General features: G+C 37.3%; 56 protein-coding genes, 1 pseudogene and 2 CRISPR repeat arrays (1 of these 59 only partly in view). Of the genes and pseudogenes, 26 read left to right on the top strand and 31 right to left on the bottom strand.

All coding sequences use genetic code 11. The annotated features are described in order from the left end of the window. Positions 1-629: 629 nt before the first annotated feature. A complete protein-coding gene (locus DSM106972_RS24495; protein ID WP_127083158.1) occupies positions 630-1,259 on the top strand; it encodes a class I SAM-dependent methyltransferase in 630 nt (209 codons plus the stop codon). A 342-nt stretch (positions 1,260-1,601) separates the two neighbouring features. Here DSM106972_RS24495 and DSM106972_RS24490 read toward each other — a convergent pair whose 3' ends face one another. The 5 genes from DSM106972_RS24490 to DSM106972_RS52655 all read right to left on the bottom strand — a co-directional run bounded on the left by DSM106972_RS24490 (position 1,602) and on the right by DSM106972_RS52655 (position 7,371). Then, positions 1,602-4,124 (bottom strand): DEAD/DEAH box helicase, encoded by a 2,523-nt coding sequence (locus tag DSM106972_RS24490; protein WP_127083157.1) that lies wholly within the window; start codon positions 4,122-4,124, stop codon positions 1,602-1,604. 512 nt (positions 4,125-4,636) lie between these two features. Further along, positions 4,637-5,008, bottom strand: a complete 372-nt coding sequence (locus tag DSM106972_RS24485; RefSeq protein WP_127083156.1) for a hypothetical protein — start codon at positions 5,006-5,008, stop codon at positions 4,637-4,639. 40 nt (positions 5,009-5,048) lie between these two features. Then, positions 5,049-5,246, bottom strand: a complete 198-nt coding sequence (locus DSM106972_RS51540; protein ID WP_127083155.1) for a hypothetical protein — start codon at positions 5,244-5,246, stop codon at positions 5,049-5,051. Beyond that, positions 5,225-6,724 carry a hypothetical protein gene (locus DSM106972_RS24475; protein ID WP_127083154.1) on the bottom strand — a complete coding sequence of 500 codons (1,500 nt, stop codon included), beginning with the start codon at positions 6,722-6,724 and terminating at the stop codon, positions 5,225-5,227. Before DSM106972_RS24475 ends, DSM106972_RS51540 begins: the two co-directional genes overlap by 22 nt. A 125-nt stretch (positions 6,725-6,849) precedes the next feature. Next, positions 6,850-7,371 (bottom strand): hypothetical protein, encoded by a 522-nt coding sequence (locus DSM106972_RS52655; protein ID WP_186538761.1) that lies wholly within the window; start codon positions 7,369-7,371, stop codon positions 6,850-6,852. Positions 7,372-7,616: 245 nt separating this feature from the next. Here DSM106972_RS52655 and DSM106972_RS24465 point away from each other — a divergent pair, with 245 nt between their 5' ends. Then, entirely contained in the window at positions 7,617-7,799 is a 183-nt protein-coding gene (locus tag DSM106972_RS24465; protein ID WP_127083153.1) for a plasmid partition protein ParG, read from the top strand. A gap of 24 nt (positions 7,800-7,823) precedes the next feature. Here the strand turns inward: DSM106972_RS24465 and DSM106972_RS53780 are convergent, their stop codons facing one another. The 3 genes from DSM106972_RS53780 to DSM106972_RS24450 all read right to left on the bottom strand — a co-directional run bounded on the left by DSM106972_RS53780 (position 7,824) and on the right by DSM106972_RS24450 (position 8,642). Further along, positions 7,824-8,051, bottom strand: coding sequence for a hypothetical protein (locus tag DSM106972_RS53780; RefSeq protein WP_127083152.1), 228 nt, complete (start codon positions 8,049-8,051; stop codon positions 7,824-7,826). 152 nt (positions 8,052-8,203) lie between these two features. Then, positions 8,204-8,422, bottom strand: a complete 219-nt coding sequence (locus DSM106972_RS24455; protein WP_127083151.1) for a hypothetical protein — start codon at positions 8,420-8,422, stop codon at positions 8,204-8,206. Next, on the bottom strand, positions 8,412-8,642 hold the full coding sequence (locus DSM106972_RS24450) for a hypothetical protein (protein WP_127083150.1): 231 nt from the start codon (positions 8,640-8,642) through the stop codon (positions 8,412-8,414). The genes DSM106972_RS24455 and DSM106972_RS24450 overlap by 11 nt, the downstream gene beginning before the upstream one ends. 562 nt (positions 8,643-9,204) lie before the next feature. Between DSM106972_RS24450 and DSM106972_RS24445 the strand changes: the two genes are divergently transcribed. Further along, positions 9,205-9,492 carry a hypothetical protein gene (locus DSM106972_RS24445; protein WP_127083149.1) on the top strand — a complete coding sequence of 96 codons (288 nt, stop codon included), beginning with the start codon at positions 9,205-9,207 and terminating at the stop codon, positions 9,490-9,492. Between the two features lie 276 nt (positions 9,493-9,768). Further along, a complete protein-coding gene (locus tag DSM106972_RS24440; RefSeq protein WP_127083148.1) occupies positions 9,769-10,395 on the top strand; it encodes a sigma-70 family RNA polymerase sigma factor in 627 nt (208 codons plus the stop codon). Between the two features lie 81 nt (positions 10,396-10,476). Here DSM106972_RS24440 and DSM106972_RS24435 read toward each other — a convergent pair whose 3' ends face one another. Then, on the bottom strand, positions 10,477-12,405 hold the full coding sequence (locus tag DSM106972_RS24435; RefSeq protein ID WP_127083147.1) for a WYL domain-containing protein: 1,929 nt from the start codon (positions 12,403-12,405) through the stop codon (positions 10,477-10,479). 1,646 nt (positions 12,406-14,051) lie between these two features. Here DSM106972_RS24435 and DSM106972_RS24425 point away from each other — a divergent pair. After that, positions 14,052-15,287 carry an ISAs1 family transposase gene (locus DSM106972_RS24425; RefSeq protein WP_411675329.1) on the top strand — a complete coding sequence of 412 codons (1,236 nt, stop codon included), beginning with the start codon at positions 14,052-14,054 and terminating at the stop codon, positions 15,285-15,287. Here the strand turns inward: DSM106972_RS24425 and DSM106972_RS24420 are convergent. Together DSM106972_RS24420 and DSM106972_RS53775 are read right to left on the bottom strand one after the other, a co-directional pair. After that, positions 15,249-15,518 (bottom strand): AAA family ATPase, encoded by a 270-nt coding sequence (locus DSM106972_RS24420; protein WP_127083146.1) that lies wholly within the window; start codon positions 15,516-15,518, stop codon positions 15,249-15,251. The genes DSM106972_RS24425 and DSM106972_RS24420 overlap by 39 nt on opposite strands. Positions 15,519-15,618: 100 nt before the next feature. Continuing rightward, positions 15,619-15,696: pseudogene (locus DSM106972_RS53775) on the bottom strand (histidine phosphatase family protein); the annotation flags it as partial. Between the two features lie 419 nt (positions 15,697-16,115). Between DSM106972_RS53775 and DSM106972_RS24410 the strand changes: the two are divergent. From DSM106972_RS24410 to DSM106972_RS24385, 6 genes are read left to right on the top strand one after another with little or no spacing between them, the layout of a single operon-like run. Continuing rightward, a complete protein-coding gene (locus DSM106972_RS24410) occupies positions 16,116-17,930 on the top strand; it encodes a Cas10/Cmr2 second palm domain-containing protein (RefSeq protein ID WP_127083145.1) in 1,815 nt (604 codons plus the stop codon). A gap of 37 nt (positions 17,931-17,967) precedes the next feature. Continuing rightward, positions 17,968-19,065, top strand: a complete 1,098-nt coding sequence (locus DSM106972_RS24405; protein WP_127083144.1) for a type III-B CRISPR module-associated Cmr3 family protein — start codon at positions 17,968-17,970, stop codon at positions 19,063-19,065. Further along, positions 19,066-19,968 (top strand): RAMP superfamily CRISPR-associated protein, encoded by a 903-nt coding sequence (locus tag DSM106972_RS24400; protein WP_127083143.1) that lies wholly within the window; start codon positions 19,066-19,068, stop codon positions 19,966-19,968. A 2-nt stretch (positions 19,969-19,970) separates the two neighbouring features. Continuing rightward, a complete protein-coding gene (locus tag DSM106972_RS24395; RefSeq protein ID WP_127083142.1) occupies positions 19,971-20,435 on the top strand; it encodes a hypothetical protein in 465 nt (154 codons plus the stop codon). Then, complete coding sequence (locus DSM106972_RS24390) at positions 20,425-22,107, top strand: hypothetical protein (RefSeq protein ID WP_201800775.1); 1,683 nt, start codon at positions 20,425-20,427, stop codon at positions 22,105-22,107. The genes DSM106972_RS24395 and DSM106972_RS24390 overlap by 11 nt, the downstream gene beginning before the upstream one ends. Positions 22,108-22,118: 11 nt before the next feature. Then, positions 22,119-23,840, top strand: a complete 1,722-nt coding sequence (locus DSM106972_RS24385; protein WP_127083141.1) for a hypothetical protein — start codon at positions 22,119-22,121, stop codon at positions 23,838-23,840. A 120-nt stretch (positions 23,841-23,960) separates the two neighbouring features. Then, positions 23,961-24,859: a CRISPR direct-repeat array (repeat unit 35 nt; unit sequence GTTTCCAATCAAGCGACTTTTTTTATAAGTCGAAG). Between the two features lie 507 nt (positions 24,860-25,366). Here the strand turns inward: DSM106972_RS24385 and DSM106972_RS24380 are convergent. The 5 genes from DSM106972_RS24380 to cas1 (DSM106972_RS24360) all read right to left on the bottom strand — a co-directional run bounded on the left by DSM106972_RS24380 (position 25,367) and on the right by cas1 (DSM106972_RS24360) (position 31,544). Continuing rightward, a complete protein-coding gene (locus DSM106972_RS24380) occupies positions 25,367-25,564 on the bottom strand; it encodes a hypothetical protein (protein ID WP_127083140.1) in 198 nt (65 codons plus the stop codon). A gap of 280 nt (positions 25,565-25,844) precedes the next feature. Continuing rightward, positions 25,845-26,144 carry a hypothetical protein gene (locus tag DSM106972_RS24375; RefSeq protein ID WP_127083139.1) on the bottom strand — a complete coding sequence of 100 codons (300 nt, stop codon included), beginning with the start codon at positions 26,142-26,144 and terminating at the stop codon, positions 25,845-25,847. A gap of 161 nt (positions 26,145-26,305) precedes the next feature. Continuing rightward, entirely contained in the window at positions 26,306-26,584 is a 279-nt protein-coding gene (gene cas2, locus DSM106972_RS24370) for a CRISPR-associated endonuclease Cas2 (protein WP_127083138.1), read from the bottom strand. 2 nt (positions 26,585-26,586) lie between these two features. Then, positions 26,587-27,624 carry a CRISPR-associated endonuclease Cas1 gene (cas1, locus tag DSM106972_RS24365; protein WP_127083137.1) on the bottom strand — a complete coding sequence of 346 codons (1,038 nt, stop codon included), beginning with the start codon at positions 27,622-27,624 and terminating at the stop codon, positions 26,587-26,589. A 235-nt stretch (positions 27,625-27,859) separates the two neighbouring features. Continuing rightward, positions 27,860-29,281: a CRISPR direct-repeat array (repeat unit 35 nt; unit sequence GTTTCCAATCAAGCGACTTATTAAATAAGCCGAAC). 259 nt (positions 29,282-29,540) lie between these two features. Further along, positions 29,541-31,544 (bottom strand): CRISPR-associated endonuclease Cas1, encoded by a 2,004-nt coding sequence (gene cas1, locus DSM106972_RS24360; protein ID WP_127083136.1) that lies wholly within the window; start codon positions 31,542-31,544, stop codon positions 29,541-29,543. A gap of 128 nt (positions 31,545-31,672) precedes the next feature. Here cas1 (DSM106972_RS24360) and DSM106972_RS24355 point away from each other — a divergent pair, with 128 nt between their 5' ends. From DSM106972_RS24355 to DSM106972_RS24335, 5 genes are all read left to right on the top strand, one after another. Beyond that, positions 31,673-35,071, top strand: a complete 3,399-nt coding sequence (locus DSM106972_RS24355) for a CHAT domain-containing protein (protein WP_127083135.1) — start codon at positions 31,673-31,675, stop codon at positions 35,069-35,071. A 212-nt stretch (positions 35,072-35,283) separates the two neighbouring features. Continuing rightward, positions 35,284-36,159, top strand: coding sequence for a hypothetical protein (locus DSM106972_RS24350; RefSeq protein ID WP_127083134.1), 876 nt, complete (start codon positions 35,284-35,286; stop codon positions 36,157-36,159). A 24-nt stretch (positions 36,160-36,183) separates the two neighbouring features. Next, positions 36,184-36,393 carry a hypothetical protein gene (locus tag DSM106972_RS24345; protein ID WP_127083133.1) on the top strand — a complete coding sequence of 70 codons (210 nt, stop codon included), beginning with the start codon at positions 36,184-36,186 and terminating at the stop codon, positions 36,391-36,393. A 200-nt stretch (positions 36,394-36,593) separates the two neighbouring features. Next, positions 36,594-36,956 carry a DUF6876 family protein gene (locus DSM106972_RS24340; protein WP_127083132.1) on the top strand — a complete coding sequence of 121 codons (363 nt, stop codon included), beginning with the start codon at positions 36,594-36,596 and terminating at the stop codon, positions 36,954-36,956. A gap of 42 nt (positions 36,957-36,998) precedes the next feature. Continuing rightward, the gene (locus DSM106972_RS24335) at positions 36,999-37,301 is read left to right on the top strand and encodes a hypothetical protein (RefSeq protein WP_127083131.1); all 303 of its coding nucleotides are present in this window, start codon (positions 36,999-37,001) and stop codon (positions 37,299-37,301) included. Between the two features lie 57 nt (positions 37,302-37,358). On the opposite strand, the gene DSM106972_RS24330 is transcribed toward DSM106972_RS24335, so the two are convergent. Continuing rightward, a complete protein-coding gene (locus tag DSM106972_RS24330; RefSeq protein WP_127083130.1) occupies positions 37,359-37,583 on the bottom strand; it encodes a hypothetical protein in 225 nt (74 codons plus the stop codon). A 141-nt stretch (positions 37,584-37,724) separates the two neighbouring features. On the opposite strand from DSM106972_RS24330, the gene DSM106972_RS24325 reads away from it, so the two are divergent. Continuing rightward, positions 37,725-42,101, top strand: coding sequence for a hypothetical protein (locus DSM106972_RS24325; RefSeq protein WP_127083129.1), 4,377 nt, complete (start codon positions 37,725-37,727; stop codon positions 42,099-42,101). A 128-nt stretch (positions 42,102-42,229) separates the two neighbouring features. Here the strand turns inward: DSM106972_RS24325 and DSM106972_RS24320 are convergent, their stop codons facing one another. After that, positions 42,230-42,703, bottom strand: a complete 474-nt coding sequence (locus DSM106972_RS24320; protein ID WP_127083128.1) for a hypothetical protein — start codon at positions 42,701-42,703, stop codon at positions 42,230-42,232. Positions 42,704-42,765: 62 nt separating this feature from the next. Next, a complete protein-coding gene (locus tag DSM106972_RS24315; RefSeq protein WP_127083127.1) occupies positions 42,766-43,263 on the bottom strand; it encodes a hypothetical protein in 498 nt (165 codons plus the stop codon). A gap of 356 nt (positions 43,264-43,619) precedes the next feature. Here DSM106972_RS24315 and DSM106972_RS24310 point away from each other — a divergent pair, with 356 nt between their 5' ends. The 7 genes from DSM106972_RS24310 (at position 43,620) to DSM106972_RS24280 (ending at position 47,324) form a co-directional block, all read left to right on the top strand. Next, a complete protein-coding gene (locus DSM106972_RS24310; RefSeq protein ID WP_127083126.1) occupies positions 43,620-43,865 on the top strand; it encodes a Pb-reticulocyte-binding protein in 246 nt (81 codons plus the stop codon). Between the two features lie 75 nt (positions 43,866-43,940). Next, positions 43,941-44,333, top strand: coding sequence for a hypothetical protein (locus DSM106972_RS24305; protein ID WP_127083125.1), 393 nt, complete (start codon positions 43,941-43,943; stop codon positions 44,331-44,333). A gap of 228 nt (positions 44,334-44,561) precedes the next feature. Next, a complete protein-coding gene (locus DSM106972_RS24300; protein WP_127083124.1) occupies positions 44,562-45,287 on the top strand; it encodes a hypothetical protein in 726 nt (241 codons plus the stop codon). 299 nt (positions 45,288-45,586) lie between these two features. Next, positions 45,587-45,835 carry a hypothetical protein gene (locus tag DSM106972_RS24295; protein WP_127083123.1) on the top strand — a complete coding sequence of 83 codons (249 nt, stop codon included), beginning with the start codon at positions 45,587-45,589 and terminating at the stop codon, positions 45,833-45,835. 265 nt (positions 45,836-46,100) lie between these two features. After that, positions 46,101-46,421: a hypothetical protein gene (locus tag DSM106972_RS24290; protein WP_127083122.1), complete on the top strand. Its 321-nt coding sequence runs from the start codon at positions 46,101-46,103 to the stop codon at positions 46,419-46,421. Between the two features lie 99 nt (positions 46,422-46,520). Beyond that, positions 46,521-46,793 carry a hypothetical protein gene (locus tag DSM106972_RS24285; protein WP_127083121.1) on the top strand — a complete coding sequence of 91 codons (273 nt, stop codon included), beginning with the start codon at positions 46,521-46,523 and terminating at the stop codon, positions 46,791-46,793. 96 nt (positions 46,794-46,889) lie between these two features. Continuing rightward, positions 46,890-47,324, top strand: coding sequence for an aminoglycoside phosphotransferase (locus tag DSM106972_RS24280; protein ID WP_127083120.1), 435 nt, complete (start codon positions 46,890-46,892; stop codon positions 47,322-47,324). Between the two features lie 98 nt (positions 47,325-47,422). On the opposite strand, the gene DSM106972_RS24275 is transcribed toward DSM106972_RS24280, so the two are convergent. From DSM106972_RS24275 to DSM106972_RS24235, 9 genes are all read right to left on the bottom strand, one after another. Beyond that, a complete protein-coding gene (locus DSM106972_RS24275; protein ID WP_127083119.1) occupies positions 47,423-48,340 on the bottom strand; it encodes a histone deacetylase family protein in 918 nt (305 codons plus the stop codon). A gap of 288 nt (positions 48,341-48,628) precedes the next feature. After that, on the bottom strand, positions 48,629-49,465 hold the full coding sequence (locus DSM106972_RS24270; protein WP_127083118.1) for a hypothetical protein: 837 nt from the start codon (positions 49,463-49,465) through the stop codon (positions 48,629-48,631). A 146-nt stretch (positions 49,466-49,611) separates the two neighbouring features. Next, positions 49,612-50,325: a response regulator transcription factor gene (locus tag DSM106972_RS24265; RefSeq protein ID WP_127083117.1), complete on the bottom strand. Its 714-nt coding sequence runs from the start codon at positions 50,323-50,325 to the stop codon at positions 49,612-49,614. 88 nt (positions 50,326-50,413) lie between these two features. Then, positions 50,414-50,638, bottom strand: a complete 225-nt coding sequence (locus DSM106972_RS24260; protein WP_127083116.1) for a hypothetical protein — start codon at positions 50,636-50,638, stop codon at positions 50,414-50,416. A gap of 49 nt (positions 50,639-50,687) precedes the next feature. Next, positions 50,688-51,368 carry a DUF6753 family protein gene (locus tag DSM106972_RS24255; RefSeq protein WP_127083115.1) on the bottom strand — a complete coding sequence of 227 codons (681 nt, stop codon included), beginning with the start codon at positions 51,366-51,368 and terminating at the stop codon, positions 50,688-50,690. Between the two features lie 2 nt (positions 51,369-51,370). Further along, a complete protein-coding gene (locus DSM106972_RS24250; RefSeq protein WP_127083114.1) occupies positions 51,371-52,282 on the bottom strand; it encodes a hypothetical protein in 912 nt (303 codons plus the stop codon). A gap of 14 nt (positions 52,283-52,296) precedes the next feature. Continuing rightward, positions 52,297-53,037, bottom strand: coding sequence for a P-loop NTPase family protein (locus DSM106972_RS24245; protein ID WP_127083113.1), 741 nt, complete (start codon positions 53,035-53,037; stop codon positions 52,297-52,299). A 17-nt stretch (positions 53,038-53,054) separates the two neighbouring features. Beyond that, positions 53,055-53,483, bottom strand: coding sequence for a hypothetical protein (locus tag DSM106972_RS24240; RefSeq protein ID WP_233787513.1), 429 nt, complete (start codon positions 53,481-53,483; stop codon positions 53,055-53,057). Further along, a complete protein-coding gene (locus DSM106972_RS24235) occupies positions 53,483-54,619 on the bottom strand; it encodes a ParM/StbA family protein (RefSeq protein WP_127083112.1) in 1,137 nt (378 codons plus the stop codon). Before DSM106972_RS24235 ends, DSM106972_RS24240 begins: the two co-directional genes overlap by 1 nt. A 370-nt stretch (positions 54,620-54,989) precedes the next feature. On the opposite strand from DSM106972_RS24235, the gene DSM106972_RS24230 reads away from it, so the two are divergent. Continuing rightward, on the top strand, positions 54,990-55,520 hold the full coding sequence (locus DSM106972_RS24230; protein WP_127083111.1) for a pentapeptide repeat-containing protein: 531 nt from the start codon (positions 54,990-54,992) through the stop codon (positions 55,518-55,520). Between the two features lie 44 nt (positions 55,521-55,564). Beyond that, positions 55,565-56,014, top strand: coding sequence for a hypothetical protein (locus tag DSM106972_RS24225; protein ID WP_127083110.1), 450 nt, complete (start codon positions 55,565-55,567; stop codon positions 56,012-56,014). Positions 56,015-56,079: 65 nt separating this feature from the next. Here DSM106972_RS24225 and DSM106972_RS24220 read toward each other — a convergent pair whose 3' ends face one another. The 3 genes from DSM106972_RS24220 to DSM106972_RS24210 form a co-directional block, all read right to left on the bottom strand. Beyond that, entirely contained in the window at positions 56,080-56,667 is a 588-nt protein-coding gene (locus DSM106972_RS24220) for a hypothetical protein (protein WP_127083109.1), read from the bottom strand. 263 nt (positions 56,668-56,930) lie between these two features. Continuing rightward, positions 56,931-57,086, bottom strand: a complete 156-nt coding sequence (locus tag DSM106972_RS24215) for a hypothetical protein (protein WP_233787515.1) — start codon at positions 57,084-57,086, stop codon at positions 56,931-56,933. A 42-nt stretch (positions 57,087-57,128) separates the two neighbouring features. Then, positions 57,129-57,671, bottom strand: the 3' portion of a protein-coding gene (locus DSM106972_RS24210) for an aspartoacylase (RefSeq protein WP_127083108.1). It continues 354 nt past the right edge of the window; only the last 543 of its 897 coding nucleotides appear in the window; the start codon falls outside the window, past its right edge; it ends in the stop codon at positions 57,129-57,131.

Raw genomic sequence — 57,671 nt, 5'->3', positions numbered from 1 at the left:
CCAACCGCGCGCTGCGACACGCCTTCCTTTAAAGCTGCTTGCACATCTTTAATATCAGTTACTCTCCTTGGGTGCGCTGCGCGAGCGCTTCGACTTCGTTTAAAAGTCTTATATTTATTTTGAGGCATTTTCGTTAAATGATACCTAGACTAACGACGTAGAGAACTTGGACTATAGTCTAGTTTTTTACTCAACTGACTAGCATATAAATAAAAGGCGCCTCGTCAGCCAGATACTAAATAGTACCTAAATATTATAAAATTAATTGAAAATAAAATTGAAGTCACTGTTGTACTTGCGCTTCAGCAGGAATATATGTAAGTTCTATGTTTTATATTTTCTTTAACTACCGCGCGCGCTGCGGATACCAAGTACAGTTGGGGGGCAATTACAACTGAATGTTGCAACTGGCACCCGTCTCTGTAGTTGGGTCGTTTACACAGGGATGATAATAACAAGGAAAAGTAAAACCGTCAATGAGGCAGTAACTATTGCACGCTGTACAGGTATTTACAATTTACGCGCTTTAATTGATTTAAGATGATTTATTTTAAAATAGTAAAAGCATTTCATAGCATAGTGGATTGCGGTTAGGTCGAGTGCAAGCTGCATTTATATAAATAAAAATTATGAATAATCCAAAGGAAATTGTTGCTACAGGTTACAACCAGATTACTCAAAGCTATCTTCAACTAGTAGAAGCGATGGGAATAAAGGTACGCGAGAAGTATTTAAATTTACTAATCAATTTTCTGCCAGTAAATGCTCAGGTATTAGAATTAGGTTGTGGTGCAGGAGTGCCAATGACACAAATTTTATCAAAGCATTTTCAAGTTATAGGAATAGACATTTCAAGCGAGCAACTTTCTCTCGCAAGACAAAACGTTCCTCAAGCAAAGTTTATCTTATCTGACATGGTTAATCTGGAATTTGAGAGCAACTACTTTGATGCAGTAGTTGCTTTTTATTCAATAACGCATGTTCCGCGCACGGAACACAAGCAATTACTAAGTAATATTTATCGCATGTTAAAAAAGGGTGGATTAATGATGCTGACAATGGGTTATAGAGATTCTCCTGATACAATATCACCGGATTGGTTCGGAAGTCCTATGTTTTTTAGTCACTTTGATGGTGATACAAATTCGACGTTAGTTCAAGAGACTGGCTTTAATATAATTCAGGCAGAAGATGAAATCGAATATGAATATAATAATCCTGTTTGTTTTCGTTGGATTGTAGCTAGTAAACTGCAATAAGTATCAATTATTATACCAGATATAGATAAAATACTTTTGTACTGATTACGTATGGTAATGGCGCCACTCCAATAAGTGCTTCAATAGTACAAAATTATGGATTACTCTTGATTGCCGACGCTGCGAAGAGCACTGTTTTCGTATGGGTGGCGCCAACAGTAAAAATAAACGGCGCCAATGAAACTAGATTGTAAGCCCTAAAAATATTTATCAGGAATCAAGTGTAAAACTATAGTACTATTAAGCTAACATACTATGTACCATAAGTGGTTTACGACTATTCTACCGAACGGCAAAACTTGCCGTTCGAGAAATCCTTTCAATTTTTTCCAAGCTTTGTAATCAAACACGACGTAAATCGACAAACCTACACCAAGTTTCATTACTTTTAAGATTTAATAATTTTTGTCGTTCCGGGTAGCTGACGTAACATAACCTGGGGTCACTGGGATGGATTTTTACAATCTGTCCGCACCAATTGTAAGCTTGGTTATTTGGATTATTACTTGCAACCACGTCGCCAACTTGAAGTCGTAACGGATTGTAGATATCATTTGCGGCTTTTGTTTCGCTATTTTCAGCTAAAGTAAAAAGGTTTAATTGAGTTGCTACTTTTACAACTGGTGTATGAGTATTTTTAGCAACTCCTGTATCTGGACTTTTTGTGTTAGTACGTTCAGCAGTGGTAACGTTACTATTTCCTTTAATGGCTGTAGAGTGTGATTTAGCGTTAACGTTATTATCTTTCTTAATGTTTGTGGAATGTGAATTAGTATTATCCACAGATGAATTTGGTTTATTTTCGGCTGTTTGGACTGGATTCTCATCTTGCCATTTACGATATGCTTGTTTCTCTTCCTGACTTAAGGATGCCCAAACTCTTTGTTTAATAGTCAGGTCTAAGCGTTGAACATAATCTCTAACAAATTTAAATGTACTCGTTGCAATACTATGCTTGATTGTATAAATATGTTTATCGATTGTTGATTGGTCTTGCGTATGATACTCGATACCTTCGGCAATTGCCATACCTAGTAATTCCATATAAGCTTCTAAAAGATGCGGTTTGTCAGTAAAACGTAGTTCGTACCTGGACTTGCAAAATTCATAATTATAAATAATCGAATGTGCATCTGGTGGTTGTGTTGAGCCAATTATTACCCACCAAGGCTGATAGTCGATTAATTTTTTGATACTTTCTGATACCCGCACTTCAATATTATCTCTTGAGGCGTTGTATTCACTATAAGAACGCCTAAAATTATCTTTAGCATACTGTATTGCTGACTTAAACTCGCGTTCTATTAATTGCTGCATCTTACTTTTTGCACTTGTTGAGCCAGGATTAGATGTAACAACTAGCAGATAACGCCAATAATGTTGTACGTATACTTCCCAAGCATCCAGTTCGTGCCCAAAGATTAAGCCATCGTACCAATCGGATGGCGCCTCATATCCAAATTCTTCAAAAAACAATGAGTCTAAATCGTCAATCGGTTTGCGTTTATTAAAAGCATTGACCGCACGATTTTTAAGAAAACGCACATGTTTTTGTTGTTCAGGAGATAAAATTTCCTCAAACTTACGTTTTATTGCTTTTGCTTTTTTAGACCCCGAATCGAAGATAAATCCGCAATGCGGGCACACTTTTTCGTAAATTGCAATTTCTGAACTACATTGCGGACATGTTTTAGTGGCTATTGGTGCAATTGGTTTAGGGTCGGGACATAAAACAAGTGGAAACGAATAGGTTGGTAAACCCAATCTCTTTAAATTGCCACAAAAGTCAAGAAACCAACAATCAGATTTTCCATTCATGGGTCGCAACCCACGACCGTTCATTTGTACCCATAAAGCTTTTGATTTAACTGGACGGCACACCAGTATACTGGTTACAGAGGCCTCATCGAAGCCTTCCGTGAGGACGCCGACACTTGATATGAGTTTGATGGCGCCGCTACTAAATTTAGAAAATATTTCTTCACGCTCGTTTTCGGGTGTTTCACCAACGATGCATTCAGCCTCAACACCGACCGAACTAAATTGATGTGCCAAATCCGAGGCTTGTTTGACTGATGCACAAAACGCAATCAGTTTACGCTTTAAATCTGGGTCTTTTTCTAAATATAGCTTAACTATCTCACTATTCAATGCAGGAGTACAAACGTCTGCCATTGATTTTTCTGTATACTCGCCATTTACGACTTTGAGCTTTGATTCATCGATGAGGTTGGTAAACGCAAATTGACGCGCGCGGCACAAATGACCCATTTCAATCAATTGCTTAGGATATGGCGCCTTTACGATTGTTTGGAAAAATTGACAATATCCTTGGTCATTCTTCGCACGCCAAGGTGAAGCTGATAAGCCAAGAAATTTTGTTTTACTTAATACCCAAATACCGCCTGAGTACTTGTCCATGATTTGGCGCCATATCTGAAAGTAAGCGCCAGTGTGTGCTTCATCGAGGATAACCAAATCAATATCTGGTGGTAGTTCGCGATTACGTATTGTTTGCAGCATGGCGATTTGAACGGGTTTACTGTAGTCAGGAGCGTAATAATCACCCCAAATTACACCAGCTTCAATTCCAAAATATTTGCTTAATTTATCAAGCGTTTGGCGTACTAGTTTACCTCGATGTACCATGAACAAGACGCGCTTACCCGCTCGAACATAATCGGCGATTATTTTAGAAGCGATAATCGTTTTCCCGGCGCCTGTTGGGGCGTACAATAACACTGAACATAAGCCGGACTCAAAGTGTTGATAGGTTTGAGAGATTGCCTCTGACTGGTATTGTCTTAAGTCGAGGTCAAGCGTAGAAGTTATTTTTGGCGGCGCCGTTGTAATCAAATTAAGCACGACTATCGTTAGTTGGCAGCACTTAATGTTTTAACAAATACTTAATTATTTGCCAACCTCCTTATAAATAGAGTACATAACTGAAGCATCGATTCTATATGCAAAAATTTGGGTATAATAATCGTTCTCTTTTTAAAGACCGTAAGTGTAGAAAGTGCCCTCTTCGGTTGTTAAATGCAGTGATATTGCATAAAAGCTAACTAAATAATAGATTAGATTGAATGCACCTTCATAACTTTTTAATCAACAAAATGATAAGGAAAAATAATATCCTCTTTGTGCTGTATATTCTCTGTAGAAAAGATATTTTTGGTTAGCATTGCTTGTTTTATACCACTCGTATGATGATAGTGGATATACTGTTAATAAGCACATGGTCTATGTCAACTTTCAGGCGCCTTAAACTTTTGAGCGAATTTCAGTATATAAAGATGCCCACAAGAAAGGGCGCCTGTATTTTCTGACTGCTAAAACTACGATACATTGATAGCACTGCTTACTTCTGTATGATGTTATTTCAAAAATTGTTGCAATTTAAATATCAAATCAAAGCATCGCAGCAAAATTCCTACTGAGTAATGGTAGGTTTTGCCATAAAACCAGCCTTCGATAGTTCTTTCATTGTACCCCGTTAAAGTTGATAAAGTTGTAGTACATGCTTTCATGTAACCATGAGGATTTCTTTCTCCTGGATGGGGAAGTTCAACACCAGGATGGATAATCGGAATCCATGTCAAGCACCACTCAGATGGCGCCATTGGTTCGAGAAGTGCCAAAAATATTCGTTGGTTATTTTGTTGTCCTTGTACTTGAGACAAGATAAATTTAGTTAACCAACGCGGAATTTTAGTAGTCTTGTCTGCTACTTTACTTTGAACTTGCATCTAATCATCACTAATTTTCAAGCTTTTCTTGGCTGTTATGTTATTTACTAACCCCCTTCAGGGCAGCAAGCATTACTACAGTTGGCAGTCCTTGTGTCCCACTACCTTTAACAGGAGTACGCTTCTTGTTGTTTACGCTTTTTTTTATACCGTTTCTGGTAGTGGCGCCCTTATACCCAGAATGGTTATTAATAGGCGCCAATCTTCGGTTCCCATTTAAAACGCGACTTCGGGACAAAAGTTATCAGAGTGGGTTAAATCTGAGATGAAAGCAGCAAGCGCATTTATACCAGTGTGTAACGTCCCATCTTCTGAGCGATAGCCTCGGCGCCCCCAACCGTGCCAACCCAGTTTTTCTCCTACTTCTCCAAATGTTTTGATAATTTCCTCTTGGGTTGGCGCCGATGCTGTATTTTGTTCTAATGCTTTCAACTCTTCTTGTTGCTTGACGCTCATTGCCCTCAGTTGAGTTAATTCTTTATCTTTTAACTCAATAACATTTTGCAGACGCTCAACTTTTGCCATTAGTGGCGCAATAGTGTTTTCCAGGTCTGAATTAACAACTTTAGCGGCTTGGGCGTTGAAAGTGTTACCCCAGTTATTCGCACTGGCGCCTTCCAAAGCTTTCTCTAACTCAGTCACTCGTTGTTCTAATTTTTGGTTTTCGATTTGTAGCGCGCGGACGGATTGCAGTTCCTCTTCTTTAGCAGCTAGTTGCTCAATTAATGCTTGTTTTGCTTGTGCCATTTTTTGAGCATGTTGTTCGGCTGCAATAAGCTCGCGTTTTGCCGCTTGTAGTGCCGCGTCGCGAATTTCTATAAACCGCCCCTGCTCTTCTTCTGCTTTTTCCCGATCTCGTTGTGCCAACGCTTTGGTTATTTTCTCCTCAACTTGGGCAGCAGTAAAAAATTCTTCCTTATGTGGTTTATTAACTGCTCGTTGAACTTCTGGCTCTATTTGATGGGGTTTGAGCAAGTTCTTTACAAACATCCCTTGAGCTACTGTGTGGTCAAGCAAAACCCAAAAATTATCTCCATCTTGGGACGTAATAATTCCACTGTGTCCATTCCAGCCCATATCGTCATTTTTAACTGTGATTCTTGCTCCAGGAGCAAAAGGAGTGGGGGAGTGGGTGAGTGGGGGAGTGAGGGAATGAGTGAGTGAGGGGGAGGAATTAGCATCCTGAAGTACTTCTTGTTCTTCTCTTTCTCTCACTCCCCCGCTCTGCCTTTCTCCCCCTCCCGCACTCTTCTTGACCTGTTGTGCTGTCTTCTTACCTGTGCGTACTAATTCTTTTATCAAATCGGTACTGACTTTGGTTAATTGGCGAAGTGCTGAGACGCTCCACTTTTGAACATTTTGACGCACAAGACGCTGTATTTTTGGAGCGAGCTTTTCAAACCAACCCCATATTTCCATCGCTGAGGTTGCTAAATAGCGAGTGCTACCCCAATCATTGCTTTTAAGCCATTCTTCAAAAACCTTTTTCCCCTGGGGGCATTTGGAGAGACAATCGAAGTAAAAATTTTGTAGAGACTGCCCAACACTAAGCAGACCATCGAAGCTTTGACGCACAAAACCAAAAAAACTTCCCAGAGTCGCTTTTGCTGTGTTTTGTAAGCTGGGTTCATTAAATCGCACGTAGTCAAAGTTATATTCCAAGTTTAATGGCACGTTAAAGATAGGCGCCTTGTCGTCTTCTGTTATCGAGTGCATAATGAAAAATATCCCTTTTACTTGTATGGGGAGCAAAGCCCTCCGACAGATTGCGAGTCTTGGTACGGGGGGTTTTGCCGTTTCAATAATTATACCTAAAATAGAACCTAAAAGTTTAAGTTTTTTCATTCTTTAAAATTATTTACATTTTTGGGAAGTAATTTATCAATTTCCCAAACAGTATCCAACAAGCGGAAATACATCCGTGCCAGCTTAGGTACATCACTTGGGGTTGATAACCAATTGCTACAAGTATCTTCGTTGTAGCCTGTCAAGGACGCCAAAAACTCGCAGCACTCTTTGCGATAGCCGTATTCTCCTGGTTTAAAGTTGCTTTTTCTTGGAACCCACTTGGCACAAAAATCCTTTGGTTCCATAGGTTCAAACATTATTTCATCTTTGAATGTACCTGGGGCTTGGGAAAACATTTGTTTCATCAAGTTAATGGTGTGAGCTAGGGCGAGCATCTTAGGCAGGTAACTTGGGCGTTCTGAAAAATCCGAACCCCAATTGATATCAATAGTCGTTCCCTTAACACCTGATACTCTGGCAAGCTCTCGAATGCAAGCTGCCCTGTAACCCCGTTCCCCAGGCTTTTTATCCTGATAAATCGGTACCCATTTACGACAATATTCTTCTGGCTCCAAAGGTAGTCTCCAATTGTTCCTACCTTTAGATATTGCAGCAAATGGCAATTAAAGTCTTATTTAAACAGGATAATTTTCGGAAAAATACTAATAAAAATATAGTATTTTTGCCATGATTCTAACCAATCTGGCAACCACCAGTCTATACGTACATTATATACAAGATAAGGGAATATGGGAATAGGGGAATAAGAGCATATGGGAATAGTGATTCAATGGGAACATACCATGCCAAAATAAATGACATGGCAAAAAGCGAAGACACAGTTAAGTTGATCATTGGCAAAGAATTAAAAATCCGTTTCAAGTCCTTATGCGTCCAGGCAGAAACGGACATGAGTGCTGTTGTTAAGGATTTAGTTGCTGTATGGTGCGATGAGCAAGAAAAAAAGCTTGCTATGGAGAGAAAAAAGAGCAATTCGGCTTGATGGTGAAAAATCCGTATTCGTTGATTAATTTCTCACTACGCACGACTTTGACATAATAAGGTTAAGTCTGGTAAATTTTTCAGTCCTCAGCCATTGTAACGAATCTTTATCAAGCACAGGTTCGATACGAGTTAAAAAAACTTCTTCAAGTTCAATTGGTTCATGCTGTGTCATAAAATAACGTGCAGCATTTCTTAACTCATCAAAATTCCTTTGGGCAATGCATTCCAAAAAAAGAATGATTTCACTCAATGGTATATTGTTTGCACTCACAATTCAAAAGCCTTTACTTGTATATATTTTAATCATTCATCATTTGCTTCGTTTAGTTTGCGTGTCTGCTCAAGCATTAACGCGATTAAAACTGCTTCATCAGCAGTATATTAATGATAATTATTACTCCATTACTCATTACTAAATGATACGTCTATAAACAGGCGCCTTCTTAATGCGCGTTGGTAGATAATTGACAACACAACTATGGTTGTTTGGCTAATTAAATTTTTACAAGCACGCGCATAAGTATTACTGCCATGATAAGCTAACAGGCACCTTCGATAATCAAATTGGATATCGGATGCTAATAAGCTATCTGTTAATACGTCTCTGTTCTTAGGAGTCAATACATAAACCAAGTTCGTCAGCAATTAAATCATCTGCTTTATCAATAAGAGAGCTTAATTCTGGGTCATACTGTGCTAATTCTAGAATCACTGTAATTCTATCTATATCTTCGTCACACGGTTTAATTAACTTAGATAGCTTAGTATATTCCTGAACTAAAGCTAACAATTGTTCGTTGCTACACGTACAATTTTCTGGTCTGGATATAGTGGTGTTCATGATGTAAACTCCAATTCCTTAAAATTAAATGCTTCAATGTTTCACGGTACAAGCTTTTAATCTGGCGCCACGAGACACAGATAGAAAGTAAAAAATCTCAACTCCCGAAACCTCATTGTCTTCACCCTAGATATAAGCCCTTTCATTCACTAATTGACTGGCGCCGATTAAAATGTGACATGAATCAACCACATTTTATTAAATTGTGAGGCTATGTTTGCTCCAAAGACTTGCTGCATATGCTTTTAGATATTTTAATAAATATAACTTATCTATATAGATACTTAAATAAGCTCAGGCAATATAGTTTGTATAAGTATTAATGTATAAGCCTTTCAGAATTTAGACATTTGAGCTATCAAAAATACTAAGCTTATTTAAGGTTAAAATCCTTGTCCAATAAAGAATTCACAGATTTAAAAAAAATATAATTCATTTTTGTCACACTTTGCACGCTCCTTTGTCAATTAATTAGTGTGAGGCGAAAGAGTAAGTAAAAGCTCGGTAGTAGATTTCGGTATTCCGTTTGCTGTTTAACCACTACACCAAGGATTGGCAAGCAATGAAAAACAACAAACCTGCTGTTCAAACCAAAACACCAAACGGAGCAATGAAAACAATGGCGAAACTAACAAAAAGCCTCAAGAGCGTTACCAAGCAACCTCTCACCCTCGCTTCACTGCCTTGGCTTCTGCTGGTTGTGTCTCTCACAATCATGGTGCCGAGCTTGGTGGTGATTACATCCAAAAGCTGCGGTGAAGGTGAGTTGACAATCAAACTCTGGGAGTTTGAATACAACCTCATCAAAACCAGCAACTGCGGCGCCTCACTAGAGCAACCTCTGCCGTAAAGGTTTGAGCCAGTCAGAAAAATCACAATAAATTTGTGAAATTTTCCTGATTGGCTCACAAAGGCAAGAATGAGTGATTAAGCAATTAAGTAATTACCGCAACAATCAATCTATATAAAAATACAGTAGCAAGTAAAAATACACTGAAAATATCCGGAAGAAGATTTTGAAATATGTAAATTAATAAAGTAGGAAAAAGAAGCTTCTTTTGAGCCAGCGATAAGGCACACATCAGTAATTTGTAAGTATTTAGTCAACCAAATAAGGGGAAAATCTATGAATAAGAAGCTTGCAGCAAAGCCTCAAACCTTCGCAACCAAATACTTAGCAAGAATTCAAAAGGATTACCCTCAGTTAGAACTCTCTACAGTTGACTGGGAAAAATTGCTGACAAATGCCCGCATTCGTCTGTGGCAGTTAGAACTGAGCAAAGACTACACCGATGAAGATGTAGTTCTTGAAGCAGTTCATCGCTTGAACGCAAACATAGAAAAAGGTAAGCCAATCCACAACTTGCAAGGTTGGCTAAGAAAGACGACTGTCTTTGTCGTTTCGGAACTGAGCCGTAAAAGCAAGGACAAAAATACCAGCTTCCGTGACCCTGCCGACTTTGAAACCAGCACCACCTTACTCAAAGCAATGGCAGGCGCCTGTGCAGAAAGTTCAACGGATGAAGATGACAGGCATCTGCAACTTCACAAAGCTTTAAGCAAACTTGCTATTGAAAAGCAACAACTGTTGAAGCTCCGTTTCTTCAAGGATATGTCCTGGCAACAAATCTCCGACTACTACGCAGCACAAGGCAAAACAGTTCAGTCCACAACACTCCGTAAAAGAGGAGAGCGCGCGTTAGAAGAACTGCGGCAACTAGTTCTGCAAATGGTTCAATCACAGGACTTTTAAAAAAGTGTATCGGTGCCCTTGGACTATCAAGGGTATTTTTATTGCAATAAATTGAATATCTAGTAAATGTATTCTTTTATATTATTCATAAGCTTTCAAAATATTTTCACCTGTTAATTTAATTTCGTTCGCTAGAGAATCAGGCTGAACAACTCTAATATTACCTCCAAATCCAAGAATCCAACGCTTTAAATCAATATCAGATAAAGACCATTTTGGCAATTTAACTTGAAAACGATTTGGAAATACAGCATCCGAAGTTCTAGGTAATTTAAATATAGATTTATCAATCTGGTTATAAGATGATAATAGTGGTGACATAGCAAGTTGCTCAGTGGGAAAACGTCTAGTTCCTTCGCTGATGAACTTAAAGCTATAATCATTGCACCATAATTCAACCGCTACTTCTACACTTTGCCGCTCTAATTTATTAGAACTTAAAAACTTCTGTTGATCGCTTACACTACTACCTAGAAATATTCCTGCGCTTGAATTGTAAAGCTTATTCAACTTTTTCAATGACTTTTCTTGTAATTTTGTACTTCTACCTTGTTGAGAATAATTACTTGCTATTAGCCTATCTAAACGTTGATATCCAAATAACCCAGGTTTTCCATCTTGATAAAATTCATATCCTAAATACCAAGCAACATTATGAAAAACTATTTGCAAAGGGTAAGCCATAAATATGCTTTCTTGATTCTCCCAATTGGGAAATTTAGCAGTTTCGACGACATTTTTTAATTCTAATATTTTTCCATTGATAATAGCTTCTTCTAAAAATTCCAATCTTTTCAATAATGCACCAAAAGGTAAATGTTTAACATCTACAATACTACGATTCCCTATCGCACGCAGAGGATAAACATCCTCAACCGTAAATTTACTTAAAATCATCCGTTCTTTAAAGTTTTCATATACTTGTAGTGTTAATGGGTCATCGAAAGTTATTACTTGCGACTGTAATATATTAAAAACTTTACTTAACTCATTTTGATTTAAAAGTGCAGTTCCAGCAAAATATCCGCGTCTTAGAGAAAAATTAGGAAGTATTTTATACGGCTTTAGATATTTATCAATATCGCTGCGTATCCTGTCTAAATATTCATCATCAATAATTTTACGATTTACTAATTCGGTGACAAGAGTTTTCAAGCTTCCACCTTGCTGTGAGTCAAATAAAAATGGGTGATGAATAACTAAACGAATAGTTTTAAGCAAGCGAGAAAAAGCATTTTGGTCTGAATAAGCATGGGTTGTTAGCTCTTCATACTCAATATTATACAAATCTAAGTCGTTATTAAGATTATTAGCACTAGTAATTCCGTTCTGCTCAAGCCACTCTAAATCTGCTGCTATTGCATCTCCATCCGCATAAATTTTTCCATATAGTTTGGCTATACAAGCGCACACTTCTTCAACTTCGCTATTGATTTTGGGTATTGATGAGAGGATTTGCGTTAAAGTAGAAGGTTCATTTTGATACAATGCTCCAATACCAGGATATTGAATAATTAATGCAATCAAATGCATTAATCTTTCAAAATCTAGTAAACGCGAATACTGATGTAGTTGAACTTGAGAATTTTGAGTGCGATTAGTACGGTTGGTTTGAGTTTTAGATACTATTTTGGTTTTTTCGATAATTTGATTAATGTCAAATTTTCCAGCAGCAGTATGAATTGTATGTACAGCAGTAAATCCCTCAGCGGGAATTGCTGGAAAGTCTTTTAGATACTGATGGTAATTAGCGATAATTTCATCACTAACTTGACGTTTGCGCTTCTTATTCCATATTTTACAAATATCTAACGGCGTGTTTAAATGCCATGCAATCCATTGAATGTTGAGTACATTTAATTTGATTAACAGTGACATTCGCCAAACGCGCTTGGCATTTGTTGCATCGTAAATTACTTGCTTACCAGATGTAACTATGTCAGGGTTAGCGCATCTAAATTTGTGTTTTAAAACACAGTTTTTTTGAATAAAATATGCTTTTGTCAGCAAAAATAGTTACAAAACACTAAATAGTAATTTAATATTATTCAAGTAATCGAATGCTTATTTAAAAGGCATCAAGTTTAAATCTTTAATCTTGATAAATTACACTTGAATTACAAGCGCTATATTTAATTAACTAAAAATTGATTAATAATTCATACTATTTAAGTATAAATAACAAAAATAATATTGAAAAACTCAGTATTTATTTTCGACAGAAAGACGGGCAGTAGCTATGGCTAATAAATATAATTTTCTTTTCACGCATGGGCAAGTTATAATGTAAATTAATATGTATCGGCTCAATATATTGGGGTAAGTAGTTATTATGTGGTGTTTTTAAATAAATTTATTATTCTTACAAATAACTTAAGCCATGCGTAGCTATACGACGCGGCGCCACATAACTCTACTTGAAATAATGAATTATTAATTGAATTAAACATTTAGTATCTTTATTTGCGCCCGCTAAAACTCATCTGGTCTGAAAATGAGTCAAAAACTATAACTACCAATAGATACTCCACAAATCCAATACAATTAAAATAAAGTTATCAGTTTTCTGAGGTTTATTAAGAAATAAAGAGTTTTTCACAATTATCATAAAGCCCAAACGTGTTGGGGAAGGAGTGCCTTCCCCAAACCCCAACCCGGTACCTGTTTTTTACTGACTTGAGTGCCCTATCGGTCACTAGTCAGTAAAAAACAGGTGCGAGTTAAATAAACAGGTCGTTTGGGTATCCCAAAATTTGCGCTCCCGACAGACGGGTAAGAATTTCAATATAAGTTTACTTTATAATTTAAAAACATATTTAATTAAACAGAAAATTTTCCAAAATTTTTCTGTTAGTTCAAGTTTTCTTTGAAGAGAAGGAGAATCTCTATAAGCCAATAATTCTCGGTAGTAAATCCAAAACTCTGCTTGCAGCTTCAAATTAGCTAATAAATGTAACAAGTAAGAGTATTGCTTACAAAACAAAAGTTAGTCTTTGAATCAGCAAATAAATATATTTTTGACAAAAAGATACTAGTTGCTTCAATAATTAAACGATTGCTACAAATGTTTTTTCTGTCGTTTTCACATACATTTTCAGACTAAGCTATTTATTAACATAATTTATACACTTAATAATTCACAATATTTGAAGTAAGAAGTTAAGAAACTGATTAATTCCATAATTTTGAAGTTATTCAAATTAATTAGTACTACCCATATAGCTGCTCTTGAGGGCTGCCGCCCGTCAAGAACAGACCCCCACCCGTTACAATACTGCTCGGAATCGCGAGATTTTGCGTTAAGGCTGATCTGGGGGGCAAGGGTTGAAAGGGTTGCAGGGGAAGGATTTTTTTCTTCCTCTGCCTCCCTGCTTCCCTGCCTCCCCCGCTTAACCGAGCAGTATTGCCACCCGTTACCTGTTCTTGACTGACTGGCTGAACGACCGCAAAGGAATTCAGGGAGCGTCAAAAACAGGTTTGAAAAAAATTGGGGGATGTAAGCGTGTTTATAAACCTTATAAAATAACAAACATAAAGAGTTTTAAAGCACTCACCATGCTTGACTAAAAAGTAGCAAACATTCATAACACAACCGAATGCTCGCAGTAGTAAGCGGTTAAAGCAAAGCATCTACTTATAAGAAGGGGATATTTCTTATGACTCCAGGTTTCAAATCAGAAAACCTTACAACTAAAAACTCTAAGACTTTAAGTATAGCAAATGCAAATGCACTAATAGAAAAAATGGAATTAATTTTTAGCGAGATAAAAGACCCGCGCGTAGAAAGAACACGTTATCATTCATTAATGGATATTTTAATTATTGGAATATTATCGGTAATTGCGGGAGGTGAGGGATGGGAAGATATGCAAAATTATGGATTAAGTAAACATGATTGGTTAGAAAAATTTTTAGAGTTACGTTGGGGTATCCCTAGCCCAGATACATTTAGACGAGTATTTGAACGTATTAACCCAAAAGTATTTGAGCAATGCTTTCAGAAATGGGTACAGTCAATAGTTGAAACAGTTGGCGCACAAATAATCCCTATTGATGGTAAAACTCTTAAAGGTTCTTACGATAGAGAACAGGGAAAATCCGCTTTACATTTGGTTAGTGCATGGTCAAGTCAGCATCGTTTAGTTTTAGGACAAGTGAAAGTTGCCGATAAATCAAATGAAATTACTGCAATTCCTGCGTTGTTAGAATTATTAGATTTAGCGGGATGCATTATTACTATTGATGCAATGGGTACGCAAACTGCAATTGCATCTCAAATTTATCATGCAAATGCTAACTATATTTTAGCACTGAAAGGGAATCATCCTACACTTCATTCTGAAGTAAAAGATTGGTTTGAGAAGCATTTAAGCCAGGGATTTGAAGGCATTATTAATAGTTACTCAGAAAGGGTAGAAAGAGGTCATCATCGTACCGAAAAGAGACAAGTTTGGTGTGTTCCTATTTCTCAACTACCATCTTTACACAATCATTCGGATTGGGTAGGACTTAAATGCGTGGTTATGGTTATACGTGTACGGCATTTATGGAATAAAACAACGCGCGAAGTTCAGTTTTATCTAACTAGCTTAGACTGTGATGCAAATAAATTGGCACAAGCTATCCGTTTACATTGGGGAATTGAGAATAGTCTACACTGGAGCCTAGATGTAACATTCAATGAAGATGCTTGTCGCGTTCGCACTGGTCATGCTCCACAAAACTTATCATTATTACGACGACTTGCACTCAATGCATTAAATTTAGAGCAATCCTTTAAGCGTAGTAATCGTCAAAAATCAAAACGAGCTGCTATGGACAATAACTATATGTTGACGATTCTTGCTGCTTGTTTATCTTGTGATGATGCTTCTGAACCCCCTTGTCAATAGCATTTGAGATGCGCTTACCCTGGTAACTATGTCTTTTATTTGCTTGATAACAATTGGCTCTATTTCTTCCCATTTACCTTGAATACTTTCATCTCCATACAACTCAAAGCGAATTTTATCTGTCGAAACAATCACATAATTTTTATCATAATTAGCTAGTTTTTGCGCTATGGTTGATTTCCCCGCGCCTGGTGAACCAATTAAGAAATGACAAATTAATGGTGTATTCATATTTTATGTTATTTTTAGTCGTTTTTGTGGATAAAGGCAAGATAAACGTTTATTTACCTAGATTGAGTATTCCATGCCCATATAGATATGGAAGCGGTGCCTATGATGTCTCCCTCGAGTTTAGTGGGATATCAGTCCAGCCTTGATAGCGCTTCTGCCGATTCCAATCTGTTTTTCCGTGCCGTACAAAATTACCCTAACTCCTTCGTGCGGCTCTTGCAGAATTTACCTTAGATGTATTGTCTCTTGAAATTGATAGTTAGCATCGATAGTTACCGACATGTGAAACCTCCATCTCGCTATCTTGAATATTAAGATGGCTTTTCTGGGTTTTTTTGGGGTGTCATGCTATTAAGAAAATTTTTTTAAATTTCTCTTCAACCAAAGAATTTTACAAAATAACCGTTATTCGCACGAGACCCCCTTGACTTATGAACATCCTCTGTCAATATATAAAATGATACTTGTTTTCAATGTATCCTCGCGTAATATCACTTTGTGGGTATGCATCAAAATTTACTTATACATCTAATTATTGATTTTTGAGTATTCAAGCTTAATTAATTTACAGTCGTACTATCAAACTAGGGAAACATCGTGGAACAACCACAATCGCAACCACAGTACACATATACAGTTGTTACCTATGCTCCAGTACAGGGTTCAATTGAAAAGTCCCGCAAGCTAAGAGATTTATTCGGCGCCTCCAATATACTCTCTTTCCTGAGTTTACGGATAGTTCAAGCTGCTGGAGTTGAGAATGTAATCTCTCCTGGTTTGGTACATATCCAGAAGGGGATGTCTAATCGCATTTTGATAAAGGGTCATTTTAGTTACAAGGACGCTCACAAAGCACTTCTGGATGGATGGAAGTTAATTTTGCGTGAGTGTAAAGCTTGGATAGAAGATAAATTGTCCGAATTTAAACCTTATTATTGGCATGAAGAATGGAATAACTGGGGAAACCATGCTTGGGAACTTTTTTGGGGAAGTGGAACTGGTAATACTGAATCTGAAGCAATTACTGCTGCAATGAAGGATTTGGAAACACGCAAACTGTCCCGTGCTTGGACAGCACTCAATTGGATGGGAGAAAGTTCTAGCTTGACGGGAAGTGACGCTATCGCTTATCCAAAATTGGGAAATAAAAAACGGGAGATTCAAGACTTTGGCTATGGCGCCAAGGATGAAGAAATTACAAAATTTTATATCAAATTAGCTGAAATAACTGAGTATAATGCAAATCAACCCAGTCCAGATGGTAGATTTATTGCAGAAGGTGGCAAGTTAGTGATTCCTGAAGTTAAACCTCAAGTTGAATCGACTATGCCAAATGAGCAGTTAAATACTCCAGAGGGCAAGTTTATTACACCCGATGAAAGGTTAAGTATCCCCGAATTAGTAAAAAGACTTGTTACTTGGCACGAAATTGTAGATGCAATTGGCATCCAACCTTTAGAACAAGGCTTTAGAGAGATTCAACGCAAACCAACAAAAGACACTCCCGGACAATGGACTGGTTGGTTTATGGGTGATGGGGATAAAGTTGGAGATAAGCTGATTGAATTTGCTGGTTGTGACAATGCTGAAAGCAATATCAGGAATTTCTCAAACGCTTTACGCGAATGGGGACAAGGATTCTATAAATGTGATTTGGGAAGAGTTATTTACGCAGGAGGAGATGATTTTCTTGGTATAATTTATAGCAGCAATCCAGCAAAGCCTATTAAACCTTTAAACGCATTTAAATGGTTAATGGGAATACCAAAAAAATGGGAAGAACACAAGCAAGATATAACTCTTAGTGTTGGTTTTGTTTGGGTAGCAGGTAGTGTTCCGCAGCGCGATGTATTGCAGCATTGTAGAGAAGCGCAAGCTGTCGCTAAATCACGTCAACGTAATCGGGTTACAATTCGTGTTTTATTTAATAGTGGGCAGTATGTTGAGTGGACTTGTCCTTGGGATTATTTAGACATTTTACAAAAATATCGCGATAGAAATGGTAATACCTTAGCCAAATGGGAAGAACATTGTAGAAGAACTCAACAAAATAGTAATGAAATTCAAGAAGGTAATTATAAGTATTTTCCTAATTGGAGCCATGTTTATGGTGATTTAGCTGAGTTAAAAGTTCGCCATGCATTCGGTTTGGCGCCAAATCGTCGGGAAGTTGACATCAATAGTTTAACAACTAATCAGCAAAACAAAATTATTCAGAATCGTAACGCATTTCTAGATTTCTTTAATATATATTTTCCCAACGTAAGGGATATTTTAATAGAACATGAAAACTACATAGTTGGTATAAATAATCCGATGAATAATTCTAAACCTGCTCAAGCGATGATTGATTGGATTGAAAATTTAATTACAGTTGGTTGGTATTTATGTGGGGATGGTGGCAATGAATAATGAGCGGATTAAATGAAAATTTTATAGGTGAATAATAATGACTTCAATTAAAAGATACACAAGAAAAAATATCAATCCTGTTCAATTTAAATATTTGGTTGTAATTAAGCCACTGGGTATGATGTATGGGAGTTCTGGCGCCTTTTTATCACCAGAAAATTTGGTAGGACGTTCGGGGAGTAAATTTCCACCAGATGCAGTAACATTATCTGGATTATTGATTAACGCTTATACTCAACACATTAATGAAGATAAAAATTTGACTGAGACTCAAAAAAGGGAAATCATTCAAAAATTTAAAGATGAATTATATACAGCAGGACCATTTTGGGCAGAAGCCAAACGCGAGCAAGAATTTTATGTTCCTATTCCTTGGCATCGTGTTATGGGGGAAGATGAAACTAATGAGTGGAGGTTAGATGTAAATAAAAATTGGGAATTCAAAAAAAAGATAGAACCAAAACTAGAGCCTGACTATTCTTGGCAAAGAATTACATTTTGGACTCGGACAAGCGCAAATATTAAGAAATCCAGAGCTTGTGGTAAACCTCCTTGGAAATATATCCCTATTCTTCACCCACATATGGAAGATGAGCGACGTAATACTTTACAAAATAATGGTTTATTTCTAGAAAACGCGGTGCAAATGCCACCCAATATCCATTTAGTTTATTTGTCAACTCAGGAATTACCTCCCCAATTAAAAGGATGGCATCGTTTTGGTGGAGAAAATCATATAGTTGAACTTGAAACACTGGAAATTACTAGAGAAGAAGTTTTAGATTTACTTAATAAACCAATTCAAAAGTACTGTGCTTTAATTACACCAGGAATATGGGGTTCAACACGTTTGTCTTATCGTTACCCTCAACACAAAGACTTTCCCAAACCAATAAATATATTAACCGATAAGCCAATCCCATGTCGTAGCAGTCTTGCAGGAAGACTTGGAAGGGGACGTTACGCTGTTCCACCTGGAACTGTTTATGTTTTCGATAAACCTTTAGGAAAACCTTGGTGTGAATGGGATGAAGAGTGGTTTCCTAGTGAAGGATACCCAATGAAACAAGTGGGTTGTGGTTTGTGTTTACCTATTGAAATTGAAGATTTATCCTTACAATCAGGAGTAGCTTAAATGTATAAACAAGTATACGGGATTATTGAAACATTGGCGCCAGTTCATATTGGTGCAACAGCGGGAGAAGAAAACGGCAATTTAAATTTAATTTTCCGTGACCAATTTACTCAAACTGGCATTATCAATGGCAGTTCTATTCGTGGTCGTCTGCGTGCGGACATGCGGCAGTATAGACAATTATTGGAAGTACAAAAAAGTAAAGATGATAAGATTGAAATTCCGCCAGATTTAGATGAAAACATTTGGTATGGTAAAAAAGCAGTACAGGGAGTACCTGACGGGACAAGCGAAGCATTAATTAAATTAGAACATGCTTCAATTGTATGGTTGCCAGTATTTTGTCCAGGTCAACCAATTGTTTGGGTTAGTTGCCCTAGTTTATTAGAGCGGTATCAACGTATTGCTAAGATTAGTGTAGAACCACCGCAAGAATATCGAAGCTCCAAATATCTTTTAAATGCTTTGAAATCTCAGTCAAATACAAAAGATTTAGCGAATAAACAAATTCTTTTCTTTAATTTAGGATTTATTACCATAGACCCACCTCAAAATGAAGAAGAGCAAGAAAAACAACAGGAACAATTCGAGGCATATTTACCTACTCGAAAAAATCTACCTGCAATTATTGTGAACGATAATGACATGGCGGTAATTCATGATATGGCATTATATCGTCAAAGTCGAGTTGCTCTAGAAGAAGATATGAAAAAAGCCAAGAGAGGAGCTTTTTTTAATGTCGAAGCATTACCAGAAAAAACAATTTTAGTATTTCCTATTGCCATCAAGCCAACCGATAAACAATGGAAACCTATTGATGGTACTACAGAAGGTGATATATATCTTGGCGGTTTAGAGTCTATTGGTTTTGGGCACTGTAGTTTAACAATTAAAGGGTTGTAAATATGGCTTTATATTTATACGAATTAGATAAAGAAGCGCAAAAGCTTGTCATGGACTATCGTGATAAAGGCGTTCTTAAAGAATCGCATAAAATGCGGGTTACTGTAGCCTATGGTTTAGAAAGATTTTGGGGTGAACACCTACGTTTGCTTAGTAAGGGAAAACAAGAAGAGCAACAAAAAGGAGAATTTTGGCGAGAAACTTGGAAGACGCTAGTAGATATCATGGGTAAAGCAGGTGTAAAAGTACCTAATGAAACAATAACAATAATAACGAACCGTGACGGGGTACGTAGTTTTAAAACCGAAGATATTCGGAATATGACCGATAAACTTTGGGATGTGGAGAATTTTTCTATTGAGCATCAAAGAGTTACTCTCAGTGTTTTAACTCAGCTTTGCGACAGTTTGGTTTGGTGGACACAGCGATATCAAAATTCTCAGGAGGAAAAACAAGGTGAGCAGTGATAATGTACCAATGATGTTCCGCGCGCAAATTCAAGACCGATGTCAAATTCATCGTGTTGAAAAGGGAAAACGGCGCCAGGATGCATATAAATGGGTGGACGAGTGGGTTAAAGTTTTTCCCGATAAGGATGATATGGCATTGGCGCCAGAAGAATTTATTCCAAGGTTTGGCAATAACGTTGAAACCAGAGATTACAAAATTAGCTGGCGCCTAGTTACCAATAGTGGGCAAGATGAAGGAGTAATTCGTCCTATTATTGGTGCAGGGGGTTTTCCTTATTACTCCGGGGCAAGTATGAAAGGTGGTTTTTTACGTGCTTGCAAGCAAATATGCACCTTAGAAGAAGTTGAACTTTACTGCGGTAAAAAATTATCGGATGGTAGTTACACACAAGGGATACTGCGTTTTCATGGTGCTTACCCAGTAGACATGAAGTGGACAAAGCGCTTGGTTGATATTGTCCACTCCCAAAGCGAAAAACAAGTAATTGAAGACCAAAAAACTAACGCTAACGCCCAAATATCGCTCTACAAAGCAACTCTCAAATTTGGAATTTCTAGTCGTGTACCATTACAACCATTTGAATGGGATAAAATTTGGCAAGTATGGGAACGCGCGATGGGGGTAGGTATTGGGTCAAGAGTTAGTGCAGGTTATGGGCATTTTTTGGGAGTCAACCATTACCAACCATTGCTGCAAGTAGAGTTGAAAGGACAAGGAGTTACATCCAAGTTAGTCAACGGCAAGAAAGAATTTCGATGCAACATGTTTAAAGCTGCATTGCGTGGACATACTCTTAGGTTACTAGGAGGGATGACTGATAAAACAACCGCGCAAGATATTACGAGCAAATTATGGGGTGGCTTTAATAACAAAGAAGCATCTGTTGGTTTACTGGGAACAAGCTTTGATTTTAGCGATGATGATATTAACGTGCATCCAGACAAACAATTTTACACTTTGAGTCAAGGCACGCTAAATATCTTTTGCTTTCAAGATAAAATAGATGACGATACAAGAACTAAATTAATTCAGACTACAGAGAGTCTAATCAAATTCAGCTTGTTATTTAGTAGCTTTGGTAAATCTTGGCGCCGTATCTGCCATCAAAAATTCTTTCCTGAATACTATAAGGCGCCGGAACAACTAGAAGGCGATGAGGCACCAAAGAAACAGAAACAGATAATTGGTTCACATTGGGAATTTCTAGATAGTTCAACACCATTATGTTTAAATATAAATGAACTCAAAGAAATTCGCGAATTTATTAATAATACTCGCAACATAATTAAAACATGGATACCAGAAAATAAACAAGCTCAACAAGGAATAACTAAATGGCGTGAGTCATGGTATCCTCGCAAGGTTCAAGTTTGGGCACGCTTTACAGAAGGTGACAAAAGTAAAGCGATATATTGGTTCCATCAAAATTATAGTCCAAGTAAATCAATTAAAAACCCCCATCGTTTAACAGGTAGCATGGGTAAAACAGGACGTATCTGGCATCGTATGTACCCCTGTTACAGCAGCAATGCCAACGGAGAGATAGTAGTAATAAACTACATTGAGTTACTAACTATCTTCCCCGATATATCTTTAGATAGGGAAAAATTTTCAGATGATTTTATCAGATTTTTAGAGACCGAAACTGATTTTACACAAGTTTGGTAAGGAGATAAGTTATGGCAATATGGTTAATTACAACTGGCAGTAGCGACGTACAACTAAATTCAAATAATAATTGGGGAAGTTTATACTCAAAAGTCAATGAGAAATCACCAATTCAAAATTGTGATGAATTTTACGCGCCAAATATTGACAAAAATACAAAACTTTATCCTGTTCCTGCACGAGTATTGGGTTTAGTGTATCAAAATCATGTCGCAAATACAGAATTTAAAGATTTATCTTTCCCGCTTTTAGATACCTTCTTTGAATACTTTAATAGAAATGGAATTCAATATCCAGATAAAATAATTTTCTTGATAACTGACCAACAACAAATTTTTAACGACGTTGAAAAGCATTCTTATGCAGAATCCCCCTATTGGCAAGATACTTGTGAACTTAAGCCAATTTTAGAAAAATATATCCAGAATAAGTATCAGATTAAAGAACTTGTTCACCCGCAACTAATATTTGCATCAATTGACCCCCAAATTAATCCAGTAACTCAAATAAGTTCAGGAATAGATAACTGGAACGACACATTATATTTAGTAGAACAAAGCTTAAGTCAAGAACTAGCCAAACTTCAATATAATCAAGCTGAAGATGTTTATGTGAGCCACCAAGCAGGCACGCCAGCCATATCATCTGCAGTACAATTTGTAAGTTTAGGCAAATTCAGTAACGTTAGCTTTTTAGTCAGCAGTCCTTATTATGACCAAAACTACGATTTAAAATATGATTCGCAGTTAATCCATAGCTCTAACTATTGGCGAGGTCTCCAAATTCAAAAAGCGAAACAACTTATTTTAAACGGATTACCAGGTGCCGCTTTAGAGATTTTAGACGGTATTGATAACATTGATGAGAGTGTGAAACGGCGCCTGACACAGCTTGTAGATGTATTTAATATTAGTAATAGCTTAACTAAAGGGCAAGAGTATGAACCGCAAGTAGCTATGCAGCGAATAATAGATGCTTTGGAATTAGTTGAGATATTCTTTAAGAATAAGAACTACATACAAGGCATTACCTTATTATGTGCTGCTCAAGAAACTTTCTTAAAAGCAGCAATTATTTATGTATTATACAAGAGATATCCTCAAATTCAATTACAAATAGATGGTAAACTTGTCAAATTAAATACCGACGAAGTAATAATTTGGAACAAAAAAGGACTGGGATTTGTAACTGACGATACTGACTACAACGGTAAAAAATATCCAGATAATCGCTTAAAAAATTTAATGAAAGTGCATAAAAGCAAGAATATTAAAGAAGAAAAGTTAAATATTCTGCGTAAACTACAGTTTCCCACTGATAATAGCAATAACAATGAATCATTAAAAAAGATTTTAGAAAAACTGCATAAAGGCGATTATGGTAATTTTAGCGTGATTGGAAGTAACACAGGAATGCTTGCATGGCTATGTTATTTACAACCAAATTTTAAACCTTTAATGTGGGGTTTACTAGAATGGGTAAGTCAGTACGAACGAGAATATGAAGACGACCATCGTAACCAATTAATGCACAACTTATTGGGAGTAGAAGCCGAAGAGGTTATAAAATACTTATTGGGCACTAAACAAAATAGCAACTATCAAGATGTTTTAACAGTCTATCAAGAAGAAGTCAAAAAACACTTTTTAAAAGTTATTATACATTTTGGCTTATTTGTTGGCAATAGCCAGTTGCAGCAAGAGCTACAGGATATTGCGAACTTATTAAAGTAAGGTGCGCGATTATCTATTATCTGTACTACAAATAAAACAAAACTACTTTCACACACTAAGACGTGGATTAATAAAAAAGGGTTGAGGCAACAGCTTTGACCCTTTTTATATTTTTTATTAGCTTCCAATCAAGCGACTTTTTTTATAAGTCGAAGTATACTTTGTATTCTTGGAGAAAAAATAATGGCTAAGTTTCCAATCAAGCGACTTTTTTTATAAGTCGAAGCATTTTTGCACTTCATGTGCTTTAAAAATGACTGTTTAGTTTCCAATCAAGCGACTTTTTTTATAAGTCGAAGACTTCATGAAAAATTTATGAGAGTTTTCCTTGTTTTGTTTCCAATCAAGCGACTTTTTTTATAAGTCGAAGCTTAATTATGCCCTGATTATATCAGCAGGCACAAGGAGAGTTTCCAATCAAGCGACTTTTTTTATAAGTCGAAGTTTTTACGCCTGAATAATAGGCAAGAGGTTGTTTATGGTGTTTCCAATCAAGCGACTTTTTTTATAAGTCGAAGTTGTTTGAGAATATCTGCTATGAAATTCAGAATTGTTGTTTCCAATCAAGCGACTTTTTTTATAAGTCGAAGTATGGGGTTGGAAGTGTAAAAATTCACAAAAAAATGTTTCCAATCAAGCGACTTTTTTTATAAGTCGAAGGAGGTTTGGAAAATGGAACTAATTGCGATCGTATTATGTTTCCAATCAAGCGACTTTTTTTATAAGTCGAAGCCATCACTGATGACAATGTAACAATGTCGTTTTTTTAGTTTCCAATCAAGCGACTTTTTTTATAAGTCGAAGTTTGGTTTTAGTAACATAATCTTGTTACCTCAACATGTTTCCAATCAAGCGACTTTTTTTATAAGTCGAAGTTAGGTCATTGTGTTTATGAATGGTGAAAATAAAGTGTTTCCAATCAAGCGACTTTTTTTATAAGTCGAAGCGTTTTTTGGACACAATCCATGATAACAGAAAGTAGAAGTTTCCAATCAAGCGACTTTTTTTATAAGTCGAAGGGCAAGCTTTTGAAAGGCTTGTGTAGTAACCATTGTAAACCCCATAATCTGAGGGGGTCAAGATTATCTTGAAATTATTAATAATTACTCTCAATAAATCCATACACGAATACCTTGAAACTTTTACGTAGCAATCAATCTGAGGGGGTCAACGAGAGAATAAGGGTTTCAGACATTGTATGACCCCCTCAGATGCTTATCAGTCACAGCCAAATAATAAGTGAAACTAATCAATGGTGTATGACGTAAAAATCCTAAAGATGCTATCCTGCGGGAAAACTCCGTTTACGTTCCTCAGCATGACAGTTTCTCGGTATGACATGAGTTTAGATTCTATCTGCTTGCAGTATAATTGAGAACTGCGAATTGCGAATTGCGAATTGGAGATGACAGGCGCCTTTGTCACCCCTCCAGTATGCAAAAATAGAATCATGCTAAAGATGCAAGGTTAAGTTATGCTTGCGCGAAACCAAACCTTGTATTTTAGAAGTAGTGGTAGAATGCTATTTAATTGTCCTCTACAAAGGTTGTTTCTTTCACCATTTCAAATATTATTGTAAATGTTCCATCGGGAATTAGTCTTTGCAAGGCATTTAAATAATTAGTCGCTTCACCTCGACTACGAAATCTTGCTATCATCAGGTTTTGACAATTCGATAATGTTCTGATGATACACCAAGGATGTAACTTGTCAGCATAAGTCATGATTGAGTTTCCTAAATTGTGTAGTTCTGTGCAAAACTAAGAGCTAAGTTAATCAAAAAGCAAAGCTGAAAAAATTCCAAGTTGATATTGACAGAGGTGCCAATGTGTGGAGGGCATGCCAATTTTGCAAAAATATAAATTGTCATTCTGAGCGTAGTAAAGAATCTTGGTAATATTCGAGTTCTCTAAGATGCTACCCTGCGGGAAAACTGCGTTTACGTTTCTCAGCATGACGTGGTTATTCCAAATTGGGATGTTCCTCACTGTGAGTATTTAATATCTAGGACTGAGAAGGATATAAAAGTTCTAACAATGCTTGAGGAATTTCTTCAAAGTGTTCTAGCAAGAAATCTAAAAGTGCTAGATGGCGCCTATCGTTAAAAGTTGGATACCGTTTATTATTACCGCTTCTAAACCAACCTCTAACTGTGGAGTCAGAACGACAACATATTAAAGCAATTTGTTCGTAACTGACATCCCATTTGCTGTAAAATTGCTGCGGTGCCATTCCATATTCCCAAGCAATATACAGTTGCATTATATTTAATTCTCGTGTTGTGATGCGGCGAGGTTTGGACATGATAATTACATAAAAGTATTTAATGTTCGATTCAGGTTATTTGCAATGATGTAGGGTATGTAGAAGCAACGCGCGTGCTTATTCTCAGCACTACGGTGGAGCGCGCGCTTGTTTATAAACGACCATATACTGAGTGGTGTAAATTCTATGTAAGGTTGCAGCTAAACAATAAATGCTGCATCATCAATGGTAAATTCTGGTTTCGTGCCGAGTACAGCTACTTTGCAACGATTATGCACAGTCATCGGGTAAAATCTGATTTGGTCTTCGCGTCTGTTGACAAGTCGCATTAAGTATTGAGATAAAGTTGCAAACTGTTTTTCGTCTAAGACGCACTCAAATACAGACTTTTGTACCCTCAACCCATAAGCTTCCAAGAGTTTTGACACCTTGTTGCGACGGGTATCACTAACAATGTCGTAGCAAATTAGATAAAACATGGCTACACCAAGGTTAATACTGGTTTTTGGTTCTCTGCGATGTTAGTAACAGCATTATTCTGTGGATGAAGTTTCAACGCTAGAGGACGGTAATACTCAATATCACCCAATAAAGATGCAGCGTATTCGCGTACTTGTATATCAATACACTGGCGATAACTGACCTCTCCTGCACAAGGGTGTAGCACAAAAGTCTTTAACTTTCCTTCCCAACATTTAAGGAAATGTTGAATTAGATTAAGAGGGCATTTTTTACCGTTACCGTTACCGTTACTATTCAAGTTAGGAAGATTACGGACAAAATTTATAACCAAGTCGTCAACTACAGGTGCGCGAAATTCTGCGCTAAAGTCCCATGCTAAGGGCAACTCGTGATGAGCATCACTGTGTATAATCCCATAGTCAGGGTGAAGTCCTGTGGAGATAAGATGGGTATATATATATTGATGCAGCAGTTGATTACCCAATTTTAGTAATTGATTAATTTGTTGCAGTGTTGTTTGCGTGCATGGGTTATAAAAGCTGATGATAGAAGCAACTGCACAATAATAAATCTTGTCAGCTTCTTCCATATATTCGCGCAGTTCATGGATGGATAATGCAGCAGGCAAGTTATCCATCAGTAATTTTAAGTAATCTAACGCCTGTTTAATTGTATAGTCTACACGATGAGGAGTCCAGCTTTGCAAAAAAGTATACTGGTTGTGCAATTTAGCCCAGGTAATACTTTCTGCTGTCCCATGATTAAATTCAAAATCATGCAAGCGTTGACGTTGATGAGTTAGGTATTTAGTTTGCAATGACGATGGATTTTCGACACGTCCTAGAAAATCCAAGTTTTCTGTTAGATAAAGGACGGGTATTTGATTAAGACGTATAATTTGCATGACATCTTTCGGTAACTTAATGGCGCCGAATATAATGAATTGGCTGATATTACGAATGCGAATGGTACGCTGTCTTCCATTAAAAAACATCTTCAAATACTGGTGTTGAACTTTAAATGATGTTTTCTTCTCGGTCAGGTAAATTACAGACATAGTATGTAAAAGGTAAAAGGATATAAGTTAAAAATAAAAAGAATGATAGGGCTTTAGTGGCGCCGTTATCTCTTTACTTCTGACTTAATTTCATTGTCTCAAACCTGTATATGAGTCCGTGTATGAGTAAAAGTTGTTTTTATATGACTTTGTATATGGGTTATATGATTTGAATTTTGCACATCAAAAAAGGGTCGAAACGATACCTTCGACCCTTTATATATTTGTTGTACTAGTTTTCAATCAAGCGACTTATTAAATAAGCCGAACTATTCCTTTATTATGGCTTCATTATGAAAGACCTACGACTGTTTCCAATCAAGCGACTTATTAAATAAGCCGAACTCTTTATTAAAGTTATCCAAGATAACTACCCACTCTGTTTCCAATCAAGCGACTTATTAAATAAGCCGAACCGATATTTTTCCAGGAGGAAAAATTATGTACGCGAAGTTTCCAATCAAGCGACTTATTAAATAAGCCGAACAGTTGAGATTTTTTTTATGAACCAAGAAGCGCAAGATTGTTTCCAATCAAGCGACTTATTAAATAAGCCGAACTTGCTCACTATAAGTCAAATTGTGAGTAAAAGCTGAGTAATGTTTCCAATCAAGCGACTTATTAAATAAGCCGAACAATGAAAAAAGTATTGTTGCTTTTGATTCCCACTCTTGTTTCCAATCAAGCGACTTATTAAATAAGCCGAACTGTTTTTACTTTATGCCCAAGGAGGCAACATGCTTACAAAGTTTCCAATCAAGCGACTTATTAAATAAGCCGAACTTCGCGATTTAGAAAATCTACGCCTTGAGTACAACAGTTTCCAATCAAGCGACTTATTAAATAAGCCGAACCTTTTTTTGAGGTCATTTTATGAAGTGGTTTGTAAAGTTTCCAATCAAGCGACTTATTAAATAAGCCGAACCATTATGGCTACTATCACTAGAAAGGCTGCTTCTTCCATCAAGTTTCCAATCAAGCGACTTATTAAATAAGCCGAACTTCTTTTGCGTTAAATGAACGCAATAAAACTATGAAAGTTTCCAATCAAGCGACTTATTAAATAAGCCGAACAACCGAACAATTGTTCTTTAGAGAACAATCTAAGCATGAATACAGTTTCCAATCAAGCGACTTATTAAATAAGCCGAACATTGTTTAGGAGTTTCTCATGAAGAAACTTATCATTGTGTTTCCAATCAAGCGACTTATTAAATAAGCCGAACCAATTTCTTTGCATAATTTACATTCTGGAGTCAAACATGTTTCCAATCAAGCGACTTATTAAATAAGCCGAACCTTTATCTCCTGCCCCTTTGTTGTGCAGGCCTAAAAGTTTCCAATCAAGCGACTTATTAAATAAGCCGAACTCATTATTTAGGAGTTTCTAATGAAGAAACTTATCATTGTTTCCAATCAAGCGACTTATTAAATAAGCCGAACATTTATAGTTTACTGGAAAAAATCCATGAAAACGAGTTTCCAATCAAGCGACTTATTAAATAAGCCGAACATCAAATTAGTGCATAGCACCAAAAAACTATGAAAACAGTTTCCAATCAAGCGACTTATTAAATAAGCCGAACTTTGTTTGGCATGACGAAGCTCCATTGAAGCTATAAGTTTCCAATCAAGCGACTTATTAAATAAGCCGAACCCTAGCCTTCTGAAAGGCTTGTGTAGTAACCATTGTAAACGCCATTATCTGAGGGGGTCAATATTATTGCCAAATAATTAAGAATTACTATCAATAACTCCATACTCTAGCACCTTGAAAGCTTTACGCAGTAATCAATCTGAGGGGGTCAACGAGAGAATGCGGGTTTCAGGCATTAGCTGACCCCCTCAGATGCTTATCAATCAGGATTTATTGATAAGTTGAACTAATAAAAGTCGATTTTGCCAATGCAAAAGAACTATAGTTTCCAAACCATTGGTCGATAGACATCAATTTCTCCCATTAAACAAGCAACATACTCCCATACTTGTAATTCTATACATCGTCGGAAATTTACTTGATACCCTGTATGGGGATGTGTTATCTCCGATTGTAGCTTTTCTTCCCAGTGTTTGAGAAATTTTTTGATTGAGTGAGGCTGGAGATACACTCCTCCTTTTTCATCAGGTGGTGTAAATTCCTCTGGTGTAAAAATCTTGGAATTAATTAAATAAGCTATCAAGGAATCTACCAACTGCGCGCGAAATTCTTCTATTAAGTCGCTAACCAAAGCTGGATGATTTTCATCGGGTACATGAAGGTTGCCAAAATGAGCATGTAAACCAACAGCTTGTATTAACGAGAAAATATTTTGACTCAGCAAAGTGTATCCTAAACTCATAAGGCTGTTAATTGGGTCTGTTGGAGGACGCTTTGTACGTTTATCAAAAGCAAATACTCCTGTAAATAGTGAACCCAATGCCTGAAAATATAATGTTGCACCTTTACCTTCATAACCTCGCAGTGCATCTATTGACTCAGCTTGTGGTAAATCATCCATCAAATTAGCAATCAAATCAATTGCCGAAGCTGCTTTTCTGGATGGACGACGACGATTTAATTTCAGCAGCAACGCGCGCGAGTTATGTAATTTAGCCCAAACAATGCTTTCAGCTTGTTTTCTGATAAATTCTGGTTTTTGTGAACACATTACCTGCTGAATTAAATACTTAATTTTTGCATTGCTCTCTGCTTGATACCGACCATAATATCTAGCTTTTTGAGAAAGGTATATAATTGGTATCCGGCGCCTTAATGCATAAGTAACGGCGCCATGTGATACATTGCAGCAACCAAACAGTACAATGCTACTGACACGGGTTGCAGGAATTTTAATCCGTAATTCTCCTTGATAGTAAACTTGGAACTGATGGTTTTTGATGCTCAAGTGGGCGCCTTGGTCAGATACGTATAATGTAGACATAGAATCGTGCCAAAGATGAGTAGTTGGAGCTTTGGGTAAATTGCTGGGTTTACTAATGTCGCAAGCTTTGGGAAAACGAGATTCAAACTTTAACTCGCGCGCTTTTGGACGAAAATATGGATATCCTGATTCTGTTGTCGTCCATTCCCCCTTTCTCTTCGTATCAGGTGGTGGAGGTGCATAAACTTTTCCATTAGCAAAGCGATGTCCCAAAAATATGAATTCTTCATGAGATGCATAAATCTGTGTTTTCTCGGTCTGTAAATGTAAATAAAGTTCTCCCAACCAATGAGTAACTTTATCTAAAATCTGGTTTGCTTCCCTCCATGTATCACAAGCAATGCTGAAATCATCACCATACCGCACCATTTTGATGCGATGGTCAAGACATTTTTGATCAAAATACGTTAAGTATAAATTTGCAAGTGCCCCAGAAAGTATTCCTCCCTGTAATACCCCTTTATTTTGGAAAATTGTTTGCCCACCAATCACGACTCCCGCTTTAACTTGCCCTTGCAGCAATTGCATTAAAATAGGTTCAAGCTTCAAATTATCTACTACTGTAAGTAGCAAAGCATGACAAATATTGTCAAAAAAGTTTGCTATATCAGCTTTGATAATCCACTTTGGCTGTGATTGATAGTACCCATACAAATGCTGCACAGCTTTTTGAATACTGCGTCCCGGACGATAAGCGTAACTACAATCAAGAAAAGCATTTTCTAAGGGTAAATACATTTCTTCGAGTAATAAACGCTGCACAATTCTGTCTCGAACAGTCGGTATACCAACTAATCGCTTGGCGCCGTTTTTCTTGGTAACATAAAACCCTTTGGCTGGACTAGCATGATAAGATTGCTGTTGTATTTGATTCAAAATCATTTGTATTTGTGAGTCAGCAGATGCAGCAAATAGGTCAACGGTAATTCCGTCAACACCAGCACTACGACTCCCGCAACGGATGTGATACCATGCGGCAAGAAGTTGCTCTATGAACATGATTTTGTACTTGTTGTTGCCCTTCTAATTAATTGTTGCAGTCGAGTATATGAGTTTGTATATGACTTATTGACTGAAATATATGACTTGGTATATGACTTTAATAAAGAGTGTTTCTAGGTGTACTTATGGCTGGGAGTTCTCTCATCGCATCACAGAAAGGTATTCAACGTGCCAAAAATTCCTTAAAAGCCAAAAGCCTTACCCAGAAGGCATTAGCAGTTGAAAGAGGTATTGCATCTTGGTCAACCATTAATCACTTTTTTAACGGTTTACCCGTCCAACGCCGAATTTTTATTGAGATTTGTGAAGAATTAGATTTACCGTCTAATGTTTGGCGAACATTGAATAATATTGCAGTACTATACGAAACACAAGGACGTTACACCGACGCAGAAAAGAAATATTTAGAAGCGTTAGAAATGATACAACATCTAGAAGGGTCAGAACATTATGATGTTGCTGCAACGTTGAATAATTTAGCTGTATTATATAATTCTCAAGGGCGTTTCAAGGAAGCTGAGACTAATTACCTGCAAGTTATAAGTATATGGGAAAAATTATTGGATGATGAACATACGTATATTGCTTCCACTTTAAATAACCTTGCCAATACTTATCAGGAGCAAGGAAAATATTCCGAAGCTGAACAAACGCATCTAAAATCACTCTCCATGAGAAAATCATTGTTTGGAGATGAACATCCCGATGTAGGAATGAGCTTGAGTAATTTAGCGGATATTTATTTAATACAAGCACGTTATTTAGAAGCTGAACAGAATTATCTTGCAGTACTATCTATACAACAAAGTATATTTGACTCCAACCACCCAGAAACAGCAAAAAATCTGGGTAATCTTGCTGTAGTGTACTCGTATCAGGCACGTTATCAAGAAGCAGAAAATCTTTACCTCGAAGCATCTTCAATATGGGAACGTTCAGTTGGTAGAATTCATCCTGATAATGTGAATAACTTACAAAACTTTGCAAAGCAGTACAAAATGCAAGGACGTTATTCAGAAGCTGAAGTACTGTTTCTTGATATCTTAGAAATTAGAATACAACTTCTAGGGCAACAGCATCCAGATATAGCCTTTACCAAAAGCGAATTAGCTGAAGTTTATCGAATGCAAGGACGGTACGTAGAAGCAGAACAAATGCATTTAGATGCTTTATCAATGAGACAACGAATATTTGGCGAACATCCAGATGTAGCAGCAAGTTTGAACAATTTAGCAGTACTATACGAAACAACATCAAAATACTCACAAGCTGAATCTATGTTACTACAAGCTATTTCGCTTATAACAAAGATTTTCGGCGCCAATAATCCACAAATTGCCAGCAGCTTGAATAACTTAGCTGCTGTATATAATTCTCAAGGAAAATACACAGAAGCTGAACCTTTATATTTTAAAGCACTTCAAATCCGAAAATCCCTATTTGGGGAACAGCACCCAGATGTAGCAAGCAGTCTCAACAACATCGCAGAACTATATCGTTTACAGGAAAGATATATAGAAGCAGAACAAAAGCACACCGAAGCACTCTTCATGCGACAACGGTTTTTAGGAGACGAACACCCCGACGTAGCAAAAAGTTTGAATAATCTCGCAACAGTTTATGCAGCAACAGGACGCTATACAGATGCACTATCCTATCGAGTGCGTGCGGGTTTAATAAACGATAAATTGATTGCTCGAATATTTGCCTTTAGTTCCGACAGCGACCGTCTAGCATTTGTAGAAAAGATTAGAGGCAACTTAGATTTCTTCTTATCTTTAGTATGCAAACATCTCTCTGACTGTAAGACAGCACAGCAAGAAGCATTAGATTTTGTTTTTAAACGCAAAGCTTTAACCGCTTCCGCACTCGCATCTTACAACCAAGCACTATACAGTAGTAGATATCCTCACCTTCAAGAACAGTTTCGTCAACTCATTGACCTAAACGCGCGCTTAATCAAACTACATTTATTTATAGATGAGAATGATAATCTTATCGACGGCACCGTATATCAGCAACAAACAGTAGACCTAGAAAAACAATACAACATTTTGCAAAAACAGCTTGCATCACAAGTTCCAGAAATTCAACTACTTCAACAACCCCCAAACCGTCATACTGTAGCATCTGCTTTACCTGTAAACTCAGTACTCATCGAATTTGTTCGCTTTAATGTATTTAATTTTCATGCTATCCCGGCTAATAGTGATGATTGCTGCTATGAATCACGTTACGCAGCATTTATATTACCAGCAGGTCAACCAGCAGCAGTACAAATGGTTGATTTAGGCAAGGTTGAGCCAATTGATTATTTGATTGCAGCAACACATTTAGAAGCTTCAGATTATAGGCGCCAAACGTTAGCATGGGGAAAAAAGAATACATCACCGAAATTACAAATCAAACAATATAACCCTGGTACAGCAATAAACCTCACCCAAATATTATTGCAGCCAATACTAAATATAGTAAGTAACTATAAACATTTAATCTTGGCGCCTGATGCAACTCTCAACTTACTACCGTTCCAAATATTACCAATAGATGATAGCGGTACACGATTACTAATAGATGAATATAAAATCTCCTACCTTGGTGTTGGAGGTGATATTCTTAGAGAAAACCATACAACAACGCGAACAGCATCGGCACCTATTATATTTGCTGACCCTGATTTTGATTTAACTGACACAAGCAGTACTTTTGTTTCGTCGCCTTTAAATATCCAACCTGATAAACAAGACTTTGTAAATACACTTGGTGATGTATTATCACAGGCGCCTGGTACAAGGTTGCTGGGAGAAAGTATTGCCCAAAAACTAGAAAGCGCACGTTTATATATAGGTGAAGAAGCGTGTGAAACCAACCTAATGTCAGCGAAGGCGCCTTCCATTATGCTTATTGCCACACACGGCTTATTTTTACCCGACTCCCGTCAACAATTACCAGATGATATACAAATAAATCGTTTGGGAACATCCAACCTTAAAAACCCAATGCTGCGTTCAGGACTAGCACTTGCAGGCGCCAACACATGGTTAAGGAGTGGAAAACTACCCAAGAAAGCAGGTAAAGGTTTTGTATTTGCTCAAGATATTGCCAGTTTAGACTTATGGGCAAACGAACTAACAGTGCTATCGGCTTGCGACACTGGTAGAGGAGACTTAAAAATTGGGGAAGGAGTCTTCGGTTTACGACGCGCTTTTGCAGTTGCGGGCACAAAAACACTCGTAATGAGCTTGTGGCAAGTTCCAGATAAAGCAACTGCACTACTAATGGATAGATTTTTCGATAATTTAAAATTAGCAATCAAACCCTTAGAAGCATTGCAGAACGCTCAAAATTATGTACGCACTATTACAGTTTCACAATTACAACAATCTGCTTTGGGTATTGAAGTACTAAAAGAACTATTGCAAGTAAATGACCTATCAATACAAACTCATATTAACTGCGATCCTACACAGGCGCCGCTCCAACATCCTTTTTACTGGGGAGCATGGATTTGTCAGGGAAATTAAACAAAAGTAATAAGGTAAAAGAAAGAAAAAAGGATAAATAATAATGCTTGAAAACGCGGTTAATGAATCTATGCCTCAAGCACGGTATCATCAATATTAATTTTTATAAGGTTATATTACATAATATGAAAGCTCAATATATTAAGATAAATAACCTTCTTCTATAATTTGTGTAAGCTATTATATAAGGGTTTTGATTGAGGTATTGGTAGATGGGAGTTAAACAGCATGTATTTGGTAGCTTTTCAGAAAGGGGAAATTATTATAAATTAATTAGACAATGGTCAAAAGATTATTATATCTATCATAATCTTCCATTCATGAATATTTTTGATATAGACAAAGACACGATTAAAAACTTAAAGTTAAGTGAATCTCAAATTGATTTTCTTAAAAAAACTAGTATTGACTATACTCTTTGTGACCTAGAGGATAAACCTATAGTTTGTATAGAATATGACGGATTGCAACAGGGTTTTAACTTAGGAACTAAGTATTACTCAGAACAAAGAAATAATGTACTAAGAGAAAAAGGTTTTAATTTAAAACTTCAAGTATCTCATTATTCATCATTTCCATTATTCATTGTTAGTACAAAAGAGTTTGAAGATTTATGCCATAATATAAAATTGACTATTGTTGATGGAATAATAGGGCAGGTAATATCTCAAAAAAATTTTAAGTCTGAAATCGAACAACCTTTTAATCCAGAAAAATATGGCATGACTTTAGAAGAGTTTTTAGAATTAAGTAACGAACAAAAATACTATTATATTAAAAAAGATTGTCTTTACATAGAAGTCGATACTTATTTGGAAAATAACCCAATTATCAATAAAGCTTCTGAGCTTCATCATCTATTAGGTCGTCCAGGTTATTCTCTTCAGGGTGTACAAGGAGTAGATTATACCAGATATTATGCTAAAAGTTGTATAGTTAATTTGAATTCATGTGGCAAAATAAAATCAGAAGTAATATTACCAAAATTTAATGCACCTGGTTTTTGCATGGGATTACTTATCGATAAAATAGCTGAACTGCTTGCATTTAACAAGGCTATAAATTTAATATATAATTCTGATTATTGAATACGGTAAATATAAAAATAAGCTATGGATGAATATGAAATACTTCATTCAGATGCCTTGCTTGAAGCCATTGTTAGAGGTTTAGAGATTGCTTTACATAATGGTGTGTTTAGAACCAAAAATCCTTTCCTTGTAGTTTGGATTTCAGATTATGACCACAAAATTACAAATGAATCTGTTCACAGATTAAATTCTCAAGCAGTTACGCACGATTTCATGGCAGAATTTGGTTAAATTTGTAGTTTTCTGAAGGACTATCTCAGAATTATATTTAAAACTGCTTCCTATACATTAGTTAGAAAGTAAGCAAAAGATAATGTTCAATTTAAGGCAACCATTTATAGTGATGAGAAGGTACTAAAAAAATGATTATGCAATAGCTTTTATATGGCTCACGCCTCTAGTTATGTGAAATATATACAGAGGTAACAGTTGTGGAAAGTGCTGAACAAATTACTGCCAAACTCAAGCGGTTTGTTGGTTCTGATGAAATTTATAAGCATTGGTTAGGCATCAAATATACTTCAGGTATTAAGTATCTTGCTGAAGCTGCTGAATGCTTTTGGTTGCTTGACGCTATCGCTTCACACCAAAATGCTAAATTGCTATCCTTGCCTCAACTTCGAGAATTCCAGATTTGGCGCCTACTTGTACAAGAAAAATCTGGTGTCTTAATTTGTGAGTGGGATACAAACCAAGAAGTTTTGCGACAGGAAATCCCGTACACGAATTTTCCTCTACCTCGTATAAAACTTTACTTGATAGAAAAAGTATTGCTGTTACCCAGTGAATATTAACCAAAAATCAATACAGGCGCCAACAATCCTTTCATAAAAGTTATGAATAAAAACAACATAACTCAGCTAGAGCTTGATTTCTCTGTGATTCAAAGAGGTACAAAAGTCAGGATAAATGGGTACGATTGCCATAACTGGCTAGATTTAACAAATTGTATCGGGGTTGTTGATTCTTATTATCAACCAACAGGCGATTATCTCGTTTACTTTAAAGATAGACCAGGCATTGCTGAAGGTACTCATTTAGTTCTATATTACAGGCGCCAACAATTAGAAGTTATTCAAGGGTTACGTGGTCAGTGTAGTTGGGAGCGTTTGGTTAAGAAAAATAAACAAAGACCATAAGGCTTGTAATAACACAAACAATCAACAACTACACGCATCAAAGACTGGCGCCATTTCTTAAAATTGATCCTCACTTCTTTTTGAAGGTGGAGGAAAATCCTGTGCATCCAACCATTCTTCAAACAACCTCTCAGATTCTTCAAAAGCTTCTTCTTGTTGCATCTTCAAACCAGCTATTGCAGCTAAATCATCAATGTGAGTTATACCCTGAGTTAGTAATTCGCTCTGTGTATCAAAACTATATGGTGAAGTATACTTACGTTGTGGTTGTGGATTATCCATATATACTACCTCCGGCTTATTCCGATGTTACGCCAAATAACCTTTTAGCACTAAAGCGATAGCAAAACTTCTGTCTTTAGACTTATTAACCAGAAACTAGCAGAAAACAAAATTGTATTTGACTGTATTGCAACTTGCACTATGTCAATTACCTTAGAGCATTTCTGCACCAAAACTGGAAAATCTATCTTTATTGATGGTAAACCGTTGACAGAAACGATTGAACATTGTCTTGCAGAATATTTTGCACCTTCTTCCACATTTAAATTAGGCGCCGTCTACCAAGGCTTAACGAAAGAAGCAGACCTACAAAAGTTTTCAAAACAAGGATTAAGCCTTGAGTTTGCTGCTGATGACCGCTTCTATTTCATGGATGAAGCATTGCGAGAAAAAGTATTCGACCAACCACACTTCGGCGCCGCTTATGGCAGCAACATGTTTACTCCGTGTAAAAGTTTCAGTGAGCGTCAAAATCTAAGGGTGTTGTTAGTTGATGCTAGCACTGGCGCCAACGGTGGAGTAATGCCGAACTCAGAAGCAATTAAATTTGTGGGTGATGGTGATGGCAAAATTGATGCTCAGTTACATCAAAGTTTAGGTAACGAGCCAGAAACTCCTTTTCAAACTAGGTTTGGTATTAAGGAACGACGCGCGGGACTTGACCCAAACAATGATTCTCAATCAATAAATCAAACATGGCAAGTAGGTAAAGGTACATTCGCCCCGCGCAATTTAAGTAATGTTGGGAATGGCTACGACCTAATTATTTCAACCGACCAACTTAAGGGAAGAGTGGGAGAGCGGGGGAGTGGGAGAGTGGGGGAGTGGGAGAGCGCGGAAGTAGGGAAGTGCAGAAAATCAGTCTTAACTTCTTCTAATTCCCCCCCTCTCCCTTTCTCCCCCTCCCCCACTCCTCCTCAACCTGGTGAATACTTGATGACGATGGGTATTGGGAATAAAACCGATGCGTACTATGGAATCACATCAACAGGCGCCCAATTTTGGAATTTATTTCCAGAAGGGGTAAAAGGTGATGTACTACCACGACTAGAAAGGCGCCTGGAAGAATTATCCCAGATGGCAAGTGACCCTAGAAAGATTGCTGCTGATTATATTGAATTGATGGATGATAAACACAAACACCAGATAAAAAAGGAAACTGAACAGGAAGATTTTATTGATTTTGACAGTTTGAATTTACAGGGTTTAGAAAAACTTATTGATGATGCTTTTGGCGCCAGCGACCAAGATATAATTTATCGCGTTCTCAAAGCCGATTTACAAGGACACTGCCAGTTACTAGAGCATCCCAAAATTGTAGATAAACTAGCTGAACATTGGCGCCAACAATATATGGATTGTGCAACAGGTAGATTCATCAAGTTTGACTCAGCAATGGCACAAACTTGTCACGACCTAGAGCCAAATGAAGTTTGCTATCCGAACAAACCTGATGGCACCGAATTAATCGTTTATCGCAGTCCGGTTGCCAACTCGAACACCGTAGATGTTTACATCAACCGCCATCTACCAAACGAACCAAACGATATCGGCACAATTAAGATGGCGCCGCAGGGACTCAAGCATTCGCTGTCAGATTGTGATGGCGACCGGATGGCGATAGCGCTTGCGAGTGACTTTCCCCACACAACAGCAGAGATTAAAGAAAAACAACTGAGTCATAAACGTTATGCTGAAATCGTCAAACCCGATAAAAAAGCTTATACAGGCTCTTTTGAGCAAATCGCTTTAGACGCGATGGAAAATAAAGTTGGCTTAGTTGCCAATTTATGCATGAAAAGCATCGCGCTTGAAAATGAATGTGTATCAATTCCAAATGCAGACGCTTGGTCGTTGATGAAAGATATTTCTTGCGCTGCGGCGAAGATGTTATTGGCAGAGTCTAATCAATATAAGCCTGTTCAATACCCTGATAGTATTAAAAAACAAATTAAACATATAGCACAGTTCTGTGTAGAAAATCATAAAAATAAAATTAATATTGCTGAAACTCAGACGCTTGAAGAATATAACGAAAGTCGAGATAAGAAGAATTTACCTTCACTGTCATCAGAAGATGTAAATAAATTTTTAGAAAAATGCAAGCAGTTTTATCACGATTTAGTTGGTGTACTGGGAGGGCAGCTACAAATTGAGGTGGACAGGGGAAAAAGCGCCAACCGTTCTGACCCAGAGATTGTAAACGCTTGTTCTTCCATTATCAAAACCTTTGACGTGGCGCCTTGGGTAGAAGAAAGGAAGGTTGATGATGTATACACAACTAGAGGTATAAAACTCAACGGTCACGGCGCCATCGATATTATGTCTGCATTAACGAACGAGGCATTTACAGAAAATACCCTCCAAGCGCGCTCTACACAACAATTTCAAGATTTATTCAAGCAAGTTACATTTACCTCATCTCAAAGAGAGAACGCTCTACAAATCAAGAAAACCTACGACACATTGATAAATCGGGCAATCGAAATTGGTCGTGAAGTCGAACAGGCGCCGGGACCAAGAATCATTGCAACTAGTCCAAAAGGCAACCAACTAGAAATACTAGGCTTGGCAGAATTTAAACATCCTAACGCTTTCGATAACAGAAAACTCGATATACTAATCGTTGAAAATAATGACCCTTCTGGCAAAGGCGCCCGAAACAAGTGGATAGCACTTGCCCCAGTTTTTGGCGCTGATGGTAAGCCAGAACTGAAGCTTGATAAACAACAGAAATACAAGCGCTTAGGCTATATCTCTCAAGAAAGCGCTAAAAATTATCCAGAAATTACAAAACAGGAATTCAAAGAACTGACAGCAGAAATTGTACCAGGTATAACACAAAGCCAAGTTCGAGCCGCTTTCAAGCAAGTGCGGGAGTTTGCGGACACCACAGCACAAAGTATTCCTGACTCTGATAAAGAAGCACTAGCAACCGCGATGTGGCAAGTTTCAACAGCAAGTAAAGAAGATACAGAAAGGGGTTTTAAGAAAACATCAGCAGTTTTCGCAATTTTTGGAGAGGAGTTAGTAGAACGATTACACTCTCTACAGTTCACAGATTTTGCAGTTGTAGGAACCCACAAACCATGTAACGAGCATTTAGGACGCTCCTGGGGTGGTGAAAAAGTCGGATGCAGCATCGAAAAGGGGCCTGACCCAGCCAACCCTGAAATGTCGAAGCGTTGGCTAGTTGTCGAAGATAAAAAGCTGGGAGTATTTCGCAGCGAATCAGCCCAATTACCTATCGGAACTTCATTTGAAGCAGAAATTACCTCACCCAAAAGCGCTGCAGTTATCATCACCAGCACCCAAGGTAATCAGTTGAAAGTAGGGCAGTTAAAAAAGTACGCTTTTGCTGACCGAGAATGGAAAGGGGAACAAGGTACTATAACAATTAACTGTTCTCAAAACTCTAACGCAGCTAAACCGATTGCTTTAGTTGATGGCAAACCGTTGGGAGTCATTGATTCAGAATCATTTGCGGCCTTAAGCGAGAAGTTACGCGCGCATGGTAAGCAAGTTCAAGGTTTTCAATTTAAAGCAACTCTCGAATCGGCGCCTGCCACAGTAGCTAACATCAAGGTAAACGCCGAAACTATCAAATACCCTGAAATCTGGACGAGTGAACAGGCGCCTGTAAAAAACAAACAACCAACCCTGTTGGAATTTCTTAAACCACTTCTTAAAGAGGAGTACAAGCAAAAAAATCATCAAGCGCTTCTACATGATGATGAGGCATCGTTAAAAGCAGTGCCAATTAACAGTGACTTATTACAAACCCTGATACCAGATAATCTAGAAACCTTAAAACAGCTATCTCAAGAAATCAACAAAAAACTTGGCACAGAAAGTTTTATCGCCATTGCTCAGAAAGGGACTGAGAAAGAACTTTACTTTTGCTCCCATCTGAATAGTACGCACTCTAACCAAGCTGACACAACTCAGATTACCGACACTCTCAACTTTCCCTTAGAATACGACCAGTTACAAAACTCTAAAAGGACAAAGTTTATTGCCGTTCCTCTAGATGAACTGCTTCTAAACATCTTTAAAGCTGAACAACAGATGCAACTTCATCGCAACCAAGCTACGGCTGCTAAATCTAATATTGCCACAGAGAAGCAAAACCCGAAAGCTAATAAAACAAATCAGCAACAGTTAGATAAAGCAGCAAGTTCCCGTAACCCTCACTCTGGAGAAGTAGTTGGTGTAAGGCGCCCCAATTGGGAACAAAATTTAATTAATGCGAGCTTCGCTGCAATTAAAGATAACCCTGTCAATAAAGATGAAGTTCTGCAAACAGGTATAATTGATTCTAAGTATGTGGCTATTTATCATGCTCAGAAACAAACTTTATCAATCGTAAATGATAACCAAGAAGTAATTTATAAAGCTGCCAAGAACCAGGAAGCATCCATTAATAAGCTCACCACAGAAGAACAGCAGTATTGGCAAAACACGTCAAAATCAGCAAAACAACAAAAATTGAAAGAAGTTGGTAAAGATTTAAGTTGATAATAATTATAGTAAATTTTAACTATAGAGTCTATTAACAGGTGTTCGCAACCTACAATATCAAAACAGCAACGCTTGACCTTATATTATTCATTGGATTAGGCATTAACAATAGTTCGATTATAAACTTAAGTGAGGTAACTAAGCAAATCATTAGTGTTTGAACCATGAGCAATTTCAACATGATTGTAACCTTGTCCACCACAAGATATTTTCCAATTACAAAGGGTTAAATCGGCTGACGTGGCAAGAGCAATTATAAAGTTTGTGTCATTAGGTTTAGTAACACAGTAACCGCTTTCAATATAAAGTTTATGGTCAACAACTTCTATTTGCGTGTAAATCCAACAGTTGTGCTTACTAAGCATCATTTTATAAGCATTTTTGTCTAAGTAGCTTTCATAAAGTGAATAGTCTTTATAAAGGTTCGGGTTATAAAAATCTTGATTGCGAACAAATTCAGAGGGTAGATATTCACGAACTTTATTTGATAAACGTTGAGCATCATCTGGGTCAAAAGTCGCTGTGAAAAAAGAATCTGGACCTCCCCCTTCCTTTGTTATTTGCCACGTCCAATCCCTATAATTCTTATGCTTACTCATTTTGATTAATATTTTGTTGTTTGAGACACAAGTCTAACACATGTAATTTTTAGGGTATTTATTTAATTGGAAGCCCCTAAATCGGGAGCGTAAGTTCTGCAATACTCAAGGAAATCATCATTGGCTTGATTCCATTTTTCAGTAGCATCTCTTTGTTGCTGCTTGACCTTTGATGATGCTTTATTCAATTCTGTCTCACTGGGATTGCCAGGTAAAGAGGCAATCTCATTTGCTCTGTCACGAAAAGTTTGACTTAAAGTATTACTTGATTCGATGTATTTTTTTTGCAACACTTGGGATTTTGCCTCTTGAAATTTTAAATTGCTAGTAGAACGACCTATTTTGTCTTGGAGATTGGCAATCGCATTTATACCTTTCACCATAGATTCTTTTGTCTTGACCTGAGTCTTGGGTATATCACTAGGTATTTTAGCCATCTTTACTACTACTTGCCAATACTTTTGACAATCAGCAGCTTGCCCCGCATTGTTACAACCGTTTAAACAGATAAGACTGATAATTACAGAAGCTTTAATTGAGTAATATATAACTTTACGCATTCAGGTAATTGACTTTAGGAATTGATTTATATTTGGATACGTTTATTGTTCCCAAAAATTAAGATGCTAAATCTGAAGTCTACATAAATAATCTTTTTATTTTACTTTCAAGATAAACCAGGGATTGCTGAAAGTATTCATTTAGTCCTTTATACCTTTTTAACTACAAAATATTCATCTACTCCTTTGTATGTTGGGCAAGTTAGTTTTATGCAGCCATTATTAACAGTAACGGCGCCAGCTTTCTCTTCAGCGTACAAAATTATTATTGTGACAGAATAAGGCGCCTTCCAATGGCGCCATTTTAGAACGGCTCACGCCGGCATCGAGCATGAAACCAATTTGGTTAAACATGTATGATTCAACAAATTAGCTGCGAGCAAGCTTTTGTAACCAATCTCGAAAAATTTCTGGGTAAAGCCGATAAATTTGTCAAGAGTTACTATGCCCTTGTAAGTGAGCTTCTTGATGTTAAAGAAATAATGTGCGAAGTGCGCCTTCTTGCAACAGATGTGGATTTGGAGCAATTGGAGATTGAGTACCAGATGTATTGTGACAAGAAAGATTTGATGGCTGACTGCGATGACTCAGCTTGGTGGTAAACTCAGGCAATTGTACGAACGCTAACACTATTGGGCTTACGCACAGTACAAAAATGTAGATAATGGAGTTTGAATATGCCTACTAAGCAAAAATCTGCTATGCCGTCTTTCCAACAAATCGACGGTTCAATTTTGGGTGAATACGCTGTTGTTGATTATCAAGTGCGTGTGTACTCAAAAGTCTACTACGCTATCCGTGAGCTTTCTGGACTGGTTGCCAAGCGTTCTTTAAAAGAATTGTTTGATTGGAACGAATTCAAAGAGCGCTTTACTAATGATTTTGGTAAAGTTCAAGAAAAGCGCTATTCTCTAGAACAATTGCTTGAATATGCTAGCCGTAAATTTGGTAAAACTTTGGACGAACTAATCGCACAAAATCAAATATCATGGCAGCGCAGGCAGCAATACGCAGAACGCACAAATATCACCCATCAGTCAGAAATAATTGATGAGACTAATTGTTTCTAAGCTATTGTCGTTGTATTTGTGCTGATTATCCTCCAGATAAAGATTATGCTGGGGGATATTCATTAAAACTTAATACTTGTATACTGAAGTATTAATATCTCTCCATTCCAACACTTCAATATTTGTAAATACTCTGGTGATAAACAAAGCTTTATCGCCCTTTTTGCTGTCAATTGACGTTTTTCAATCGCTTCACACTTTTAACTCATTAAAATCATCCCTCAATATATGTTAGAAAATAGCTACCTTGTTTGGGAAGGGGCATCTTTAATAGATGCTTCCCCTATATTTCTAGTACTAACTGGTTTTGTTTACCCTACGCCAAACCGCAGGACTGGAAGATTACTACAATCATGGATTTTGCAACAAGAATTTCTTCCTACATATGCAGCCAAGCAAGGATTCGACACCGGTATCTGTGGCACATGTACGCTGAAAATGAGCCAAACTGGAAGTTGCTACGTTCAACTTGGCTACCTTAATAACATCTACCGTAAATACATAGCAGGAACCTACCCAAAATTCGGCGCCAAAGAGATAGGTATCATAGAACGGTATCGCTACCCAATTAGAATTGGTTCTTATGGAGACCCGACAGCAGTACCATTTGATGTGTGGGAACCAATCATTTTAGCATCGAACAAGTGGACAGGTTATTCTCATTTTTGGTCTCACTGCGATGAGCGGTGGAAGAAATATTTAATGGCATCAGTACAAACCTCTTCAGAAGCAAAACAAGCTCAACATCAAGGTTGGAGAACTTTTAGAATTATAGCTCCCGATGCACCTTTGAGTAATAATGAGATTCTTTGCCGCAATGCAGAAGATGACAGAACAAGATGTGAAGATTGTTTTTTATGTGACGGTAGTTCATCTAAACCAAATATTGCTGATAGAGTTCACGGTTTAAACTGGAAAGTTTCAAATTTTGTTAAATATGTGAATCAACATTAATGTACACAAGAGAATATTTAACGGGGCAGGAAAATTTTCCTGAATCGTTATTTTTTTATTCGGCGCCAGCAATTATCTTAGTACAAACACTGTATATTGCCAGTGACAAAATTATAACACACGCGTCAGAAAAATAACATGATTATGCATTGGTAGTGGCGCCGTGGGTTGAAGCGCGTTCCACTTCATCAAAGCTGGTTGAATAAAAGCTTTTTAAAATTTGTGTAATTTCAAAGCATATTTTTAGGCTCACGCCGGAATTAAAATTGCACACTTTTGTACTTTAATTACACAGAAATATGGACATTATCACAATAAAATTTGCTCATTTTTGCGCTCAAGCTCCAAAATACACATTCAACTCGCGCGTTGCCATGAAAAGTAATTGTGAACCAAGTAAGTGGGCTATCGGTAGAGTTACAGGATTGCGTCTTGATGATGATAACATATGGAATTACACGATAGTTTTCGATTACCCACTGGGTTATTGTGATGAACTTCCAGAATCTGAGTTAGCAGGCGAGGAAGAATTCCTATGTTTGAACTAACGCTTTGGAAAATGTTGGTACAAGCAGTATCCAGAGGTTGTCACAAAATGTGACAACCTTGCTGCAATTAAATTATACCAAGTCTGTTCTAACATCGGCGCCATATTATAAACACCCAAATGCTTGATTATTTAAGCACACACAAATCAAGTATTAGGGAAGCAATTATCTGTCACTAATAGCAGGCGCCGCTCAAATAGTTTTTTTTCATTTTGCAGGCTCACGCCTTGAAGAGTTGTGAAACAAATGCAGCGAGGAAAATAGTATGTTTATATCGTGCCGAACAGAAGATGGAAAAGCACATTCACTTCAAATCAATTCGCTTTCAAGTTTCTCTGAGTTTCTAAATTGCTATTCGATTAACAACTACGACTTACAAATCAACCAAGTCAAATACCATTTGCAGAAAACAGGGAAATGTGGAAAGCGGGATTACCCTAAAATTACTCTACAAAAAGATGGTTTTGCTCTCCCCACTGAACTTACTCTAACTCAAGTCTCTGACCTTGAATATTTCCTACTAGAGCATATTGGTAATATTTACTACCTGGAAATAGATAGCAGTGTTTACCAAATGTCGAGATAAACGTGTATAAAAATGGCGCCTAACAGCAGGGGAATGAACGCACAATAATCATTCCCTCTTTTACAAATGTTCACACTTCATGTAAAAACAGAAAATTGTATGGCAATTGTTTTATCGCAACCTCAATTTCAGGTGTTAACTCATCTACATACTGGAGTAATTAGCGGAAGAATTTACTTTCCTGCTTTATTTTTAGCTGAGTTTTATTCCTATGTTATTCAATGGTTACAGCGACAAGAAATATCATTTGACGAAAAAGACCTTAAAAGTTACTCGGATGGGTCTTTCCGTGTATATTTTAAAGCACAACAATCTCCAGAAACCGAATTCCTTGCCTTGATTGCAATGATTGAAGAATCTATCTCTGCTTAATTACAACGATAGAAGACAATTGTACGCCCTTACGGGCATTTTACTGATGACACAAAGCGCACTCTAAAATCGCGCGATTTTTTAGAGAAATAGAAAATGCAAAACTTTCAAGACTGCCTAACAATTATTATTGTTGTTTTGTTCAATTTAGCCACAGCAATGATAGCGCTGGATTTATCTATAACTTTAGTACAACTGTGGAATCGTATAGCTGATACAGACAGTTGTTTACTTGAAGTTAATAACGTTAACACATTTCGGCATGAAGGAATTAATGATACCATGTTATCTCCGAATGCTCCAGTTGATTGCATAACCAAAACTATTAGAGATGAAGTAGATGTAGAATCACTCGCACTTCTGATACAGAAGTTACCACAAAAGCGCGCTCGTACTGCTGCAAGGCGTATGGGAATTTCAGATAAAGTCAATGGTAAATATCAGAAGTTAGGGATTTTGCGAATGAAGCTACAAGAAGCGTTAAAATCTCAACCACAAAAAGTAAAAGAGGTTATACATCAGATTTGTTAATTTTGATAAATCCAAGGGCAGCAACTACACAGTTTTGAATTTGCTGCCTTTAATCCAACAAACAAGTAAACTTATAATTATATTTTTTACGCAATGATTCATTTGCTTTGATTTACACAAGATTTGATAGTTTCTAAAACTGACTGAGAAAGACTTTCTAATTCATACCCACCCTCTAAACCAAACAAAACCTTTGGTGTAATTTCCAAACAGTATTGTGTGAGTGTAGCATAGTCTTTAGGCTGTAAATTAATTTTAGACAGTAAATCTGCTTGATTTGCATCGTACCCAGCACTGACAATGAGCAAATCTGGTGAGAAGTTATGGAAAAAGGGAAGAACTTTGGTTTCAAACAATTGATAATAATTTTCTATAGTGCTACCAGGAGCAATTGGGAGATTTAAAACGTTGTGAAATTTTCCCTGCTCTTCTATTTTCCCCGTATGCGGATAACCGGGGGATTGATGAATCGAGCAGAAGGCAATGTTAGGGTAATTTTCTACGGTCGCTTGGGTTCCATTACCATGATGAACATCCCAATCCAAAATACCAACGCGCTTTATATTTCCAATAGCCAATGCGTAAATAGCTGCAATGGCTGGATTACAAAAAATGCAGAACCCCATGCCTTCATCTCGGAGTGCATGATGTCCTGGCGGTCTAGCTAGAACAAAGGCTGGTTTCCCTTGTGCCCAAACTTGATCTACTCCATCTAACCAGGCAGTTACGGCAAGACAAGCCACCTCAAAACTGTTTGGAAAAATCTGGGTTGACTCAAAACAGCCCCAACCTCTAATAGAATAAGCGCGAACCAAGTCGATGTAGGTATTGGAATGAACTTGTTCTATTGCCTTTATTGCATCTCGTGAGGAAGATGGTTCTATCCATTCGATTTCATCGGCAACAGTTGAGGCTTTTAATTTATTTACAATTACAGTTAATCGTTCTGGTTGTTCGGGATGCATGTAGCCAGTTTCATGCAGCAGGAATCGATTTGAGTAGATGATGGGAATCATTGAGTCACAAGAATTTTCGTTATAACCAAAAATTATTAATTTGTTTAACCAATATATTAGTTACTACCGAAAGCCAACACTACTGTAAATTTACTTGAATTAGGCGCCATTTATATTTTGACTTACTTGAAAACACAGTTGTCTTAAACTCAAAGTGTGTTCAGGCGCCTTTCCTTATCTCAAAATAACAATATTCAAGTAACGTTGCTCAAAAAGCTTATACTCATCGAACGGCAAGAGTTGCCGTTCGGCAATTTAGACTTATTTCGCACTTGGTAGTTACATTTATTACAATTCCAAAGTTTCAAGTACTGATTCAAACCATCTCAGGTGTTGCACTGTTTTATCACGTCCTTTCGCTGTGTTTAACGTCATTTGGGAATATGGTTTACCTTTTTCAGTTGGAAGATAATCGGGATTGCCTTCTGGGTTACGCACTTGAAAACCCTCTTCAGTCAGAAATTTATTAACCCGTTGTGGCGACCAAACCTCACCAGTGTGTTCTGTAAGTATCTCACCTAACTGCCTCGGCGCCAGCAATTTATTTTCTACAGGAATAGCAAGCATTGACTTTGCTTCTTCAGCTTCTTGCTGTAAGTGAGGATATCTTTTAGCTATTGCGTTTAGTTTGGCGCCTGCGACTAATTTTGGCTCCAACCCAGCTTTACCAAGTGTTAAATCAAGCAAAGTTGAAATTTCTTCTAAGGATGGTGTAGGGAGTATTTGTAGAGGCGCCGTTTCTTGCTCCCAACCCTTGATTTTTTGCATCCAACTACGAATGCCGATGGTCATAAATGCTTGACAAACTAACCTCGCCTGCTCTGTGCAGTATCTTCCTGCATTATATGCATAGTATGTAAAGATAACTGAAATTGCAAGGTCAGGAATTTTAGATTGGCGCCAATCATTTAGGTCGGCAGGGCTAAATCCAAAACCCATAAGCATTTGAGCTAATTTTGTCGGCTTTTGGTCGGCAGTATATATCAGGGCTTTTCTAATTGATTCATCATCCACACCTGCAAGCCTAGCAGTCGCACGAATACTACCTTTCCCCTTGCCTTGAGCATCAATTTCAATTTCAGATTCTATCTGCTTAATAACATCATCTAAATTTTTTTGCGTCATAATCTTGAGCATTCATATTCAAAACATTTCTAACTTTCACGCACAAGCTGGTTAATTCTAATTTGACAGTCAGGCGATTAACACTCAAATTTAAATTTCGAGTGTAATCGCTGTTTCATACAAAAAGGTTGTAAATTTAACTAATTCTAATTTACTATCCCATAACGTAGAGCGTTGACTGCTGCTTGGGTACGGTCGTCAGCGCATAGTTTGTTGAGAATATTGCGTACATGAGATTTTACCGTTCCAACTGTGATGTAAAGCTCTTCGCTAATTTTTGCGTTGGTAAAACCGGAGGCAATCAAACGTAATACTTCTAATTCTCTCTCGGTTAGAGGGTACATCTGAAGAAATTCTAAATCCTCATCGTTGTTTGATGCTGGAGAAATAAATTTACTGGCGCCATAAAATCCTCTGTCCAGCAAGCTTGGATTTTGTTGCAATATGCTTCGAGAAACTGTTGAATCAATCCAAGTGTTGCCGTTGTATGTGACATGGAGGGCTTCGAGCAGATTATCGTATTTGATATCTTTCATACAGTAAGAGTCAGCACCAGCAGCAAATGCAGCTAATACAGCTTGCTTATCGTCATTTAGTGTCAAAATTAATACTTTGGTTTGAAAATTTAGTCCTTTTGCAATTAATTTGATTTCTCTTGTCAGTTCAATACCATCCTTGTCGGGCAGACCAATATCTACAATTGTGATATCTGGTTTCGACGACTTAAAGAGTGTTAACCCGTCTCTAGCATTGACTGCTTCCCCCACAAATTGAATGTCTTGGTTTTGCTGTAGTGTTGTGCGAATCCCGACGCGCGTTAAATCGTTGTCTTCGATGACAATTACACTGATTTTACTCATGGTTCACAATTCCATGCAATATTCCCTAACACTTACGTGTACTGATAATAACTATCGAATCCGAAAAAAAAGTTCAATTTTTGGAAATTCAAAGTAAAGCAATAAAGCCAATTAATGCAACAAATATTTTCAACTCGTCCGAAACTGTAACCAGAGGGCAAATGCCAATAGCAACAAGCGCTAAAATTATAGCGTTGAGCGGTAACGGCATCAATAAAATTAGCGACAAAGCGAATAAACTGATAGAAATTAACCAGGCGCAGGTAACTTGTATCGCTGTGAGTATGTCCATGAAATTGTTTGGCTTGTTCATAAATAAATCCTTTTGCTTACATTTCATTAAATTATGTCTCAATTAATAGTTAAGGCGCCTTGACTCGTAACAAACAGTAATCAGATATTCGCTTTTGACCTCGTTCTCTAGCAACTAACGAGTTTTGGGCAGAAGCTTTAGTGCAATAGAGATTGGTTAAACTTTCAGAGTTCCAAATAGAAATATTGCGCGCGAGTTTACCTTGAGAACTATTTGCCCAGCTTAATGTTTCTGTCTCCGAAACAGTTAGTAATCTTGGTTTGAGGGGAGCATAACCACCAGCTAACCATACAGGAACGGATAAACCTGCTAAAACACCAAATCCAGTTGCTGCTACTATTAACCCAAGCGCAGGTAGCATTACTTTTAATCGTGATTGCTGCTTTGACTCTGCTTTTTTAATCAGTCTTTGAACACAGGCGCCGATTTCTACTTCTAAACCCTTTAAAGAAATACGTTTTTGTTCCTCCATAGCTTGCTTTGTTTTTTCCAAGTGGTCATATAAGGCAGTAGACCACCGTTCAAATAATCCTTCTAACTCGTTGGGTTTGTCCTCTAGTAATACTTGAAGCTGACCAGTTGCTAGCATGACTAGAAATAAAGGGTCACTCGTGGAAAGTCCGTGTTCAACTGTAATTGCCAGTACTCGTCTTTGAAAATCTGCGTCTTTACCTTCGAGTAAGCGATTTAAGAAACTTTCATTTTTGGCTTGCCGTAAGGTATGCACCATAATTAATCCATTGTAAGCTGGTCAACAGCGGGGTTTTGAGTGTTTAACTCAACAGGCGCCTCTTGTTGTTGCAACATGAACATAAATTGTCGTGCATCAACTTCCTTTAATTTGTCGAGGACTTCCCCTTCCATTGTGGCACTGAGAATAGTATGTCCATCTTCTGTTGAGAGCAATACAAAGTAATCTTCTTCAACGTGAATCGTCACTGTTGCTTCATCAGTTAATATAAACTCGCTTGTGTTGTGTTGCTGGTAATCTTCTAATACTTTCTCAATTAAGGCATCTTGAATTTCTGATAACTCAACTTTTTGCATTTCTTCTATTAACACAGATTCCTGGGGCAAGGTAACAATAGTTACTGCTGACTCTTGTGTATGTAAGCCAGATTCTTCAAATTCTTTCAATTCAAGAGGAGACAAACGCAGTAGTAAGTCTCTCAAAATATCCAATTTGTCAATGCTTATATTCTCGTTGTTTGAGAAATTGGTGTAAACTTTTGTTACTGTAGCATCCGAAGATTCATCATTTGAGTCATTGGCGCCGTTGTTAAGTAAAATTGGCTGTTGTAATTCCATACCTAGTTCGCTACGCAATTGTAGAACTTCTTTTACATAGTCAGTACTGAATACACGGTCAAATATCTCACTTTGAGTTGTGTACCGTAAACTCGGTTCTAAACTTTTATAAGACGATAAAGACCATTGCCCATCAGTATTTATATGACCGCAAACTAAGAACTGTCCTTGAGAATGGCTGAGAAACCATTCTTTCTCAATCCCAAGATTTAATAGTTTTGGCTCTTCTGCGGCAAGGATATATAATCGCCCCATGTATTCATGTTTACTTTCGGAAACAACATCGCAGTTAAAAGCCGTATCACTAGAATACAAAGTATGAAAATCGTAATTCATCAGGCGCCTCCTAGTTAGGAATGCTGTTTGATTGCATCTTTTTTCTTGGGCTGTTTGTCTTTTGCCCACAAATGGGTATTTTCAATCGCGCGCTCGGAGTCTTCCAAAAAAGTAGATAGTCTTTGCTGTGACATTATCGGCATGGTTTTCTCAATGTCGGGTGCATCGAACCGAAACTTCTTTGAGTCGATAAAGTATCTGTCTCCTGGGTAAAGTAAGGGAAAGTCTATTATTTGCAGTGTATTTTTGTACTTATTTTTCAATCCCTTATAGGCTGCATCACCGTCTAAAAAGCTCCAATCATCGGTCTTCCCGTGGTTTCTGACGAAAACATGCAGCATTGTGTCCTTGTATAAATTCATCGATTGGTAAAACAAGTCGATAGATTCAAAACCCCCGTCACAAACAAACCACTTGCAAACATCTACACCGTATTTATCGGCGACTTCTAATAACCGTCCCTTTTTTATCCAGTTTTGAACAAGGGGGAATACGTTGGCAGGAAGGTTGACGATAACTGGTTTGTTCCGGGCTAATTCAAAAATTATGTCGGCTTTGTTTCCTTTATTTAAGGCTTCGCTAAACTCAGCATCAACAGCAGTGGGGTAAAATCGCTTCACATCCTGGTTCGTCATATCAGCATCTACCAAAGAATGTTCTAATTTTTTGTCGATAGCGTACTGCACCATGACGCGCGCGAACAGTGACTTCCCTACTCCTCCTTTCTCACCATCGATTAAATGAATTCTCGCCATATTTAATTTGTCTCCAATTAAAACGTCTCGCTATCTGTCGTAATACCTGCCAAATTCCACTCAGTAAGCTCAAAATTATTGAACTCCTCTTGGGCTGTACTATTTTCATCAAAAACTTGGGCGCCTTCTCTGGAAATGGGAAATACCTTACATAAAACTCTACCAATGCGCCAGCTATCAACATTAAGTGCAGCACATAAATAACTAAGTTGACTGGCAAAGGCGTTTGCAGAATCTAGAAGTAGCAATTCCAAATATTCCTTTGAGTGATTACCTTCACATAGAAGCGCTATAGGCATATAGTACGCAGTCAAAGCAGCATTTATCATCGCAGTCGTATCTTGGCTTGGGTGCAAATCTCGATTTTGTATGTAAGCGAACATCTTTGCTTTATCTGAATGGAGCGGCGGTTGATGGCGCCATGTAAAATCTTTCTTTTTACTCATTATTTCTGTTCCTCGCTCCCCTTATCTCCCACTCCTCTAACACCTGTCTTGACTTTTAAACCGTGATATACAGACAACGCCCACACGTCAGCAAGACGATTTCCCAACCATTGTTCGTCAAGGCTTGCTGGAACTTTCACACCACCATGCCACATTACTGATGTTGCTGGAAACACTGCATCTAGTTCTTGGCGCAGGTAATCGGCAGTACCCCCACAGATTATTACCTCGTCTAATTCGTTTTTGGATGGTAAAACCTCTTTCAACCAGGCAGTAAGGGCAGTCGCATACTCATCCCTAGAAGAATAAACCGCAGCAACAGTTTTTTCAATTTCCTGCTCTCGAACGTTGTTACCACAAATATATTTAAAGTGACCTAGCTTTGGTTCCCTACCAGCAGCAATAATTGCTTCGATTAACCGTTCTTCTTCAAGTCCGGAAGTACGCTCCATAACTAAATCAACCATCTTCGCCATGCCCAAGTTCACGCTTTTACCCCGGTTTAAAATTCCGCGCCGAGATATTAGTACCGAGGCATTGCGATAGCCTAACATAACTATTGCAACAACTTTACGTCTGATTGCTTCGCCGATATTTTTGCAGTACATCGCATAAATACCACCACCTTCGGGAAAGCATTCGTAACCAACTAACTTGCAATTCAAAGTTCCAGTCGGCGTATCAAAATAGGCTAAAGCATCCTTGAGCATTGGTTTGAGTAACGCTGAATCTTCAAACTCTCCTGGTGGCAGTAATAAAGCCAGTGAAATTTGCAGCGTATCAGATAACTTAAATTTTTGCTTTATCATCCACACAGCAGCCAGCGTCTTATATAGTGCCAGTTCATATTTTCGCGGTCTGAGTCCTTGCGTTGCACTATATACGCTTTTAGCTAAGTACCCAACTGCTCGATAATCTTCACCCACTCCTACCCAAGCTGTGTTTTCTGGATAAGCATTACCCAAATTACGAGTTTGGAAAGTCAAAGAAGTGCGACTGGCTTCAATTACAGCAGCTTCCATCCAAAATGCAGTTGGCTTGGCGCCTGTTACCTGTACAATCCCTTTAGTTCCGCTTCCACCAAAATCGAGTGTTAATGTAATTTCGGGAAAAGCATTTTTATTGAGTCTGCCCATAAGCTATTTGTATTTTCGGCATCTACCTCAAGTTATCAAGTCGGAACCGAAAAGAAATATATCAATAGTGATTTAAATTAATATCACTATTGACGTAATCATTGAAGAGTGAATTGGTATGGGTAAGGCGCCTGTTGTGCAGCAAATAACTTGATGATTTAACTACCATTACCCTACTGTGCGTCTTGGTATACTTGCCCAAAGGCGCCGTGTTTTTATATGGAGCAAGCAATGGTAATATCCGTATTTATCTCTGCGTAGAATAATGGTAGCAGAACTCAACTAGACCCAATTAATGGAATTAGCCTTTGTAGGATAGACCAGAGATTTTGTAGCTTATCTTTGTATGTGTTGATGTGACAGGTAAATTATGAAAGTTGAAGAATTTTTGGAAAGGTACGAGAAAGGAGAAAGAAGCTTTGCTGGAACCCTTAACTTCATTGAAGTTGGTTTAGATTTTACTTATATGGATTTAAGCGGAGCCAACTTGAGCGGAGTTAATTTAGAAGGAGCTATTTTAGAGGGTACTAATCTAGACAACACCAATCTCAGCAAGGCTAATCTCAAAGGAGCATACATGGAAGGGACTGAAATGAATGAAGCTATCCTTGACGGTGCTAATTTAAGTGGAGCTAGAGGTGGTCAAGCCAACTTCAACAATACTTCCTTTATTAATGCAAACTTGAGCAAAGCCGAAATGTACCAATGCGATTTTAATAGCTCTAATTTCAGCAACGCTATTCTCAGGGGCGCCTTTGTAAACCACTCTTTTTTTGATGGTGCTAACTTTACTAATGCCGATTTGCTAGATATTGAAGGCTTTTATAACATTAGTAAGGCTATTTTTAGTAACACCATTATGTCTGATGGAAGTATTTGGTATCAAAGTATTGGTTACTAAACAAAAGTGTAGTTCTATTTTTGATTAGGCACGTCTAAATTTTTATGAAAAAGTTTATTTCAACGCTAATATGCTTACTTTGGCTTTTAACTTCTGATGCAGTGAGTGCAGGAGGGTCAAGTTGGGAGTATCAAGTTGTTAAGTTCAAGAAAACATCTCCTACATCAGCAGAATTCTTTTTACGCCACACAAGGCAAAAACATAACTATCCTAGAAAACAGTGTAAAGAGATTTTGGTACGCGCTCAATATCGTCCTGAAGCATTTTGGCGAAAAACATGGAGTAGATTTGTTTCTGAAAAAACACAAAATCAAGCTCTTCTTCTACTCGAAGAAGCATTTCAAAAGAAAAAGCCCACTCTTTTTGGTGAGATGGCTATTGGTTTAAAGAAAGTAAATGGTAAATCTTGCGTTTTTGAGAGTCGAGGACTTAATATTCTTTATGAACATATAAGTAAACAAAATGTAGTATATTCCTATTACGACCCTATTTAGTCTCATTAGGCAGAGTATCCAGTCAAATATTTTGATGTAAGTAGCCATAACTACTTACATTGACTTTATAGTACCCATCGTTGAGCAATAGTTAAAATACAACTATCTCCGATTAAAATATATGGTGCAAAGGCTGTATTTGAGTTACCATCATCAACAAGAGAGTAAAAAGTAATTTGATGATTAGAATTAGGAAATAATCTTTGTATGATTGTATCAAAGAAAGCGTCAAAATTTAACTTATTCCTCAAATAAGAATTTATCCATTTTTCAAATGCATCTTGACTAAGGCATTCTGCTCGACGATAAATAGCTAATTCATCCCAATAATCTGTATCTAGTATATTTCCTACCTCTGGATAAAGAGATTTACCAAACTCGCACAAATTGACAACATCACGGGTGCGAATATAGCCTTTATCAAAACTACGATATCCCCTACGTTTTGCAAATACTTTTAAATCACCTAGTCCACTATCCCAAGATTGATATTGGCTATTCAGGTTATCTACAAAATTACGAATAACTTCGTATGTACTTGGTTCTTGACAGAAATTCGGGAACAAGCACATTGTTCCTAAAAAAACTGCCTTATCAAAATACACTTCGCCTATCTTCCCAAATTGGTCTACACAATGCCTAAGTTTATCCATAAATAAAAATCACTTTTTTAACTGGTTAAGTAACACTATCGCCATGCTTAAGAATTGTACCAGTTACAAAGTAGAGTAGATAAGTGGATTTAAATGGACTAATAAAAATACTTATAAGTGTAATATTAGTTACATGATTCATGTTAATCGACAGGCACCTGCATTTAAAACACGGTGCCGATTATCTGAAATACATACTTTGCATCTGAGAAAATTCGCAGGATATGAGGCACCAATGATGTTAGCTGCTGCTATACAGTATCTTAAGTAATTTTAGTGATGAACAACTGAGGCAACTTGCCTGCAATAAAAAATAAACCTGCTGTACATAATCCTAAACTTAATCGCACATCAATACGTTTGAACATAAAGATTATGGCAATCATAATAATCATCAACGGTGCAAAGGTCGAAAGCATATATTAGTACTAGTATGAATTTTTAGTTAGTTAGCTGTTGAATTAAGCGGCGCCGAGACCGTGAAGCTGTTTTTCGGTTAAACACATTGCAATTCCTTTTTCGTAGTAAGCTGCTTCATTGATGAAAACAGGATAAACAGTTGCTTTCCCTGAGTAGGTAATAGTTTGTCCATCAAAAGTTAAAAACATCGGGGCGCCATGATTGAGGGGTTGATAATCTCTAAATTGAAGCTGCGGATGAATCATAGCTTGCAACTCTCCCGTCTGATTTTTTGGATAGTCAATCATCTCCACGCATTGATAGAGTGTCAATGTTGAAGAAATTTCGTTGGTTTGACCTTGGTTATAAGCATCCAAATAATCAAGAATCGTGTAAATAAGTTTTTCTGTTTGCTCAAATAACGTTGCATTCAAAACACCTTGAGCAATTGAACCAACCTCAATTGTGCAGCCGAGTTGACAGATTGACCTGAGAAAAGGACTTTCTTGTCCAGTCTGTTGCCAAGAATAAACATGTACAAGTGGATTTATAGAACATAGATACGCAGCTAGCCTCATATTAAACGGACTTTTGTCAACTGGGAT

The organism is Dulcicalothrix desertica PCC 7102, assembly GCF_003991905.1.
Lineage (GTDB): Bacteria > Cyanobacteriota > Cyanobacteriia > Cyanobacteriales > Nostocaceae > Dulcicalothrix > Dulcicalothrix desertica.
The sequence above is the reverse complement of the archived record's forward strand: the minus strand, read 5'-3'. Positions and strand labels throughout refer to the sequence as shown.

Coding starts and splice junctions, on each gene's coding strand:
- DSM106972_RS24215 (WP_233787515.1), bottom strand. CDS start 57,086: ATGCTTTCGACCTTTGCACCGTTGATGATTATTATGATTGCCATAATC.
- DSM106972_RS24425 (WP_411675329.1), top strand. CDS start 14,052: ATGACTCCAGGTTTCAAATCAGAAAACCTTACAACTAAAAACTCTAAG.
- DSM106972_RS24345 (WP_127083133.1), top strand. CDS start 36,184: ATGGATGAATATGAAATACTTCATTCAGATGCCTTGCTTGAAGCCATT.
- cas1 (WP_127083136.1), bottom strand. CDS start 31,544: ATGTTCATAGAGCAACTTCTTGCCGCATGGTATCACATCCGTTGCGGG.
- DSM106972_RS24445 (WP_127083149.1), top strand. CDS start 9,205: ATGAAAAACAACAAACCTGCTGTTCAAACCAAAACACCAAACGGAGCA.
- DSM106972_RS24395 (WP_127083142.1), top strand. CDS start 19,971: ATGGCTTTATATTTATACGAATTAGATAAAGAAGCGCAAAAGCTTGTC.
- DSM106972_RS24270 (WP_127083118.1), bottom strand. CDS start 49,465: ATGACGCAAAAAAATTTAGATGATGTTATTAAGCAGATAGAATCTGAA.
- DSM106972_RS24320 (WP_127083128.1), bottom strand. CDS start 42,703: ATGAGTAAGCATAAGAATTATAGGGATTGGACGTGGCAAATAACAAAG.
- DSM106972_RS24315 (WP_127083127.1), bottom strand. CDS start 43,263: ATGCGTAAAGTTATATATTACTCAATTAAAGCTTCTGTAATTATCAGT.
- DSM106972_RS24440 (WP_127083148.1), top strand. CDS start 9,769: ATGAATAAGAAGCTTGCAGCAAAGCCTCAAACCTTCGCAACCAAATAC.
- DSM106972_RS24475 (WP_127083154.1), bottom strand. CDS start 6,724: ATGCACTCGATAACAGAAGACGACAAGGCGCCTATCTTTAACGTGCCA.
- DSM106972_RS24355 (WP_127083135.1), top strand. CDS start 31,673: ATGGCTGGGAGTTCTCTCATCGCATCACAGAAAGGTATTCAACGTGCC.
- DSM106972_RS24325 (WP_127083129.1), top strand. CDS start 37,725: ATGTCAATTACCTTAGAGCATTTCTGCACCAAAACTGGAAAATCTATC.
- DSM106972_RS24245 (WP_127083113.1), bottom strand. CDS start 53,037: ATGGCGAGAATTCATTTAATCGATGGTGAGAAAGGAGGAGTAGGGAAG.
- DSM106972_RS24290 (WP_127083122.1), top strand. CDS start 46,101: ATGTTTATATCGTGCCGAACAGAAGATGGAAAAGCACATTCACTTCAA.
- DSM106972_RS24260 (WP_127083116.1), bottom strand. CDS start 50,638: ATGAACAAGCCAAACAATTTCATGGACATACTCACAGCGATACAAGTT.
- DSM106972_RS24250 (WP_127083114.1), bottom strand. CDS start 52,282: ATGAATTACGATTTTCATACTTTGTATTCTAGTGATACGGCTTTTAAC.
- DSM106972_RS24375 (WP_127083139.1), bottom strand. CDS start 26,144: ATGTCCAAACCTCGCCGCATCACAACACGAGAATTAAATATAATGCAA.
- DSM106972_RS24275 (WP_127083119.1), bottom strand. CDS start 48,340: ATGATTCCCATCATCTACTCAAATCGATTCCTGCTGCATGAAACTGGC.
- DSM106972_RS24235 (WP_127083112.1), bottom strand. CDS start 54,619: ATGGGCAGACTCAATAAAAATGCTTTTCCCGAAATTACATTAACACTC.
- DSM106972_RS24230 (WP_127083111.1), top strand. CDS start 54,990: ATGAAAGTTGAAGAATTTTTGGAAAGGTACGAGAAAGGAGAAAGAAGC.
- DSM106972_RS24465 (WP_127083153.1), top strand. CDS start 7,617: ATGGCAAAAAGCGAAGACACAGTTAAGTTGATCATTGGCAAAGAATTA.
- DSM106972_RS24335 (WP_127083131.1), top strand. CDS start 36,999: ATGAATAAAAACAACATAACTCAGCTAGAGCTTGATTTCTCTGTGATT.
- cas1 (WP_127083137.1), bottom strand. CDS start 27,624: ATGTCTGTAATTTACCTGACCGAGAAGAAAACATCATTTAAAGTTCAA.
- DSM106972_RS24450 (WP_127083150.1), bottom strand. CDS start 8,642: ATGAACACCACTATATCCAGACCAGAAAATTGTACGTGTAGCAACGAA.
- DSM106972_RS24295 (WP_127083123.1), top strand. CDS start 45,587: ATGGACATTATCACAATAAAATTTGCTCATTTTTGCGCTCAAGCTCCA.
- DSM106972_RS24385 (WP_127083141.1), top strand. CDS start 22,119: ATGGCAATATGGTTAATTACAACTGGCAGTAGCGACGTACAACTAAAT.
- DSM106972_RS24300 (WP_127083124.1), top strand. CDS start 44,562: ATGTTAGAAAATAGCTACCTTGTTTGGGAAGGGGCATCTTTAATAGAT.
- DSM106972_RS24220 (WP_127083109.1), bottom strand. CDS start 56,667: ATGGATAAACTTAGGCATTGTGTAGACCAATTTGGGAAGATAGGCGAA.
- DSM106972_RS24350 (WP_127083134.1), top strand. CDS start 35,284: ATGGGAGTTAAACAGCATGTATTTGGTAGCTTTTCAGAAAGGGGAAAT.
- DSM106972_RS24405 (WP_127083144.1), top strand. CDS start 17,968: ATGACTTCAATTAAAAGATACACAAGAAAAAATATCAATCCTGTTCAA.
- DSM106972_RS24305 (WP_127083125.1), top strand. CDS start 43,941: ATGCCTACTAAGCAAAAATCTGCTATGCCGTCTTTCCAACAAATCGAC.
- DSM106972_RS24225 (WP_127083110.1), top strand. CDS start 55,565: ATGAAAAAGTTTATTTCAACGCTAATATGCTTACTTTGGCTTTTAACT.
- DSM106972_RS24420 (WP_127083146.1), bottom strand. CDS start 15,518: ATGAATACACCATTAATTTGTCATTTCTTAATTGGTTCACCAGGCGCG.
- cas2 (WP_127083138.1), bottom strand. CDS start 26,584: ATGTTTTATCTAATTTGCTACGACATTGTTAGTGATACCCGTCGCAAC.
- DSM106972_RS24285 (WP_127083121.1), top strand. CDS start 46,521: ATGGCAATTGTTTTATCGCAACCTCAATTTCAGGTGTTAACTCATCTA.
- DSM106972_RS24400 (WP_127083143.1), top strand. CDS start 19,066: ATGTATAAACAAGTATACGGGATTATTGAAACATTGGCGCCAGTTCAT.
- DSM106972_RS24330 (WP_127083130.1), bottom strand. CDS start 37,583: ATGGATAATCCACAACCACAACGTAAGTATACTTCACCATATAGTTTT.
- DSM106972_RS24240 (WP_233787513.1), bottom strand. CDS start 53,483: ATGAGTAAAAAGAAAGATTTTACATGGCGCCATCAACCGCCGCTCCAT.
- DSM106972_RS24485 (WP_127083156.1), bottom strand. CDS start 5,008: ATGCAAGTTCAAAGTAAAGTAGCAGACAAGACTACTAAAATTCCGCGT.
- DSM106972_RS24380 (WP_127083140.1), bottom strand. CDS start 25,564: ATGACTTATGCTGACAAGTTACATCCTTGGTGTATCATCAGAACATTA.
- DSM106972_RS24280 (WP_127083120.1), top strand. CDS start 46,890: ATGCAAAACTTTCAAGACTGCCTAACAATTATTATTGTTGTTTTGTTC.
- DSM106972_RS24310 (WP_127083126.1), top strand. CDS start 43,620: ATGATTCAACAAATTAGCTGCGAGCAAGCTTTTGTAACCAATCTCGAA.
- DSM106972_RS24255 (WP_127083115.1), bottom strand. CDS start 51,368: ATGGTGCATACCTTACGGCAAGCCAAAAATGAAAGTTTCTTAAATCGC.
- DSM106972_RS24265 (WP_127083117.1), bottom strand. CDS start 50,325: ATGAGTAAAATCAGTGTAATTGTCATCGAAGACAACGATTTAACGCGC.
- DSM106972_RS24495 (WP_127083158.1), top strand. CDS start 630: ATGAATAATCCAAAGGAAATTGTTGCTACAGGTTACAACCAGATTACT.